The organism is Ramlibacter sp. G4-7 (assembly GCF_057784995.1).
The window spans coordinates 221,117-276,798 of sequence record NZ_JBYNTT010000004.1; the positions used below are offsets into that span (position 1 = coordinate 221,117).

Sequence of the window (55,682 nt, forward strand, 5' to 3'; positions counted from 1 at the left end):
TGGGCTTGATCATCCTGAAGTGGACCCTGATCGCCGCGGTGGCGTTCTTCGGGATGCTGGTGGCGGAGCGCCTGGCGGTTTGAGCGCCCTTCCGCCGCGACCCTAGATCACCCGCCCCGTCTTGTACGCGCTGGTATTGCGCGGCGCGACATTCCCCGCCTTGCGGATCCGCTCGGTCGCGATCGCCGCGTGCGCATGGGTGATCGCCAGCCCCAGGGCATCCGCCGCATCCTTGCCCGGCAGGCCGGACAGCTTCAGCAGGCGCTTGACCATCTGCTGCACCTCCGCCTTGGAGGCCTTGCCGGTGCCCGCGACCGCCTGCTTCATCTGCATGGGCAGGTATTCCGCCACCGGCAGGGAACAGGACACCAGCGCCGTCACGCAGGCGCCACGGGCCTGGCCGAGCAGCAGCGTGGACTGCGGGTTGACGTTCACGAAGACGATCTCGATCGCGGCCGCATCGGGCCGGTAGCGCTCGCGCAGTTCGCCGATGCCGTCGAACAGGACCTTCAGGCGGGCCGGCAGGTCGCCGCGCTCCAGGTGGGTGGTGGTGATCGTGCCGCTGGCGACGTAGCGCAGTTCGTGCACGTCCGCATCGATCACGCCGAAGCCGGTGGTCTGCAGGCCGGGGTCGATGCCGAGGATGCGCATGCAGGCTATCTTAAGCGCCGAAGTACCAGCGCACCGAGTGAAAGAAGATCGGCGCCGCGAAACACAGGGCGTCGACGCGATCGAGCAGGCCGTTGGCGCCGGTGGTGGAGCGGGTGTCCCGGCCCCAGTTCGTCACGCCGCGATCGCGCTTGAGGGCCTTCATCACGAGATGGCCGAACGAGCCTGCGACGCAGGCCACCAGCGCGGCCCACAGGGCCTGCGCGGGCTTGAAGGGCGTGATGAAGGAGAGCAGGGCGCCCAGCATGCTGCCGGCCAGCACGCCCCAGCCCCAGGTGCTCCAGGCGAAGCTGCTGCTGATGCCCGGCAGGCTGGGTTCCGGACGCAGCCGGCGCGTGACCAGGTGCTGCACCAGCATGCAGGTCTGCACCACCATGACCAGGAAGAAGACCAGGAAGGCCTGCTTGCCCTCGTAGTTCTGGCGCGGGAACTGCAGCAGGAGCAGGGCGGGCACGTGGCTCATTCCATACACGCAGACCACGATGCCCCACTGCAGCTTGGCGTTGCGCTCCAGGAAGCGCTGCGGGTCGCCCGACAGCGCGCTGGCCACCGGGAGCGCGAGGAACACGTACACCGGGATGAACACGGTGAAGAAGTCGAAGTGGCGCGAGCCCACCAGCCAGAACTGGATTGGCAGCACCACGAAGAAAGCCAGCACCAGGCTGCGGTGATCCCCCCGGCGCGTGGGCGAGAGCGTGATGAACTCGCGCAGCGCGAAGAAGGCGATCAGGGCGAACAGCAAGGTCGCCCCGGTGTCGCCGCTGGCCCAGGCGAGCCAGAACAGGACCACCATGCCCCAGGAGGTGGCGAGCAGCTGGCGGAAGTCCTCCAGTTCGGCGTGCCGGGTCTCGTCGTGGGCGGTGCGGCGCTCGCGCAGCGTGAGCAGGAAGGCCGCGACGCTGGTGAGCACCAGGATCCCGAAGACGGCGACGAACAGGGTGCCGATCTGCTGCGAAGGCGTGAGGCTGCGCAGGAACTGGTTCATAGCTCGCGCAGGGCGATGACGGCCGCGCGGGCGCGGTCGAGGAAGGCACGCCGGTCTTCGCTGGGATCCAGCCGGATCGGCGCGCCGAAGGTCACGGAGCAGAGGATCGGCACGGGCACGACCTCGCCCTTGGGCATCACGCGGTGGATGTTGTCGATCCAGCTGGGCACGAGCACCACCTGCGGGAACTGCAGCGCGAGGCTGTACAGCCCGGACTTGAAGGGCTGGACCTCCTCGCCCTCGCCGCGCGTGCCTTCGGGAAACAGGATGATGGAGTCGCCGCGTTCCAGCGCCTCCTGCAGCGGCTGCAGCGGATCGCCGCCTTCCTTGCGCTCGCGGTCGACGTACACCGCGTTGAAGACGGCGGTCGTGATCCACTGGCGCAGCGGCGTCTTCATCCAGTAGTCGCGCGCGGCCACCGGCCGCGTGATGGCGCGCAGTTCGTGCGGCAGCGCGGCCCAGATCATCACCAGGTCGGCGTGGCTCTGGTGGTTGGCGAAGTAGATGCGCTGTTCCGCGAGCGGCGGGCAGCCGGTCCAGCGCCCCTGCGCGCCGGTCAGGATGCGCACCAGTTTCAGCAGGAACCAGCCGAAAGCCCGGGCCGCCCAGGGCGACAGCGCCGCCTTCAAGGCAGTTCGGCGTCGCGCATGCGGGCGACGATGGTGGAGGTGCGGCCGGCCAGGTAGCCCGAGCCGGGCAGCTTCTCGAAGCGCTTGGGCTGCGGCAGCATCACCGCCAGGCGCGCCGCCTCATAGGGCGAGAGCCGGCTCGCGGGCTTGCGGAAGTAGTGCCACGACGCGGCCTCCGCCCCGAACACGCCCTCGCCCCATTCCACGTTGTTCAGGTAGATCTCCAGGATCCGCTGCTTGGACAGCGTGTGCTCCAGCACCAGGGTGAGCACCAGTTCCTGGCCCTTGCGCAGCAGGTTGCGCTCGCCCGAGAGCAGCAGGTTCTTGGCCAGCTGCTGCGTGATGGTGGAGCCGCCGATGATCTTGGCCGGCTTGGCGCGCGACGGGGCGAACTGCGCCCGCCGGGCCGCGGCTTCCTCCGCCTTCGTGTTCTTCGCCCACGCCTTTTCCAGCGCATCCCAGTCGACGCCGTCGTGGTACGCGAAGCTGCCGTCCTCCGACGCGATGACCGCGCGCTTGAGGTTGTCCGAGATCTGCTCGTAAGGCATCCAGCGCTGCGTCCAGCGCAGGCGGTCGCGCTCGTTGGCGATGCGCCAGGCTTCCGAGCGCTGGAAGGTCGTCGATTCCGGGTCGACCACGGCCATCAGGGCGATGCGGCCTATGAAGAACAGCTGCAGGCCGACGAACGCCAGCAGCACCAGCGCAATCCAGCGGACGACGGCCTTCATCGCGCCAGCTCCCGGCGCAGTTCCTCCAGCACCTGCGCCGAAGGCGGGCGCACGCCGCGCCAGATCAGGAAGGCTTCGGCCGCCTGCTCCACCAGCATGCCCAGGCCGTCGCGGCCGGTCGCGCCATGCGCGCGCGCCCAGCGCAGGAAGCCCTCGGCGGCCGCGCCGTACATCATGTCGTAGGCCAGGGCGCCCGGTTTCAGCACGCGGGCATCCACCGGCACGGTGCCGCCGCTCAAGCTGCTGGCCGTGCCGTTGACCACCACGTCGAAGGGGCCGGCCACCTCGTCCAGGCCGCTCGCGGTGAGCGCGATCTCCAGCGACGCAGCCAGCGCCGCATGGCGCTGCACCAGGGCCTGCGCCTTGGCCACCGTGCGGTTGGCGACGACCACGCTGGCGGGCCGCGCTTGCAGCACCGGGCCGAGCACCCCCGCGCTGGCGCCGCCGGCGCCCAGGAGCAGCACGTCGCGACCGGCCAGCGGCACGCCCGCGTTGCGCTCCAGGTCCGCCACGAAGCCGATGCCGTCGGTGTTGTCGCCCAGGATGGCGCCGTCGCGGAAGCTCAGGATGTTGCAGGCCTCGGCCAGTTCGGCGCGGGCGCTGCGGCGCGTGACCAGCGAGGCGGCCTGGAACTTGAAGGGCACGGTGATGTTGCAGCCCTTGCCGCCCTCGGCGACGAAGGCGCGCACCGCCTGCGGGAATTCGTCCAGCCCGATCAGGCGCTTGCCGTAGTCCACCGCTTCGCCGGTGAGCTGGGCGAAGCGCGCGTGGATCCACGGCGACTTGCTGTGGTCCACGGGATTCCCCATGACGCAATATCGGTCCACGGCAGCGATTGTCTCAGTGGCTGGTGAGCTTGGTTTCCAGCACGTCTTCGCGCGTGAACTTGAAACGCGAGACCACCACGATCTGGTCCGCCTGCCTGCGCATGGACTTGTTGAAGCTGCCGAAAGGGCCGGCCGCGCGGGCGATGGTGGCGGCGCGGCGGTCCAGGATGCGGTTGCCGGAGGTTTCCACCACCTCCGTGTCCAGCACGCGGCCGTCGTGGTTGACCGTGACGACCATGGTCAGCTCGCCGTACAGCTTCTTGCCGGCGAGCTCGGGGAAGTGCACGGTGCCGCGCTCCTCGATCTTGCGCCGCAGCGTGTCGTAGTAGACGGCATAGACCTCCTCGCGCGTGGAAGGGCTGATGTATCGCTTCTTGGGCCGGGCGTTTTCCTCGTTGATCCGCTTCTCGATCTCCGCGAGCAGCTTCATCAGGTGCCGGCGCTTGTCCTCGCGCGCGGCCGCTTCCGGGTTGCTGCGCGCCTCCTTCGGGTCCGCCGGCGGCATGGCGGCGAGCGTGCGCTTGATCTGCGCGAGCATGAGCATCTGCTGCTCCTGCATCGCCTCGATCTTCTTGTGTTCGTCCTCGGCGGCGTCGCCGAAGCTGGTGAGCGCCGAGGGCGGCAGGGGCGAGGTGGCGCGGCCCTTGTCGGCCTCGCCGCCGCCATTGAGCGAACGCTGGGCGATCGCCTGCGCCTTGTCCACCTTCTCGCTGCTGTGGGCGTTCACCAGGATCACCTCCAGCGGGGTGTCCTGGAAGACGCGGTTGAACCCTTCGGGGTCGACGATGCGCACCGCCAGCAGGGCGGCGTGCACGAGGACGGATACGCCCACTGCGATGTGCAGGGTGCTCAGGGACTTCAGGTTCACGCTCAGGTATTCGCCGCCGCCGATGCCGCTGGGGCCTCCTCTTCGGGAGTGTCCGTGACATCCACCGCGATCGCAATCGGGCCGGCGACGCTTTCCTCGTCGGTGTCGTCCTCTGCCGACACTGCCGCTTCCGGCGCGCTGTCCAGGCGCTCCACGACGGTGCCGCTCACGTCCAGCGTGATCAGGTCGATCTCGCCCAGGCGCACCCGCACGCGGGCACCGCGGGGCAGGTCGCCCCCCAGCACCGGCAGCACCAGCGGCAGGGTGTCGGCGCGCGCCAGGCCTTCCTTGAAGACGGTCGCCTCCAGTTCGCGCACGCCCTGTTGCTGCAGGTACAGCAGGGTCCAGTAGCGCTCCATCGCCGCCTGGTGGCCGTTGTACGCGGAATAGGCCGCGTCGAAGGCGGAGATGATGGAGAACAGCTCCGCGTCCTTGGGCTTGAAGGGCGCGGCGAGCGCGGCGGTGCGGCCATGGCGGGCCGCGGCGATGATCTGCCACTGGTTCACCAGGTCCGTGTAGCGGCGCAGGGGCGAGGTGCTCCACGCGTAGGCCTTCACGCCGATGCCGGCGTGCGGCAAGGCCTTGGTTCCCATGCGCACCTTGACGCCGGGCGCGAGGCTCGCCTGGCTGCGGTAGATGCCCGGAACGCCGATCTCGGCGAGCCACTGGCCCCAGGTGCTGTTCGCCAGGATCATGGCTTCGGCCACCATCAGGTCCAGCGGGGCGCCGCGCCGGCGCACGCTGATCTCCACCGCCTCGTCGCCCTGCGGGCCCCCTTCGCCGGCCGCGGGGACGCGGAAGTTGTAATCGGGCCGGTTGAAGTTCTCCGGCTTGCCGCGCACCACCTCGCGCTGCGCCTTGAGCTGCCTGGCCAGGCGAAAAAGGAAGGACAGCTCGGCGCGGAAACGCTGCGCGGCTTCGGGCACGTCGGGGCCGGGCACGCCCGGGTCGTCCAGCCACGCTTCGGGCAGGTGCGCATCGAGCTGGTCGTGCCGCAGGTTCACCGCGATCGGCACGCGCTCCAGGCGGGTCTCGCTGGACTTCACCTCCAGGGAGGCCTCGTCGAACTGCACGTAGAGCGAAACGGCCGGGCAATCGCGGCCTTCCTGCAGCGTGTAGGCCTGCACCACGTCGTCCGGCAGCATGGTGATCTTGTGGCCCGGCATGTAGACCGTGGACAGCCGCTGGCGCGCGACCTGGTCCAGCGGCGCGCCCGCCTGGATCGCCAGGCCGGGCGCGGCGATGTGCACGCCCACGGTGACCGTGCCGGTGCCCAGGCCCTGCACGGACAGCGCGTCGTCGATTTCCGTGGTGCTGGAATCGTCGACCGAGAAGGCCTGCACGGCCGCGAGCGGGAGTTCGTCCTTGATCGCCGGGGCGCTCACCGGCGGAAAGCCGGTGCCCTTGGGGAAGTATTCCAGCAGGAAGCGCTTCCAGTGGAACTGGTAGGGCGAGGTGATCGCGCCGGCCTTCTGCAGCAGGGCGAGCGGCGCCTCGTGGGTGCTGCGCGAGGCCTCGACCACCGCCTTGTATTCGGGCGCGTTCTTGTCCGGCTTGAAGAGGATGCGGTACAGCTGCTCGCGGATCGCGGGCGGGCAACTGCCCGAGGCGAGCTCCGCGGCCCAGGCGCCGATCTGCGCCTGCAGCTGCTTCTTCTTCTCGATGCCGGCCAGCGCCTGCTGCAGGATGTCCGCGGACGCCTTGCGGAAACGCCCCTTGCCGGCGCGGCGGAAGTAGTGCGGCGCCTCGAACAGGCGCAGCAGCGCGGCGGCCTGCTGGGCGACGGTCGCCTGGGCGCTGTAGTAGTCGCGGGCGAGGTCGGCGAAGCCGAATTCCTCCTCGGGTGCGAACTCCCAGGCCAGGTCCAGGTCGATGTCGGCGGCGAGGGCCTGCGCTTCGCGCAGCATTTCCTGCGGCTGCGGCTTCTCGAACTTCAGCAGGATGTTGGCCCCCTTGGCCTTGACCCGCTTGCCGGACTCGAGCTCGACCTGGGCGGAACTGTCGGTCTCGGACAGCACCCGGCCGGCCAGGAACTTCCCGGCGTCTTCAAACAGAACGAACATTCCCGATTGTCCCATGCGGGGCAGCCCCCACCGCAGAGGCGCCGGGAACGCACAGGGCCGCACAGGGCAGGCAGGCATTCACGACAGAAAGCTCCGATTCCCCTGCGACCACCGCGCCTTCGCGGTGCAGGGCCTGTCACGCAAGCCGCAGGAACCCCAGCACTTCGTCCAGATGCGCGTCGAAGTCGGACAGCGCGTGATCGCCGCCCTCCAGCAGCTTGATCCGGGCCCCCGGGTAGCGCCCGGTCATTTCCCGCCAGTCCAGCACCTCGTCGCCCTTGGCGATCACGGCGAAATAGCGCTCCGGGTGGCGCACCGGCCCGCATTCGAGGGACCGCAGCTCCTCCATGAACTCCGGCTTCACCTCGAAGCGCTCGTTCGGGTCGTGCCAGGCCGTCTGCGGGCCGATGTAGGCCTGCAGGTCCCGCGCCGGGTCCACGGCCGGGTTCAGCAGCACGGCCCGGCAGCCGGTGCGCTCGGCCACCCAGGTCGCGTAGAAGCCCCCCAGGGACGAGCCGGCCACGGCCATGCGCTCGCGCGGCCAGTGCCGGACCGTGTCCCAGACCATGTCCATCGCCTCCCGGGGCGAGGGCGGCAGCTGGGGACACCACCATCCAACGGAGGGATGGCGCTCGGCGACGGCGGCGGCCATCCTCTGCGCCTTGAAGGAGCGGGGGGACGACCGGAAGCCGTGTAAATACAACAGGTGTGTTGCGTCCATCCACCGGATGGTAGATGGGCAACCGTTACGAATTGCAGAACCATCCGCGCTTACGCCAAACTCTTACCCCGGAGTGGAAGTTGGCAGAACAAGGAGTGGCAGGGACGGCCGCCGCGGACGCGTCGGCCGAGCTGGTCAAGACCAGCCTGGAGGTGATCCTGTCGCAGACGCGGGCAGGCGGCGTGACCGCGCTCGTCATCGGCGTGGTCCTGGGGGTCATGTTCGTTCCCGCGGCCGGCTGGCTGGTCTACACCGCCTGGTTCGTGGTGCTGCTCGCGGCGATGACGCTGCGCCAGCCTTATTTCCGTCACCTGCTGGGGCGCGACGGCCCCACGGCAGGCACCTTGCGCCGCATCGCCGTCGTGAGCGCCGCCACCAGCTGGCTGGGCAGCCTGGCCGTGCCCCTGTTCGCGCGCTTCATCGCCCAGCCGGACCTGAGCGTGCTGACCATCATCATCAGCGGCTGGCTGACGGTCGCCGTGTCCGTCCTGGCCGTGCAGCCGCGTGTCTATGCGGTCTACCTGGCCGCCAGCATGGCGACGATCTTCATCGGCTGGATCGGACACAGCACGCCGCGCGAGCTGCTGCTGATCGCGATGTCCATGGTGTTCGGCGCCCCCCTGCTCGTGCGGCTGGCGCTGATCGTGCAGTCGCAGCTGCGCGACACGGTGCACACCGCGCAACAGAACGCCAAGCTCGTGCGGCAGCTGCGCGAGGCGCTGGCCAGCCAGCAGGAGACCCAGCGCGCACGTTCGCGTTTCCTGGGCGCGGCCAGCCACGACCTGCGCCAGCCGGTGCAGGCGCTGCTGTTCCTGGCCGACATCTTCCGCCGCTCCACGGACCCGATGCGGCGCGACGCGATGGCGCAGCAGATCGTGCGCACGGGCGAATCGATCGACGGCATGTTCCGGCACCTGGTGGACTTCGCGCAGATCGACGCCGGCACCATGCGCGCCGTCGTGCAGCCCGTGCAGCTGGAGCAGCTGCTGGCCGCGGCGGTGTCCGGCTTCGCCGAGAAGTGCGCGGCGCGCGGCCTGCGCTTCCGCATGGAGCTGCCGGGCCCCTGCACCGTGTCGGCGGACCCCGTGCTGCTGGAGCGCATGCTGCGCAACTTCCTGGACAACGCGTCCAAGTACTCGCTGGTCGGCGAGATCGTGCTGAAGGTGCATATCGAGGGGCTCGACGTGGTCGTGTGCGTCTCCGACGAGGGCGTGGGCATGGAGCCGGAGGACCTGGCCCAGGCCTGCAACGCGTTCTTCCGCGGCCGCTCGGCGACGGTGGCGGAGGCCGAAGGCATCGGCCTGGGGCTGGCGATCTCGCGCCACATGGCCGACCTGATGCAGCTGCCGCTGAAGATCGAATCCGAGCCGCGCCGCGGCACCATGGTGACCATCCGCCTGCCGCTGGCGGCGCAAGACCAGCGCCAGCCGGCCGCGCTGGCCGACCAGGGCGCGGACCTGCTGCGCGGCCGCCTGGTGGCCGTCGTCGAGAACGACCGGCTGGCGCGGGACGCCTTGTGCGAGTGGCTGCTGGATGCCGGCGCTCGCGTCGCACAGGGCAGCTCGCTGGGCCAGCTGATGAAGGTGCTTGGCAGTTCCAGCGGCCCACCGGACCTCATGCTGGCCGACTACCGGCTCAGCGAGGGCACCGGGGTGGATGCGGTGGAAGCCGTGCGCGCCGCCTACGGGCCGGTGCCGGCCTGGATCGTCTCGGGCGAGCCGGACATCGCCGACCGCGGCCTGGCCTTGCCGGTGCTGCAGAAACCGATCACGCCCGAGCGGCTGCTGGCCGCGCTGCGCACCGCATTCCCGCGCTAGTAGGGCGCGCCGCTCGACGAGGCCTGCAGGTCGCGCAGGCTCAGGCCGGCGCGGGCGAGGGCGTAGACCGCTTCGGTGCGGTTGGAGACGACCAGCGCATCCAGGATGTGCGCCACATGCGACTTCACCGTCGTGTCGGACAGGCCCAGGTCGCGTGCGATCACCTTGTTCGGCTTGCCCTGCACGATCCCCAGCAGCACCTGGCGCTGGCGCTCGGTGAGGTGCGCGCCCAGGCGGCCCCAGGCATCCTGCTGCGCCCGGGTCGCGGGCGAGCCGACGCTGAGGCTGGTGGGCGGCAGGTACACCCCGCCGGACAGCACCAGCTGCAGCGCGGCGTTGAACTGGTCGGCGGGCGCCGACTTGGGCACGAAGCCGAAGGCGCCGAGGTCTATGCATTCGCGCACGACCGCCGGGTCCTCGTTGCCCGAAAGCACCAGCACCGGCACGTCGGGGCGGCGGTTGCGCACCTCGCGCACGGAGTCGAGGCCCTGGTAGCCGGGCATCTGCAGGTCCAGGATCATCAGGTCGACCGCGAGGCCCTCGTCCAGCCGCTGGAACGCGATGGCGAGGGAAGAACACTCGACGACCTCCACCCCCATGCCGGTGTTCTGCAGCGTGTACACCACGCCGCTGCGGTAGAGGGGGTGATCGTCGACGACCAGGATCTTCATGCTCGGGGCATCGTAACAGCCGGGCTCGGCGGCACCACGGCCATTGGGAGGAGCCGCGGAGGATAATTCCCCATGGCCGCCGTATTCGACAAACCCTCCTTGCGCCTGCGCATGGCCCCCATGCTGCAGGGCTTCGACGGGCCCCTTGCCTTCGCCGTCTTCCTGCTGGCCTGTGCCGGGCTGCTGACCATGTACAGCTCCGGGTTCGACCACGGAACGCGCTTCGTCGACCACGGACGCAACATGCTGCTGGCCGCCACCATCATGTTCGTGGTGGCGCAGGTGCCGCCGCAGCGCCTGATGAGCTTCGCCGTGCCCCTCTATGCCCTGGGCGTGGCGCTGCTGGTCGCGGTGGCGGTCTTCGGCATCACGAAAAAGGGCGCCAAGCGCTGGGTCAACCTGGGCGTGGTGATCCAGCCGAGCGAGATCCTGAAGATCGCCATGCCGCTCATGCTGGCCTGGTGGTTCCAGAAGCGGGAAGGCCAGTTGCGGCCGCTGGACTTCATGGTCGCCATGCTGCTGCTGGCGCTGCCCGTCGGGCTGATCATGAAGCAGCCCGACCTGGGCACCGCCGTGCTGGTCCTGACCGCGGGCCTGGCGGTGATCTTCTTCGCCGGCCTGTCCTGGAAGCTGATCATCCCGCCGCTGGTGCTGGGGCTGGTCGGCGTCACGCTGATCGTCCTGTTCGAGGGCGCGCTGTGTGCCGACGGCGTCCGCTGGCCGGTGCTGCACGACTACCAGCAGCAGCGCATCTGCACCCTGCTGGACCCGACCAAGGACCCGCTGGGCAAGGGCTTCCACATCATCCAGGGCATGATCGCCATCGGTTCGGGCGGCATCTTCGGCAAGGGCTTCATGCAGGGCACCCAGACGCACCTGGAGTTCATCCCGGAACGCACCACCGACTTCATCTTCGCCGCCTTCTCCGAGGAGTTCGGCCTGCTGGGCAACCTGTTCCTGATCGCCAGCTTCCTGTTCCTGGTGCTGCGCGGCCTGGCGATCGCGCTGGAGGCGCCGACCCTGTTCTCCCGCCTGCTCGCGGGCGCGGTCACCATGATCTTCTTCACCTACGCCTTCGTGAACATGGGCATGGTGAGCGGCATCCTGCCCGTGGTGGGCGTGCCCCTGCCTTTCATCAGCTACGGCGGCACGGCGATGGTGACGCTGGGCATGGGCCTGGGCATCCTGATGTCGATCTCCAAGTCCAAGCGCCTTGTGCAGACCTGACGGGTGCCGGCGGCCTCTCCCGGCTGGGAGAGGCCGCCTGCGGGCCGCCGTCGCATGATCACGCGGTGTCGAGGTTGGACGGGTCCCCCGCTATCCGGCAGTACGGGCGAAAGGAGGCCTTTGATGCGAGTTCTGGTGTGCGACGACCACTCCCTGTTCCGGGAGGGGCTGCGACTGTTGCTGGAGAAGCTGGATGCCAGCATGGAAGTCACCCTGACCGGCTCGGCCGAGGAAGCGGTGGACGTGACCCGGGACGGCACCTTCGACCTGATCCTGATGGACTGGCACATGGAAGGCCTGGCCGGCGCCCGCGCGCTGGAGGCGCTGCGCGAATCGGCGCCGTTGACCCGCGTGGTGGTGCTCTCGGGCGACCGCAATGCCGAACTGGTGCGCACCGCCATCGACCTGGGCGCCGCGGGCTTCATCCCCAAGGACTCGCCGCCGGCGCTGCTCATGACGGCCGTCAAGACGATCGCCGACGGCGGCGTCTACCTGCCCACCGGCAGCCTGGCGCCGATCCAGACGCGGGACGTGCGCGACGCCTTTCCCATGCTCACGGAGCGGCAGGCCGACGTGCTGCGCGCCGCGTTGCGCGGCAACTCCAACAAGCTGATCGCGCGCCAGCTGGGCATCAGCGACGGCACGGTCAAGACGCACCTGCGCGCGATCTACCAGGAACTGGGCACCCGCAACCGCACCGAGGCCGTCTACATGGCCGCGGAGCAGGGCGTGCGCATTTCCTAGTGGCTGCCCGCAAAGGTCGCAGCACGCCTCAGAGCACGTCGTAGGCCACGCACCAGCGGTCCTCGTGGCGGCTGGCGCGCAGCAGGCCGCAGCCGTTGGCGCCTTCGGCCAGCACCTGGGCCGAGACGCTGCAGTGGTAGTGCTGCCCGTCCACCGCGAATTCGAAGCTGTCCTGCAGCAGCAGGTTGGCCTCGTCCTCGTTGGCGAAGGGGTAGGGCGCGTACAGGGCCGGCGCGTGCAGCGAGGCGAAGCTCGCGTGCCGGTCGCTGCCGGGGCGCGTGACCTGCACCCGCGCGTCGCAGGCCAGGTGCGCGTCCCCCGACACGAACACGAGGTTGTGGACCTTGCGCTCGCACAGGAGCGCCAGCAGCCGGTGCAATGAGGCCGGGTACCCCGGCCAGCCATCGAGGTACAGGGGTTCGTCGATGTTCAGGCGCGTGCGCGGCAGCAGCATGGCGGCGGTGCTCACGATGTTGAGGTGGCCGCCGTCGCAGTGCCGCAGCCATTCCTCGAGAGCGTCGGTCTGTTCCTGGCCGAGCAGCAGCGCGTGCGCCACCGTGTCCTCGTCGCGCGGGTCGCGCTGCGTGCGGCTGTCCGCCAGGAACAGGCGCCAGCCGGGCCCTTGCTCCTCGGACCACACGCGGCGCTGCGCGGGTGCGCGGCGCTGGTACTTCCAGTAGGCCTGCAGCGCCGTGTCCCGCACCGCATCGGGGCCGGTCGTGGGCTCCCAGTTGTCCTGGATCTCGTGGTCGTCGGGCGTCATGCGCCGCAGGGCCAGGAAGGTCTGGGGCAGCTTCGCGAAGGGGCCGTTCTCGCGGTCGGTGAAGTCCTCGTAGGGAATGCGGTAGCGATCGTCGATGCGCGCCGGGTCGACCAGGCCGTAGGTCGCATCGGTGTAGACCTGGTCGCCGAGCAGCAGCAGGCGTTCGGGCGTCGCCGCGCCGGGTGTCTTCAGGTGCGCCGCCAGCCGGTCGAACGATCCATGCGCGACCGGGCGGTCCAGCAGTCCCGCGGGGTACTGGCAACTCGCGAAGGCGAAGCACAGCGACGCGGGCGTCGCCGCCGGCGCGGCCATGCTGCGGGCGGCCGCGAGCGGACGGGACCTGGCCGGGACGAGGTAGAGCTCGAAACGATCGCGCAGTTCGGCGCGCACCCGCTCCAGGCCTTGCCGCAGTTCCGCGCCGGCGACGGTGCAGCCGGGTGCCTGGCGCGGGCCGGGCGCGTCGGCGACTTCCAGCTGGAACCAGCTGCTGCCGGGATGGTCGGCAGGGTGGTCGTAGCGCACGATGCAGAGAAAGTGCGTGGCCGCGGGAACCGCGGGCAGCCGCAGCGGCGTCCAGGTGCGGTCGTCCACCTCCGTGAGCTCCAGCGTCTCCTCGTCGCCGATCGCCACGCGCCACTGCCCGTCGTGGCGCAGCGGCGCGAACACGGCCAGCGCCGCACCGAAGCCTTCCTCGGACTGCACGGCCCAGCCGCCCTCGGCGGTGGGGCTCAGCTCGCAGGGCGGCAGTTTCCACAGCGGTTCCATGGGCGCCTCAGAGGTTGGCGGCGATGTGCGGGAACACGTCGCGGGCCGCGTGGCGGCCGATCAGGCAGTCCTGGTGGCCGTAGCCGGGGATCTCGATCGCCTGGTAAGGAATGCCCGCATACGCCATCTGCGAGCGCATGGCATCGACCGTCTTCACGTCCACCAGCCCGTTGTCGCGTCCGTGGATGCTGACGGTGCCGCGCAGCGGCCAGCGCGCCCGCAGCACGCTCGCGCTGGTATCGAAGAGGCGGCCCGAGCCGTCGGTGATGGTGTTGCGCCGGGCGAAGTGGATGGCTTGCGCGACCGTGTCGAGGTTCAAGGGCCCGAAGAGGTCGGCGATCGCCTCCAGCGTGCGGTCCTCGATGTTGGCGAGCGTGAAGTCGCGCGCGTAGAGCGCGTCCATGCGGTGGCGAAAGCCCGCCCAGGGCGTGCGCTTCCAGGGGATGGCCGGGTTCTCGCGCGCGAATTCCTCGTCGGGATAGGGCAGTGTCGCGAGCAGGCGGTCCAGCAGGCCGCCGGCCAGCGTGGGCTGCTGCGCGACCTCGAACTGGTAGTCGTCGGGGAACACGAGCTTGCGCAGCACGCGCATGAAGTAGGCGCGCAGCACGTTGTCGTCGCAGTAGACCAGCATGGGCCCTTTCTGCGAGAGCACGATGCGCTCGATGTTGTCCTTCAGCCGGCGCAGCTCCGGCACGAAGCGGCGCGGCACGGTTGCGTCGTTCGCCCCCTTGGCCGGGCGCACGAGTGCGTCGGGGTCGACCAGCAGCGCCATGGACAGCATCACGGCGCCTATGCAGTGGGCGAACACGCTCACGCGCTGCCCGGTGGCCTGCGCGATGTGCTGGATCGAGCGGGGCAGGTCGGCGAAGGCGGCGTCCTCGAAGTTCCAGGGCTGCAGCGCCGTCGGCATGCCGGCGCTGGTGCGCAGGTCCAGCACCCACACGTCGCAGCCGCTGTTCCACAGGTGGCGCGCCAGCGGCTCGGGGATGGCCTCGTGCGTGAAGGTGTTGCCGCTCGCGCTGTAGCCGTGGATGAGGGCGACCGGCCGGCGGCCCGGATTGGGGTAGCGGGTGAGGCGCACGCAGGCCGCCACGGGGGAGCCCGGATCTTCCAGCGGCAGCTCGGTCACCACCGGCGCGGGGACGCCGGCGATCGCCACCGGGAGCAACTGGCGCTGGCGCGGCGGGGCGGGATCGGGGGCGCGGAAGGACCACAGGTGGATGCTCGCCAGCATGCGGACCCAGCACAGGGCGAAGGAGGCGAAGTCGGCCAGCGCGACGACCTGGTTCTCCTGGTCCGTCACGCGCAGGAGGGGCACGCCTTGCCTGGCGATGAAGCGGCCGTCCACGCGCAGGACGGGCGCGGCCGGGCCGAGGGGAAAGCCGTGCAGCCGCAGTTCGGTCAGCTGCCGCCAGGGATTGCTTCGCAGCCCGTAGGTGAGGCACTTGCTGGCGCGGATGCGCGTGCCCACCGGCAGCAGCTGGCGCGCGGGCCCCGCCGCCTCCTGCACCTTCAGCTCGTAGCGGAACACGCGCCGTTCGCCGGCGCGGCCGGCGGAGCCGAAGAAGGCGCCGATGTCGAAGCGGGCGTCGCGCTTGCCCGTCAGCCAGTCCCACAGCTCGCGGCGGCCGCGGTTCATGAACCAGGCATGCGCCGCCACCAGGGCGTAGACGGGTTCCGCGGCGCCGGCCAGGGGCTCGGCGATCGTGAGCGACCCTGCCACGCGGCCTTCGAACAAGGCCTGCGCGCGGCGGTCCGGTTCGCTCAGCGTGAGCAGGCGCCGGCGGGCATCGCCGCGATGGTCGTAGATGCGGATCCACGAGTCCCCCGGGTCCAGCTGCACGGTGCGCGCCGCCTGCCCGGTGAGCTCGGTCAGCGACTTCTTGCCGTAGTACAGCGTGAGCTCGACCCAGTACTGCCCCTGGTCACCGGCTGCGCCGCACAGGCGCTCGACCAGCTCCACCTCGGTGGGGCGGGGCTGGCGCGGCGTGCACGCCTCCGGCGCGCGGTACTCGGGGCGGGTGCGCGCGCCGGCCGGCTGCGTGGGAGCAAGCTGCAGCGGCGCGGCGGCCAGCGGCGCTTCGCGCACGAGGCGGTCGTACATCCGGGCGTCGGCGCCGGCCTCGCGCGCACCCGCCCAGCCCCAGCGGCGCGCGAGCGCGCGCGCGGCACGCAGCGAGATGGCGGCGATCGTCAGCGCGGGATTGGCGCCGACAGAACAAGGCAGGATGGAGCCGTCCAGCACCACCAGGTCCTCGTACACCGCGGCCGCGTCCTCGCCCGCGCGGAACACCTGCCCGAACTCGTTGACCACGCCGTCGAGGTGCGAGCTGCCCATGCCGCAGCCGCCCAGGGGGTGCACGGTGAGGACGGGCCCGCGCTCCTTGACCAGGGAGGCCATCTTCGGTGGGAGCGGCTGCCACAGCGGGTTGGGCAGGATGTCGGCGCCCGGCGGCGCCGCGGCGGCCAGGGCCTCGCGCGCGCGCTCGTAGGCCCGTTCGATCATCGGCGAATCGCGGACGGCGGACCACTCGATGCTCGCCGCGCCTTCGGAGCCGGCCCCGTCCGGCACCACGATCCGGCCCTGTGCCTCGTCGTGCCCGACGACCCCCACGAGCAGCGTGCGCTCCATGGCGTCCGGGTCCACCGCCATGCTGTCCAGCTTGTGACGGCGCTGCCCCGGCGTGCGGAAGGGCCAGCGCGGCAGGCGTTGCAGCAGGCGTGCGGTGGTGACCGTCTCGTCGAACAGGCGCTTGAGCGGCGCCGGCACCGAGAACTCCTGCAGCAGCGGGCCGCCCGGGATCTCCACGACGCCGGTGATGGTCGGCCCGACCTTGCGCTCGCGCAGCGGTTGCCACTCGTTGCTGCTGGTGTTCGTCGGCCGCAGCGCGCCTTGCACCGCCAGCAGGTTGTCACCGTTGCAGGAAAAGCCGGAGCCCAGCCGGCGCGAGAGCGGCAGCGTGGCGCGCGAATGCATCAGGATCTCGGTGCTGCCGAGCGTGCCTGCGGCGAGCACCACCTTGCGCGCGCGCACTTCCTGCGCGCCGTGCCGCTCGCGCAGCGAGGGGTCGGTGTAGATGGTGTGCAGCACCCAGCCGCCTTCGGGGTCCGGCACCACCTTCAGCACGGTGCCGCCCGTGTAGAGCGCGACGCCGGCAGCCTGCGCGCGCGCGAGCACGGTGGTGTCCAGCGAGCGCTTGGCCCCCACATTGCAGCCGGTCATGCAGTCGCCGCACAGCGTGCAGGCGGGCACGTCGGGATCGCCGGCGCGGGTCTGGACCGTGATCTCCGCGTTGCGAAAGCGCAGGCCGGAATTGCGCGCGACCTTCCACAAGGCCTCGGACTTGGGCAGCCGCTGGCCCTGCAGGCGGGGATGGTCGTCGGCCAGCGTGCCGGTGGCGTGCAGGGCGTCCTTCACCTCGCGCAGGAAGGCCTCGTCCTCCAGGTCGCGCTTCAGGGCCGGCGGCACCGGCTGCCCGTGCAGCCAGCGCGGCTTCTCCATGACGCCGGCGTTGATGAGCGAGGTGCCGCCCAGCCCGTTGCCCACCAGCGTGCACACGTGGGGGCCGACCCGCAGGTCGAGCAGCGCGTCGGCGCGGCCCAGCCCCTTGCCGCGGCCGCTGCGGTGCACGCGCACGTGCGGCGGCAGCTCCTGCAGGCTGGAGGCGAACATGCCCGGGGCGTATTCCTTGCCGCGCTCCAGCACGCAGATGCGCAGCGGCCGGCCCCCGGCGTCCTGCAGGCCGGCGAAGGCGTGCGCCGCCATGGCGCCGCCATAGCCGCTGCCGACGATGACCACGTCGTGGACGGTGCCGCCGCGCGCTTCCTGCCGCAGGACGCCGTAGTCCTGGGAGAGCCAGCGCAGGCTGTGGGGCGAGCGCTTCGCGGTGCCCGTGGGTTCAGGGTCGGGTGGCGGATTCATGGCGCGGTCCCTTCTCGTTCAGGATGCGCCCCAGTTCGGCCTGCAGCGTGGGCAGGCTGACGGGCTTGTGCAGCAGCTTGATGCCGGCGCGGTTCGCTTCCTGCAAGCGGTCCGGCGCGGTGTCGCCGCTGATCAGGACAGCCGGCGTCTCGCCGATGGCCGCCACGATGCTGTCGATGGCCGCGATCCCGGTGTCGCCGTTGCGCAGCCGCATGTCGGCCAGGACCACGTCCGGCTGGGCGTTGCGCGCCTCGCGCGTCGCTTCCTCGATCGAGGACGCCTCGATGCAGCGGCAACCCAGCTCCTCCAGCAGCACGCGCATGCCCATGCGCACGGAGCGCTCGTCGTCGATCACCAGCACGGTGAGGCCGGCGAAGCTCTGGCTGGAGAGGTCCTGCCGGCGCGGTGGTGCGAGCGCACCCATGGTCTCCAGCGGCACCTTCAGCACCATGCTCGTGCCGCGGCCTTCGACCGACTGCATGTCCAGCGTGATCCCGAGCAGGGTGCACAGGCGGCGCACGATGGACAGCCCGAGGCCGAGCCCCTTGGTGCGGTCCCGCTCCGGGTTGTCGATCTGGTAGAACTCCTCGAAGACCATGGCCTGTTCCTCGGGCGGGATGCCGCGGCCGGTGTCCTCCACGGTGATCACGCCCATGCCGTCTGCCACCCGCAAGCGCAGCGCGACGTGGCCCTGCGACGTGAACTTGATGGCGTTCTCCGTCAGGTTGCGCAGCACGCGCAGCACCAGGGCCGGGTCGGTCCAGCAGCGCACGCCGGTGGGCGCATCGATCACCGGGCGCAGGCCCTTCTCCTCGATGGCGGCGCGCATCTCGGCGTGGTGCATGCGCAGCATCTCGCCGAGGTCGACGACTTTCTTGTCGGGCTCGACGACGCCGGCATCCAGCTTGGAGATGTCCAGCAGCTGGTCCAGCTGCTCGGACAGGGCCACCGTGACCTGGCTGAGAAGATCCACCACTTCGCGGTCGCGGCCTTCGATGGGCCGCAGCGACAGGGCGGCGACCAGCAGGCCGATGGTGTGCAGGGGCTGGCGCAGGTCGTGGCTCGCCGCGGCGAGGAAGCGCGTCTTGGCCTGGTTGGCCTGCTGCGCCTGCGCCAGCGCCTCGCGCAGCTGCGCGGTCTTGTCCTCGTCCTGGAAGCGGATCTGCACCGACTCGCTGAAGTTGCGCCAGGCGTTGTTCGCCAGGCCCACCAGCAGCCACAGATACAGGGCGCTCAGGAGCGAGAGCGACAGCTCGGTCCAGCCCGCCGGCGGGCCGCCCGGGTTGATCCACCACCACACGGGCAGCGTTCCCGCCGCGGGCAGCAGATAGGCCAGGTAGATGCGCCTGTGGCCCACCGTGGTGCCGACGGCGCCGGTGCACAGCCCCAGCACCAGCAAGGTGAAGAAGGAGCGCTCCGCGTCCGGCAGCACCGGGAAGGCGGCGAGCATGAGGCCGTGGGTGCAGCCGTTGACGAAGCTCAGGATGACGGCCCTGCGCACGCGCTCGCGGGTGGGCAGCTCCAGCTGCGTGGGCAGGCGGCCGAGCCAGTAGCGCCGGGCGAAGAGCACCGCGATGGCCGCCGCGAGCCAGACCGCGGGAATCCACGCGGGCATGCGGTGTCCCGCCATGAGCGCGACGACCACCAGCAGGCAGCCCACCGCGATGGGCACGCGCCGGCTCTGCTCCGCCAGCAGTTCCAGCAAGCGCTGCTGGACTTCTTCTCGGGGCGCCTTGGCCCCGGGGGTCTGCACCACGTCGTTCCCTCTCGTACTTCGGCTCGCCAGGTTCGGCCCTGCAGTATGGATGGTCCTTTGCGCCGCGCCTTCTGCTCAATGGGGGATGCCCGGTGGCGGCCGCCGTGCGCCACATAATCGCGCCGCAGCCATGGTGGACTTGGACGCGGCAGGCCGCAAGGGGGCGCAGGGATGGACAGGACGGTGGGCATCGTCGGGGTCGGCAACATGGGAGGCGGCATGGCCGTCCGCCTGCTCGCGCGCGGCTGGCGCGTGCAGGCCTGTGATCTGGTCTCCGGGAAGGTCGAGGACCTGGTGCGGATCGGCGCTGCGGCCGCTGCCACGCCCGCCGACGCCGCGCGCGGTGCCGGCGCGCTGATCGTCTGCGTGGTGGATGCCGGCCAGGCCGAGCAGGTGCTGTTCGGCCCCCACGGTGCGGCGGCGGCCCTGCCGCCCGGCCGGGCCGTCCTGCTGTGCCCGACCATCGCGCCTGCGGATGCGGCGACGCTCGCGCAGCGCCTGCAAGCCGGCGGACACGTCGCCATCGACGCGCCGATGTCGGGCGGGCCTGCGCGCGCCCGCGAAGGGACCATGAGCTTGATGGTCGCATGCGAGGAGGCCGTGTTCACCGCGCATTTGCCGCTGCTGGAGGACCTGGCCAGCAAGCTCTTCCATGTCGGCAGCCGGCCCGGCGACGGCGCCCGCACCAAGCTGGTCAACAACCTGCTCGCCGCGGTCAACCTCGCGGGTGCGGCGGAGGCCATCGCACTGGCCGAGCGCCTGGGGCTGGATCCCGCCCGCACCCTCGACGTCATCGAGCAGTCCAGCGGCCAGAGCTGGATAGCATCCGACCGGATGCGGCGCGCGCTTGCGGGCGACTATGCACCGCGGGCGCACGTGACGCTGTTGCACAAGGACTCGCGACTGGCGCTGGACGCCGCTCGCGCCGCGGGCTTCGATGCGGCACTGGGTGCGCTGGCCCACGAGGCCTTTGCCCGCGCGGTCGCCACCGGCCGCGCCGGGCTCGACGACGCCATCCTGCTGGAGCTGTTCAGGACCGCGTGAGCACGTCGTCGCCGGCGTGCTGGCGGGCGAGTCCTGTCGTGCCACGGGGACAGGAGCGGACCCCTACAATGGGTCGATGATCTCCCGCGAACCCACCATCGAACGCCTGGCCACCGCCAAGGCGTTGCTGCTCGAGCCTTTCGGGCTGGACGAAACGCACCTGGCCCGTGCGCTGGCGGAAATCCGCGTGCATCGCGTGGACGACGCCGACCTGTACTTCCAGTACACGCGCAGCGAGGGCTGGAGCCTGGAAGAAGGCATCGTCAAGACCGGCAGCTTCAGCATCGACCAGGGCGTGGGCGTGCGGGCGGTGAGCGGCGAGAAGACGGCCTTCGCCTATTCCGACGACATCTCCGAAGCCTCGTTGCTGGATGCGGCGCGCACGGTGCGCTCCATCGCGGCGGCTTCCAAGAACGCGCGCGCCAAGGTGCCGGCCCAGCAGGTCGCCGGCAGCCGCTCGCTGTACCAGGGCGTGGACCCCATCGGCACGCTGGACAGCACCGCCAAGGTCAAGCTGCTGGAGCACGTGGAGCAGATGGCACGCGCCAAGGACCCGCGCGTCGCGCAGGTGATGGCGGGCTTGGCCAGCGAGTACGACGTGGTCATGGTGGCCCGGGCGGACGGCACGATCGCCGCCGACGTGCGCCCGCTGGTGCGCCTGTCCGTCACCGTCATCGCCGAGCAGAACGGCCGCCGCGAGATGGGTTCCGGCGGCGGTGGCGGCCGCTTCGGCCTGGCCTACTTCGACGAGGCGCAACTGCAGTCCTATGTGGATGACGCGGTCCGCTCCGCGCTGGTCAACCTGGAGTCGCGCCCCGCGCCCGCGGGCGAGATGACCGTCGTCCTCGGCCCCGGCTGGCCCGGCATCCTGCTGCACGAAGCGGTGGGACACGGCCTCGAAGGCGACTTCAACCGCAAGGGATCGAGCGCCTTCTCCGGCCGCATCGGCCAGCGCGTGGCCGCTCCCGGCGTGACCGTGCTGGACGACGGCACGATCGCCGACCGCCGCGGCTCCCTCAACGTCGACGACGAGGGCAACCCGAGCCAGCGCAACGTGCTGATCGAGGACGGCATCCTGCGCAGCTACATCCAGGACTCGCTCAACGCGCGCCTGATGGGCGTGGCGCCCACCGGCAACGGCCGCCGCGAGAGCTATGCCCACATCCCCATGCCGCGCATGACCAACACCTACATGCTGGGCGGGGACAAGTCGGCCGAAGAGATCGTGGCCAGCATCGACAAGGGCCTGTACGCCAGCAACTTCGGCGGCGGCCAGGTGGACATCACCTCGGGCAAGTTCGTGTTCTCGGCGAGCGAGGCGTACTGGGTGGAGAAGGGCAAGATCCTCTACCCGGTCAAGGGTGCGACCATCGTCGGCAACGGGCCGGATGCGCTGACGCGCGTGTCCATGATCGGCAACGACATGAAGCTGGACACGGGCGTGGGCACCTGCGGCAAGGAAGGCCAGAGCGTGCCGGTGGGCGTGGGCCAGCCGACGTTGCGCATCGACGGCCTGACGGTCGGCGGCACGGCCTGAGGGCAGGCTCCGCCGGTCGGCGCGAGCGCCGTTCGGTCCGCCAAACCGGCCGCCTGGGGGCGGCCGGCTTCATTGGCAGCCACGGGCGGCCGATACTCCGCTCCCCCGAGGCGCTCGTTCCATGCACACGGTTCCCTCCAGTTCGCTGATGCCCCCGCACCTGCGCAGCCTGTCCTTCGGCGAGCTGAGCAACCTGCTGCGCAGCCAGCTGGCCGACGAGGACAGCCGCATGCTGTCCGAAGGCATGCAGCAGCTCGCGCTGCAGGCCGACGGCGTCGCCGCGGGCCTGCGCCTGAGCCGCCGGCGCGACTACGCGGCCCCGCTGCTGATGGACATGCTCACGGTGCTGCGCGACCACCGCAGCGCCGTGGTGAACCTGGGCCTGAGCTGGCGCGGGCTCTACGAATACGCGGGCTACCTGCAGGCCCTCAACAACTTCCGCGTGCTGATCGGGCAGTGGCTGCTGGACGTCGATCCCTGGGCCGGCGAGCTGCAGGTGACGTCCGAGGAGTTCACGCTGATCACCTGGCGCACCCTCGGCGAGGGCACGCTGCTGGTGGACGTGTACGAGCAGTGGCTGGAGCGCGAGGACGGTGGCAGCTCCGACTTCGGCGCGCCCACCGAGCCGCAGAAGGAACGCGCGCGCCAGTGGTGGCACAGGCTGCGGCGCTGAAGCCACGCGTGGCCGCAGCGCCCTGGGCGCTGTCAGCAGCTTGTGCTACATTGAATCCATGCGTCCCGTTCGCGCCTTCTTTTTTGGCTACTTTTGGTTCTCCAGCGCCCCCGGCGGAAGAGAGATCTGAGCGTACCCGCGACACACGCAAAGAACCTCGAAAAACCGCCGGCACCCCCGGCGGTTTTTTCTTGGGCCCGCGAAAAAACCATCCCCACCGAAAGCACGTCATGAGCCCGAAAGCCTCCGCCTCCAGCGATGCCTGGCATGCGCACCCCGTCGACAGGACCAGCCAGACCGACGACCAGCGCATCAAGGACATCACCGTGCTTCCGCCGCCCGAACACCTGATCCGTTTCTTCCCCATCAGCGGAACCCCCGTGGAGACGCTGATCAGCGGCACGCGCCGCAGCATCCACGACATCATGGCCGGCACCGACGACCGGCTGGTGGTGATCATGGGCCCGTGCTCCATCCACGACCCGAACGCGGCGCTGGAGTACGCGCGCAAGCTGAAGGAGGCGCGCACCAAGTACGCGGACACGCTGGAAGTCGTGATGCGCGTGTACTTCGAGAAACCGCGCACGACGGTGGGCTGGAAGGGCCTGATCAACGACCCGTACCTGGACGAGAGCTACCGCATCGACGAGGGACTGCGCATCGCGCGCCAGCTGCTCATCGAGATCAACCGCCTGGGGCTGCCCGCCGGCAGCGAGTTCCTGGACGTGATCTCGCCCCAGTACATCGGCGACCTGATCGCCTGGGGCGCCATCGGCGCGCGCACCACCGAAAGCCAGGTGCACCGCGAGCTCGCCTCCGGCCTGTCGGCGCCGATCGGCTTCAAGAACGGCACGGACGGCAACATCAAGATCGCCACGGACGCCATCCAGGCCGCGGCGCGGCCCCATCACTTCCTGTCGGTGCACAAGAACGGGCAGGTCGCCATCGTGCAGACCAATGGCAACCGCGACTGCCACGTCATCCTGCGTGGCGGCAAGGCGCCCAACTACGACGGCGAGAGCGTGGCCACGGCCTGCCGCGAGCTCGAAGCCGCCAAGCTGCCGCCGGCGCTGATGGTGGACTGCAGCCACGCCAACAGCAGCAAGCAGCCCGAGCGGCAGGTGGAGGTCGCCCAGGACATCGCCGGCCAGATCGCGTCCGGCTCGCGCCGCATCTTCGGCGTGATGGTGGAGAGCCACCTCAAGCCCGGTGCGCAGAAGTTCACGCCGGGCAAGGACGATCCCCAGGCGCTCGAGTACGGCAAAAGCATTACCGACGGTTGCATCGGCTGGAGCGAGTCTCTGGACGTGCTCGGGGTCCTCGCGCAGGCAGTGCGGAAAAGGCGAGGAAATTGAGGAGATACTCCACAAAGAGTATTTACATACCGTAACACCATCGGTATATTGGTTTCTACTCGGGGCGCAAGGGAGTCCGAGGAGGAACACATGACCAATGAAGTCCCCGTGCTCCGCCTGGGATTGGCGGGGTATACGGAGGCGCAGCAGAAGGCAGCAGCGGACGTCGCGGCGGCAGCGAGCTCGGTACGGGCGCGCTGGGAGCTGGGTGCGTTCGCGGACGCCGATGCCTGGTGGCTCGAAGGCAGCCGGACGCTGCTGATGGCCAACGAGCATCTGCGCGTGCAGCCGGCCGTGCCTTCGGGTCGCTCTGTTCAACTGGCGCTGTCGGACGTCGACCGGCCGGTGGCCTTCTCCCAGCCCATCACGGCGCCGGGCTTCAAGCCTGCCGTCACCTTCAACCTCATGGACAAGGCCGCCTCGGTCGCCGTCCTGAACCAGTTCGCCGGCTGGCTGCAGACCCTGTTGTCCCAGTTCGCGCTGGCTTCCAGCATCGCCGAGCAGCAACCCAGCCTGAACTCCGGCTCCTGGGAGGTGCTGCGCGACAGCCACCTGCTCGCCGTCGTCGACCTCAAGCTCGGGGCCGCCGTCATGCCCGGCGTGACCAGCAAGGACTTCGTGGACGCCAGCTGGTGCATCCGCGACCACGGCGGCGTGTCCATCCCGCCCAACTACCCGCGCGCCAGCGTGTCGCAGGTGATGTGGCAGTACGCCCAGCGCAGCCAGCGCGACCTGCTGCCGCCGCATTACCGCAGCCAGGCGCTGTTCTTCCGCCGGCCGCCGCGCCTGCCCCAGCGCCAGATGAAGGACGCGCACCTGCTGGTGATGCGCGAACTGGTGTCGCACCCTGGCATGAACTTCAACGGCCTGCAGCACGCCACCGGCCTGGGCGACGAGCCGCTGGCGCGGGTGCTGTCGGCGCTGTACGTGGTGGGCTCGATCACCTCCAACCCCAAGCGGGCGGTCGCCACCGCCGGCCGGGGTGCGCGCGACTCGGTCCTGCCGGAGCAGGGCGCCTATTTCTCCGTCATGGACTCCACGCCGCGGGCGTCGGAGCTGCCGGTGCGGCCGTACAACGACCTCACGGCGCCGCTGCCGCTGATGCCCGACCCCAGCTAGCCGCGTCCTCTCACTGCGCGAGGACCTCCAGCAGCTTCGCGTGGATGCCGCCGAAGCCACCGTTGCTCATGCACAGGACATAGTCACCGGGGCGCGCCGCCGCCTTCACCTGGTCCACCAGCTCGGGAATGGTCTGCACCACGCGTGCCTTGGCGCCCATGGGTTGCAGCGCTTCGCGCGGGTCCCAGCCCAGGCCGCCCGCGTGGCAGAAGGACAGGTCCGCCTGCTCCAGGCTCCAGGGCAGCTGCGCCTTCATCGTGCCGAGCTTCATCGTGTTGCTGCGCGGCTCGAAGACCGCCAGGATGCGCGCGCTCCCGACCTGGCGGCGCAGGCCGTCGATGGTGGTGCGGATCGCGGTCGGGTGGTGCGCGAAGTCGTCGTAGACGGTGATGCCGTTGGCGACGCCGCGCACTTCCATCCGGCGCTTGACGTTGCGGAACTCGCGCATGGCGTCGGCGGCGGTGGCCGGGGTCACGCCCACGTGCTGCGCGGCGGCGATGGCGGCCAGCGCATTGAGCTGGTTGTGCACGCCGGCCACGTCCCAGTGCACCTGCGCCACGCGGTGGCCCTGCTCCAGCACGTCGAACTTGGTCGGCTCGCCCTCCGCACGGAAGTCGCTCACGGCGCTGCCGAAGGTGCGAACCTCGCTCCAGCAGCCCTGGTGCATCACGCGGGTGAGGCTCTCCTCCAGCCCGTTGGTGACGATGCGGCCGCTGGCGGGGATGGTGCGCACGAGGTGGTGGAACTGGCGCTCGATCGCCGCGAGGTCGTCGAAGATGTCCGCGTGGTCGAATTCCAGGTTGTTCAGGATCGCCGTGCGCGGGCGGTAGTGGATGAACTTGCTGCGCTTGTCGAAGAACGCGGTGTCGTACTCGTCGGCCTCGATCACGAAAGGCGTGAAGGGCCGGGCCAGGTTGCCCAGGCGCGCCGACACGCCGAAGTTCAGCGGCACCCCGCCCACCAGGAAGCCGGGTTGCAGGCCCGCATGTTCGAGGATCCAGGCGAGCATGGACGTCGTGGTCGTCTTGCCGTGCGTGCCCGCGACCGCCAGCACGTGCCGGCCCTGCAGCACGTGCTCGGCCAGCCACTGCGGGCCGCTCGTGTAGCGCAGGCCCTGGTCCAGGATCGCTTCCATCAAGGGGTACCTGGGCGTGCCGTCGGCCTGGCGCGCGCGCGAGACCACGTTGCCCACGACCCAGACGTCCGGCTTGAGCGCGAGCTGCTCGGTCCCGAAGCCCTCGATCAGGTCGATGCCAAGCGAGCGCAGCTGGTCGCTCATGGGCGGATAGACGCCCGCGTCGCAGCCGGTGACCCGATGCCCCGCCTCGCGGGCGAGCGCGGCCAGTCCTCCCATGAACGTGCCGCAGATGCCGAGGATGTGAATGTGCATGGGGCGCGATTATCCCGGGCCGCAAGCCCCGGCTTCCGCACGCGCCGGGCGCAGAAGATTTCAGTAGGGTATTTTTTGCGTCCTCTGCGCCACTTGTGCGCCTGCTGCGTCCGGATGCCGGCCCTTTCAGCGCGGAAACCGCTCGCGCAGCTTCAGCTTCCAGAACTTGCCGGTGGACGTGCGGGGCACGGCGTCGATGAATTCGTAGCGCTCGGGCAGCTGCCATTTGGCGAAGCCGTGTTTCGACAGGTGCTCGTTCAGGTGGGCCGGTCCCGCGTCGGCCGCTTTCTTCAGCACCACGCAGGCCAGCGGCCGCTCGCTCCATTTCTCGTCGGGGATGGCGATGACGGCGGCTTCGGCGACCGCCGGGTGGGCCATCAGCGCGTTTTCCAGGTCGACGGAGGAGATCCACTCGCCGCCGGACTTGATCAGGTCCTTGGTGCGGTCGGTGATGCGCACGAACCCGAGTTCGTCGACGCTGGCGACGTCACCGGTGCGCAGCCAGCCGTCGGCCGTGAACTTCTCGGGGCTCACCGGGACCTCGTGGTAGCTGCCGGTGATGAAGGGCCCGCGCACCTGGATCTCGCCCACGCTCCGGCCGTCCCAGGGTTGCTCGCCCTGGTCGCCGATCACCCGCAGGTCGACCAGGGGGACGGGCACGCCGGCCATCGCGGCGCGTCGGTACTTCTCCGCCTCGTCCGCTCCGCGCAGCTCCGCGCGCGGATAGGAGATCGTGCACACGGGCGAGGTCTCGGTCATGCCCCAGCCCTGCTCGATCCAGATCCCGTGCCGGTCGAAGGCGCGGATCAGCGACTCGGGCACGGCAGCACCGCCCACCAGCGAACGCATGCCGCGGGGCAGCGTCCAGCGGCCATGGTGCGGCGAGTCGGCGTGCTGCGAGGCGTCGTAGGTCTGGATCAGGCTCATCCAGATCGTCGGCACCCCCAGGGAGAGCGTCGGCGGCTCCATCTGCATCAGGTCCAGCAGGTCCTCCGGGTGCAGGTGCGGGCCGGGGAAGACCAGCTTCACGCCCATCATCACGGCCCCGTAAGGCATGCCCCAGCTGTTGGCGTGGAACATGGGCGTGACCGGCATGACGACATCGGTGCCGCGCAGTCCCCAGAAGTCGCCCAGGCTCGCCACGAGCGTGTGCAGGATGGTGGAGCGGTGCGAGTAGGCGACGCCCTTGGGGCGCCCCGTGGTGCCGGAGGTGTAGCACATGGCCACCGGGTCGTCCTCGCCGTGCGCGGCGTAGCGGAACGCCTGCGGGTCGGCGTCGGCCAGCAGGGCGTCATAATTCGCGAACTCGCCCGCCACGGGCGCGCCGGAGAAGGGGAACACGATCACCTTCTCGAATCGGTGCAGCCCCGCGAACTGCCGGTACAGGGGTAGCAGCACGTCGTCGACGACCAGGAAGCGGTCCTGGGCGTTGCCCGCGATCCAGCCGATCTCGTCCGGCGACAGCCGCAGGTTCAAGGTGTGCATCACGCCCCCGGCCGCCGGAATGCCGAAGTAGCACTCCAGGTGGGCATGGTGGTTCCAGCACAGCGTGGCGACGCGTTCGCCTTTCCTCAGCCCGAGCTGCTGCAGGGCCGACGCCAGCGCGCGGGTCCGCCGGTAGAAGTCGCCGTAGGTGTGCCGGCGCAGGGACTTGTCCGGCAGGCGCGAGACGATCTCGTTGCGATGGAACAGCTGCCCCGCGCGCTCCAGCAGGTGGTTGAGCGAGAGCGGCGTGGTCATCATCGTGCTTTGCATGCCGGACTCCGGAAGGGTGGACGAAGGCACTCTAGGGGCGCGGGACACCCGCGTCCATGCAGAATGCACCCGATGGACACCCTGCAGGCAGAGATCGCCGCCACCGCCGCCCGGCTGGTGGTGGAAGAGGGTCTGGAATACGGGCCGGCCAAGCGCCGCGCGGTCAAGCAGCTGGGGCTGCCCGCGCGCTCGGCCCTCCCGGACAACGACGCCGTCGAAGACGCGGTGCGCGAGTACATTTCGGTGTTCTGTGCCGATACGCAGCCGGCCGAACTGGAGGCCCTGCGGCGGCTGGCGCTCACCTGGATGGAGCGGCTGGCGGAGTTCCGGCCCCACCTGGGCGGCGCGGTGTGGCACGGCACGGCCACGCGCCTGTCGGACATCTATGTGCAGCTGTTTTGCGACGACCCGAAATCCGCCGAGATCAAGCTGATCGAACACAACGTGGACTACACCCCGCGCACCGTGACCGGCTTCAACGGAGGTTCCGTCGAGGCCCTGAGCCTGTCCAGCGTGAGCCGCGAGCTGGGCGAGGCCATCGGCGTGCACCTGCTCGTTTACGACCACGACGACCTGCGCGGTGCACTGAAACCGGACAGCAAGGGCCGCACCCCACGGGGCGACCTGGCCGCGGTGCGCGCGCTGGTGGAGGACTCCCCCCATGAATGACCAGACGCTTGCGCGTCCGAACGGCCCGCGCCGCCGGCAGTGGCTGGTGGGCGGCGTGGCGCTCACCGCCGCAGCCGCCGGCGCGGGGTTCGCCGCGCTTCGGCAAGCCGAGGCGCCGGTGACCACCGCGGCGGACGCCCGCCTGTGGACGCTGTCCTTCGAGACGCCGCAAGGCACGCAGCTGGCGATGGCCTCCTTGAAAGGCAAGCCGTTGCTGGTGAACTTCTGGGCCACCTGGTGCGCGCCCTGCATCGAGGAGATGCCGCTGCTCGATGCCTTCTACCGGCAACATGCAGCGAACGGCTGGCAAGTGGTCGGCCTTGCGATCGATCAGCCGTCCTCGGTGCGCAAGTTCCTGCAGCGCGCACCGGTGACTTTCCCCATCGGGCTGGCCGGGCTCGAGGGCACGGAGCTGACCCGCAACCTGGGCAACAACGTCGGCGGCCTGCCGTTTTCCGTCCTGTTCGCGGCGGATGGGCGCGTGCGGCAGCGTAGAATGGGCCGCGTCACCGAGGCGGACCTGAAAGCCTGGTTGGCGCCTGCCTGAAAGTCACGCCACGCCAGCTGCGCGTCGTTTGCAAAGCACGAACGACTGCCAAACCTGACGCTCGATCCTGCGGAAAGAGCGAAGAAGGCGGAATTTGCTGTAAATTCGCGTCTCTTTCAAGGAGGCAGGAGAACCCCATGGACTTGCGCAAGCTCAAGACGCTGATCGACCTGGTGTCGGAATCGAATGTGTCCGAACTGGAGATCACGGAGGCGGAAGGCAAGGTTCGCATCGTCAAGGGCGGCCCGGCCTCTGCCCAGGCGGTGGCGGCGCCGATGATGATCCCGCAGCAAGCCGCCGCCGCGCCGGCGCTCGCCGCCGCCGCTCCGGCGCCCGCCGCGGCGCCCGAGGCGGTCAGGGGCCACACCGTCAAGTCGCCCATGGTGGGTACCTTCTACCGCGCCGCGTCCCCGGGCGCCAAGGCCTTCGTGGAAGTGGGCAGCCAGGTCAAGGAAGGCGAGACGGTCTGCATCATCGAGGCGATGAAGATCCTCAACGAGATCGAAGCGGACAAGAGCGGCACGATCATCGAGATCCTGTGCGAGAACGGCCAGGCCGTCGAATACGGGCAGCCGCTGTTCGTCATCGAATAAGAAATGTTCAAGGAAATCCTGGTGGCGGACCGCGGCGCTCGCGCGTTGCTGCTTCGCCCGCCAGCGATTCGCCGCGAGACAACGAATGTTTAAAAAGATCCTTGTCGCCAACCGCGGCGAAATCGCGCTTCGCATCCAGCGGGCCTGCAACGAACTGGGAGTCAAGGCCGTGATGGTCTACTCCGAGGCCGACCGCGAGGCCAAGTACGTGAAGCTGGCGGAAGAGGCGGTGTGCATCGGGCCGGCGGCCTCCCCGCAAAGCTACCTGAACATGCCGGCCATCATCGCCGCGGCCGAAGTGACCGACGCGGAGGCGATCCACCCGGGCTACGGCTTCCTGTCGGAAAACGCGGACTTCGCCGAGCGGGTGGAAAAGAGCGGCTTCCAGTTCATCGGCCCGACGCCGGAATCGATCCGGATCATGGGCGACAAGGTCTCGGCCAAGCAGGCCATGATCAAGGCCGGCGTGCCCTGCGTTCCCGGCTCCGAAGGCGAGCTGCCGGACAGCCCGGTGGAGATCCGCCGCATCGCCAAGGCGATCGGCTACCCGGTGATCATCAAGGCGGCGGGCGGCGGCGGCGGGCGCGGCATGCGCGTCGTGCACACCGAGGCGGCCCTGATCAACTCGGTGCAGATGACGAAGGCCGAGGCGGGCGCCGCCTTCGGCAATCCGGCGGTGTACATGGAGAAGTTCCTCCAGAACCCGCGCCACATCGAGATCCAGATCCTGGCGGACAAGCACAAGAACGCCGTCTACCTGGGCGAGCGCGACTGCTCCATGCAGCGGCGCCACCAGAAGATCATCGAGGAGGCGCCGGCCCCGGGCATCCCGCGCAAGCTGATCGAGAAGATCGGCGAGCGCTGCACGGCCGCCTGCAGGAAGATCGGCTACCGCGGCGCGGGCACCTTCGAGTTCCTGTACGAGAACGGCGAGTTCTACTTCATCGAGATGAACACGCGGGTGCAGGTGGAGCACCCGGTGACCGAGCTGATCTCGGGCATCGACATCGTGAAGACCCAGATCAAGGTCGCCGCCGGCGAGAAGCTGCCCTTCAAGCAGGGCGACATCGTGCTGCGCGGCCATGCCCTGGAGTGCCGCGTCAACGCCGAGGACCCTTACACCTTCGTGCCCTCGCCGGGGCGCATCACGCTGTGGCACCAGCCCGGCGGCCCCGGGGTGCGGGTGGACTCGCACGTGTACAACAACTACTTCGTGCCGCCCAACTACGACTCCATGATCGGCAAGATCATCGTGCACGGCGACACCCGCGAGCAGGCGCTGGCCCGCATGCGCGGCGCGCTGGGCGAGACGGTGGTGGAAGGCATCAAGACCAACATCCCGCTGCACCGCGAGCTGATGGTCGACGCGAAGTTCATGGACGGCGGCACCAACATCCACTACCTCGAAGAGTGGTTGAAGCACCACAAGCGCTAAGTCATGGTGCCCCCAGTCTCCGCACTTCGTGTCGTCGCCACCCCCCGAGGGGGCGCACTTCGCCTTGGGGCGGCCCGGCGGCGAAGTGATGTTTGAACTGCGGCTGCTTTGCCCCGAGGAGCGCGTCGAGCCCGTGAGCGATGCGCTCGAGGCGCTCGATGCGCTGAGCGTCTCGGTCGAGGATGCGGACGCGCAGACGCCGGCGGAGCAGGCGCTGTTCGGCGAGCCGGGCCTGCCGCCACCGCGGGAAGGGTGGCAGCGGTCGGTGGTGATCGCGCTGTTCGCCGAGGAAGCCCAGGCGCAGGACGCGGCGCGGCTGCTCGCGCCGCAGGACTTCTTCGAGGCGTGCCGGATCCTCGGCGTGCAGCCGGTGCCGGACGAGGACTGGGTGCGCCTGACGCAGTCGCAGTTCGCCCCCGTGGAAATCACGCCCAGCTTCTGGATCGTGCCGACCTGGCACGAGCCGCCGGCGCAGGCGCGCGAGGTGATCCGCCTCGACCCGGGGCTGGCCTTCGGCACCGGCACCCATCCGACGACCCGCATGTGCCTGCGCTGGATCGCGCGGCATGCGCCGCAAGGCCAGCGCGTGCTCGACTACGGGTGCGGCTCGGGCATCCTGGCCATAGGCGCGGCCAAGTTCGGCGCCGCCTCGGTGGATGCCGTCGACATCGACGAAGCCGCCGTCCGATCGACCGAGGACAACGCGCGCGCCAACGGCGTGCACCTCGCGGCCGGCCTGCCGGAACTGGCGAGCGGCACGTACGGGACGGTGCTGGCCAACATCCTGGCCACGCCGCTGAAGGTGCTCGCGCCCTTGCTGCGCAGCTACGTCGCCCCCGGCGGCCACCTGGTGCTGGCCGGCATCCTTTCGCGCCAGGCCGACGAACTGAAGGCGGCCTACGCCCCGTATTGCCAGTTGCAGGTGAGCGACGAAGAGGACGGCTGGATCCTCATGACGGCCGCAGCCTGAGCCGCATCCCTACAATGCCGGGCTGATGAGCCTGATCACCAGCTGTCCCGCCTGCGGCACGATGTTTCGTGTCGTGCCGGACCAGCTGAAGATTTCCGAGGGCTGGGTGCGCTGCGGGCACTGCAGCGAGGTGTTCGACGCGACGGCGCACCTGAGCGACGAATCCGTGCTCGGCAACCTGCCGGAGGCCCAGGCGACCCGCTCCGCGGAGCTGGAAGACACGCCGCTGGCGCCACCCACGCCGACGGAGACGCCGACGCCGGCGCCCACCGCGGCCGCAGCGGCGCCGTTCAACGCTGCCGCGAGCTCGTCGGTCCCGCTGGAGGCCTTGCTGCGCCGGCCTTCGGCCGACCAGCCTGCGACCGTCCCGGCTGACCTCCAGACACGGCCTGCGGAGCTCTTGCCGCGGGAGCCGGCGGACGCGCCGCAGACCAGTGACCGCTCCGAGGAGCCGTCCGACTTCTTCGAGGACGAGCCGATCGAGGAGACGCTCGTGCCCTCGCCGCTGGACGCGCCCTTCGTGTTCCGCCGGCCCGAACTCTCGCTCAAGGACCTGGGCGAGGACGCGGAGCCCGGCAACGAGAGCCACATCCTGCCCGAGGACCTGATGCCGCCTTCGGGTGTCGATCCCGACGATGACGATGACGACGACGCGGTCCCGGATGTTTCCTTCGTCCGCAAGGGCCGCCGCCGCGCGTACTGGCGCCGGCCCGTCGTGCGCATGGTGCTTGCGGGGCTGGTGTTCCTGCTCGGTGCCCTGCTCGCCTGGCAGGTGGCGTACCAGGACCGCGATCGGCTCGCGCTCGCGCAGCCCGGGCTGAGGCCGGTGCTGGAGCGCATGTGCGCGCTCATGAACTGCACGCTCTCCGCGCCCCGCCAGATCGAGGCGATCGTGATCGACAGCTCCGGCTTCAACCGGCTGCGCGGGGACACCTACCGCCTGGCCTTCACGCTGCGCAACACGGCGAGCGTGCAGGTCGCCGCTCCCGCGATGGAGCTGACTGTCACCGACGCCCTGGACCAGACACTCGCGCGCCGCGTCATCACCCCGGCGGAGCTGGGCGCGCCGCAGGGCGTGATCCCCGCCGCGGGCGAGTGGTCGCGCACCGTGGGCGTGGTGCTCAGCACCGGCGGGGCGGCGCGTGTCGCCGGCTACCGCCTGCTCGCCTTCTATCCCTGAACTCCAGAAAGACCACCATGGCCGCCGTCATCTGCGGATCCCTCGCCTTCGACACCATCATGTCCTTCGAAGGCCGCTTCGCCGAGCAGATCCTGCCGGACCAGCTGCACATCCTGAACGTGTCCTTCCTGGTGCCCAGCCTGCGCCGTGACTTCGGCGGCTGCGCCGGCAACATCGCCTACAGCCTCAAGCTGCTGGGTGGCACGCCCCTTCCCATGGGCGCGGTGGGCAGCGACGGCGGCGAGTACCTGCAACGCCTGGACAGCCTGGGCATCGCGGGCGAATTCGTGCTGCGCGTGGAGGACACCTACACGGCGCAGGCGATGATCATGACCGACCGCGACAACAACCAGATCACCGCCTTCCATCCCGGCGCCATGATGCAGGCGCACAAGGTGCAGGTGCAGGCGCGGCCCGACATCAAGCTGGGGATGATCTCGCCGGACGGCCGCGACGCGATGCTGCAGCACGCCGAGCAGTTCCAGGCCGCCGGCATTCCCTTCGTGTTCGATCCGGGCCAGGGGCTGCCCATGTTCGACGGCTGGGAGCTGGCCAACTTCATCGAGATGGCGAACTGGGTCACCGTCAACGACTACGAGGGCAAGATGCTGTCGGAGCGCACCGGCTGGAGCAGCGCCGAGATCTCGCGCCGCGTCAACGGCCTGGTCGTGACGCTCGGCGGCGAAGGATGCGAGGTGTGGGTCAACGGCGAGAAGACGCTGGTGCCGGCGCAGAAGCCCGCGGCGATCGTCGACCCCACCGGTTGCGGCGACGCCTGGCGCGGCGCGCTGCTCCATGGACTGGAGCAGGGCTGGAGCCTGGCGCGCTGCGCGCAACTGGGCAACCAGGTGGGCGCCATCAAGATCGCCAGCCGCGGGCCGCAGAACTACACGCTCGAGAGCTTGTCGGCCCGGGGCTGAGCCTGGCCATCCCGGCTCGCGCCGGCATCCATGCCGCGCTCGATCGCGCGCCGCATTGGCTTGCGGCGCGAGGCCGCAACAAAATGGCTGTGCTTCACCCCCGCGCGATCGTCACCCCGCCGTCCACCACGATCGTCTCGCCGAGCACGTAATCGCCCGCGCGCGACGCGAGATAGATCGCGGCCCCGGCCATGTCCTCGGTGTTGCCTATCCTCCTGGCCGGCACCCGTTCGGCCACCTCCTGGCCGTGGTCGCGGGCCTGCTTGTTCATGTCCGAGGGGAAGGGGCCCGGGGCGATGCCGCTGACGACGATGTTGTCCTGCGCCAGCCGCAGCGCCATGCGTCTGGTCAGGTGGATCAGGCCCGCCTTGCTCGCCGTGTACGAGTAGGTCTCCCACGCGTTCACCGAAATGCCGTCGATCGACGCGATGTTGATCACCTTGGCCGGCCGCTGCGCGGCCCCGCGCTTGAGGGCCGCGTGCAGCGCCTGCGTCAGGAAGAAGGGGGTCTTCAGGTTCAGATCCACCACCTTGTCCCAGCCGGTTTCGGGAAAAGTGTCGAAGTCCTCGCCCCAGGCGGCGCCGGCATTGTTGACCAGGATGTGCAGCGCCGGTTCGCGCTGCTCGATCTCGGCGGCGAGCGCCCGGGCACCGTCCACGGTGGACACGTCGACGGGCAGCGAGATGCAGGGGCCGATCTCCGACAGCTCGCGGGCGGCGGCGTCACAGGCGGCGGCCTTGCGCGCCGTGATGTAGACCTTCGCACCCTGGTGCAGCAGGCCCGTGGCGATCATCCGGCCGATGCCGCGCGAGCCACCGGTGACCAGGGCCACGCGGCCCGCCAGCGAAAACAGGTCTTTCATGGCAACTCCTTTCGAATCGGTGCAGACTAACGCCGCTGCGCGCCTGCCTCCAATCACCTGGATGACAACCCGCCAGTGCCACCCCGCGCGCGGCGGCTCCTGGCAAGGAGACAACTTGATGCTTCGCCGAGGCTTCCTTCCCCTTGCAGCCGCCGCCCTGCTGGCGTCCTGCGCGACCCGCGACGACGCCACGGCCGTGCTGCGCCAGGCCGACCAGGCCATGGGCGGCAGCCAGCTCAAGACCCTGCGCTATGCCGGCAGCGGAACCGGCGGCACCTTCGGCCAGGCCTACGCGCCCGGCATGGCCTGGCCACGCATCACGGTGTCGGGCTACCAGCGCTGGATCGACTACGAGAATGCGGCGCTGCGCGAGGACTCGGTGCGCGCCCGCGCCGAACCCACCGGCGGCGGCGCCTTGCCCTTGATGGGCACGGGCGAGCAGCGGGTCTCCGCCTGGGTCCGCGGCGAGCAGGCCTGGAACGTGACCGGCCAGGCCGCCGCGGCCGCGCCGGTGGCGCTGGACGGCCGCATCCACGACCTGTGGACGACGCCGCACGGCGTGGTGAAGGCGGCACTGCGCAACGGCGCGACGCTGCGCTCCGAAGGCATCCAGTCGGTCGTGCATTTCACCGAGCCCGGCCGCTACCGCGCGACCGCATGGATCGCCGCCGACGGCCTGGTGCAGCGCGTGGACTCGGTCATGCCGAATCCCGTGAGCGGCGACACGACGGTCAGCACGCTGTATTCGAACTGGCGCGACTGGGGTGGCGTCAAGTTCCCGGCGCGCATCGTGCAGACGCAGGGCGGGCATGCCGTGCTGGACCTGACCGTCACGGAGGTGCAGGCGAACGCGCCCTTCGACAGCACGGTGCCCGCGGCGGTCGCAGGCTTCAGCGAGCGCGTGGACACGCAGCAGGTCGCCGAGGGCGTCTGGCACCTCGGGGGCGGCTCGCACAACAGCGTGCTGGTGGAGTTCGCCGACCACCTCGTGCTGATCGAGAGCCCCTTGTACGACGGACGGGCGCAGGCGGTGCTGGCGGAAGCCCGCCGGCTGGTGCCCGCCAAGCCGGTGCGCTACGTGCTGAACTCGCACCATCATTTCGACCACGCCGGCGGTCTGCGCACGGCTGCCGCCACCGGCGCGACGCTGGTCGTGAGCGAGCCGGCGCGCGGCTGGTTCGGCCAGACGCTGGCCGTGCCCAACGGCGTGCGGCCGGACGCGCTCGCGCGCTCCGGCCGGCGCGCGACGCTCGAAGGCGTCAACGGCGCGCGCACCTTCAGCGACGGCACGCGCACCCTGGAAGTCCGCTACATCGAAGGCAGCCCGCACGCGGAGGGCTTCATGATGGCGTGGCTGCCGCGCGAGCGCCTGCTGGTCGAAGCCGACGCCTTCACCCCGCCGCCGCCCAACACGGCGCCTCCGGCGCAGCCCAACGCACTGCACGTCAACCTGGTGCAGAACGTGCAGCGCCTGGGGTGGGACCCGGAGCGCATCCTGCCACTGCACGGCCGCGTGGTGCCGTACAGCGAGCTGCGCTCGTTCGCGAAGATGTGAGGGCGGCTCAGGGCCGGGCGGCGCCGGCCTTGCGCCGTTCGCGCCAGGCCAGCAGCTCGCCGACCAGGCCCTTGCGGAAGGCGAGCACGCACAGCACGAAGATCACGCCGATGATGACGGTGACCCATTCGCCGACCTTGTCGGCCAGCATGTCCTGCAGGGCGATGACGACCCCGGCGCCCAGCACCGGGCCGAAGAAAGTGCCCACGCCGCCCAGCAGCGACATCAGGATGACCTCGCCCGACATGGACCAGTGCACGTCCGTCAGCGTCGCGAACTTCATCACCAGCGTCTTGAGCGAACCCGCAAGGCCTGCGAGCGAGGCGGACAGCACGAACGCCAGCAGCTTGTAGCGGTCGACCTCGTAGCCCAGCGAGATGGCGCGCGGCTCGTTCTCGCGGATCATCTTGAGCACCTGGCCGAACGGCGACGTTACGATCCGCAGGATGCCCAGGAAGCAGGCGATGAAGATCGCCAGCACCAGGTAGTACATGACGCGGTCGTCCACCAGCGGCAGCACGCCGAACAGCTTGCCGCGCAGCACGCCTTGCAGGCCGTCCTCGCCGCCGGTGAAGGGCGCCTGCAGGCAGAGGAAGAACACCATCTGCGACAGGGCCAGCGTGATCATCGCGAAGTAGATGCCCTGGCGGCGGATCGCCACGATGCCGAAGAGCAGCCCGAGGAGCGCGGCGCTGACCACGCCGGCGAGCAAGCCGAGTTCCGGCGTCCAGCCCTGCGCCTTGACGAACCAGCCCGTGACGTAGGCGGCAAAGCCGAAGAAGGCGGCGTGCCCGAAGGACAGCAGGCCGGTGAATCCCAGCAGCAGGTTGAAGGCGCAGGCGAACAGGGCGAAGCACAGCAGCTTCATCACGAACACCGGGTACAGGCCGATCAGGGGCGCGACCAGGGCCAGGACCAGCAGGCCCAGGTAGGTGAAACGCACGGCCTTGTTCACGCCGCTGCCGTGCCGGGCAATGGCCGCATTGGCCTGGTCGACCGGCATTTCGGCGGCGGCGGCGATGGAAGAAGAGGGTGTGGACATCAGGCTTCCTTCCCGAACAGGCCGGCGGGGCGGACCATCAGCACGATCGCCATGATGACGAACACGACGATGTTCGAGGCCTCGGGGTAGAACACGCGGGTGAAGCCCTCCACGATGCCGAGGAGCAGGCCGGTGATGACCGAGCCGAGGATCGAGCCCATGCCGCCGATCACGACGACGGCGAACACCACGATGATCAGGTTGGAGCCCATCAGCGGCGTGACCTGGATGACGGGCGCGGCGAGCACGCCGGCGAGGCCCGCGAGGGCGGCACCGGCGCCATAGGTCAGCGTCACCATCAGCGGCACGTTGACGCCGAAGGCCTGCACCAGCTTGGCGTTCTCGGTGCCGGCGCGCAGGTACGCGCCCAGCCGGGTGCGCTCGATCAGGAACCAGGTGGCCAGGCACACGGTGATCGAAGCCACCACCACCCAGGCACGGTAGTTCGGCAGGATCATGAAACCGAGGTTGGTCGCGCCCGAGAGCATCTCGGGCACCGAATAGGATTGGCCGGAGACGCCGTACTGCTTGCGGAAGACGCCTTCGAGGATCAGGGCGAGTCCGAACGTGAGCAGCAGCCCGTACAGGGGGTCCAGCCCGTACAGCCTCTTGAGGAACAGTTTCTCGATCACGACGCCCAGCGCGCCGACGATCAGGGGCGCCAGGATCAGCGCCCACCAGTAGTTCACGCCCCACTTGTCCAGCATGATCCACGCCGCGAAGGCGCCGACCATGTACAGCGCACCGTGCGCGAAGTTCACGATGTCCAGCAGGCCGAAGATCACGGCCAGCCCGAGACTGAGCATCGCGTAGAAGGCGCCGTTTACCAGCCCCAGCATCAGCTGGCCGAGGAAGGCCTGGTGGGGAATGCCGAAGATTTCCAAGGGCGGATCCAATCAGAAGGTGCAGCCGGCCGCGGGCCGGCTGCTTTTCACCTCGATGCTCTTACTTCTTCAGCAGCGAGCACTTCGACTCGGCCACCGTCGTGAAGGCCTGCTCGCCCGGCACCTTGGCCACGAGCTTGTAGTAGTCCCAGGGCGTGGTGGAGTCCTTGGCGCTCTTGACCTGGAACAGGTACATGTCGTGCATCATGCGGCCGTCGGCGCGGACGTGGCCGTTCTTCTGGTAGAAGTCGTTGTACTTCATCGACTTCAGTTCGGCCATCACCTTGTCGGCGTCGGTCGTGCCGATCTTCTGCACTGCCTTCAGGTAGCTGGTCATGGCGGAGTAGTCGGCGGCCTGCAGCGACGAGGGCATGCGCTTGTACTTGTCGAAGAAGCGCTTGGCGAACTTGCGCGACTCGTCGTCCTGGTTCCAGTACCAGCTGTCCGCCAGCTGCAGGCCCTCGGCATTGGCCAGGCCGACCGAGTGCACGTCGTTGATGAACACCAGCAGGCCGGCGACCTTCATCGACTTGGTGATGCCGAACTCCTTGGCGGCCTTCATGGCGTTGATGGTGTCGCCGCCGGCGTTGGCCAGGGCCAGGATGTCGGCCTTGGAGCCCTGGGCCTGCAGCAGGAAGGACGAGAAATCGGAGGCGTTGAGCGGGTGGCGCACCGCGCCCACCACCGTGCCGCCGTTCTCCTTCACGACCTTGCTGGCGTCGGCTTCCAGCGAGTGGCCGAAGGCGTAGTCCGCGGTCAGGAAGTACCACTTCTTGGCGCCCGCCTTGACCAGCGCGCTGCCGCCCACCTTGGCCAGGGCCACGGTGTCATACGCATAGTGCACGGTGTAGGGCGAGCAGTCCTCGTTGGTCAGGCGGGAGGAGCCGGCGCCGATGGTGATGAAGGGACGCTTCTTCTCCTTGGTCACGCCGGCCATGGCCAGGTTGGTGCCGGAGCTGGTGCCGCCGATCAGCATGGCCAGGTTCTGGCTGTCGATCCACTCGCGCGCCTTGGAAGCGGCGACGTCGGCCTTGTTCTGGTGGTCGGCGGTGAGCAACTCGACCGGGCGGTTCAGGACCTTGCCGCCGAAGTCCTCGATGGCCCACTTGATCATCTCGGCGCCGGCGGGACCGTCGATGTCCGCGTAGAGGCTGGACATGTCGGTGATGAAGCCGATGCGCACCGGGCCGGTCTGGGCCTGGGCGAGGGCGCCGCCGGCGGCGAAGCCGAGGGCGAGTGCGGCCGAGAGAGTCTTCATTTTCATTGCGGTCTCCTTGGTGAAAGCGGATGTTGTCAGACGCCCAGGTATTCCTGGAGCATGCCCATGTTTTCCTGCAGCTGGGCCTGCGCGAAGTCACGCACGATCTTGCCGTGCTCCATGACGTAGAAGCGGTCGGCCAGCGGTGCGGCAAAACGGAAGTTCTGCTCCACCAGCACGATGGTGTAGCCCTTGGCCTTGAGCGTGCGGATGGTATCCGCAAGCTTCTGCACGATCACCGGGGCGAGGCCCTCGGAGATCTCGTCCAGCAGCAGCAGGCGCGCGCCGGTGCGCAGGATGCGCGCGACGGCCAGCATCTGCTGCTCGCCGCCGGACAGGCGCGTGCCGGGGCTCGCGGCGCGTTCCTGCAGGTTGGGGAACATGGCGTAGATCTCGTCCACGCTCATGCCGCCCTGGGCGATGGCGGGCGGCAGCAGCAGGTTCTCTTCGGCCGAGAGGCTGGCGAAGATGCCGCGCTCCTCCGGGCAGTAGCCCACGCCCAGCCTGGCCACCCGGTGCGGCGGCAGCGCGATCGCCTCCTGGCCGCGGATGCGGATGGAGCCGGTGCGGCGGCCCGTCAGGCCCACGATTGCACGCATGGTGGTGGTGCGGCCGGCGCCGTTGCGTCCGAGCAGCGAGACCACCTCGCCCTCGTTGACGCTCATGTTCACGCCGTGCAGCACGTGCGATTCGCCGTACCAGGCGTGCAGGTTCTCGATGCGCAGCAGTTCGGTGGCGGCCATGCTCAGTGCGCTCCCTGCAGCTGGGTGTCCGCGGAGCCCATGTAGGCCTCGATCACCTGCGCGTTCTTCGAGACTTCCGCATACGGGCCGTCGGCGATCACGGCGCCGCGCTGCAGCACGGTGATGCGGTCGGCGATGGAGGACACCACGTTCATGTTGTGCTCGACCATGAGTATGGTGCGGCCCTGGGAGACCTTCTTGATCAGTTGCGTCACCCGGTGCACGTCCTCGTGGCCCATGCCCTGGGTCGGCTCGTCGAGCAGCATCAGGTCCGGCTCCAGCGCCATCGTGGTGGCGAGCTCCAGCGCGCGCTTGCGGCCGTACGGCAGGTTGACGGTGAGCTCGTCGGCGAAGTCCTGCAGGTCCACCGCGTGCAGCAACTCCAGCGCCCGGCCGTGCAGGTGGTACAGCGAGCGCTCCGGCTTCCAGAAGTGGAAGGAGGTGCCCAGGTTGCGCTGCAGCGCCGCGCGCACGTTCTCCATCGCCGTCAGGTGCGGGAACACGGCCGAGATCTGGAAGGAGCGCACGATGCCGCGGCGCGCCGTCTGCGCCGGACGCTCGTTGGTGATGTCGGTGCCGTTGTACGTGATCTTGCCGCGCGTCGGGGGCAGGAACTTGGTCAGCAGGTTGAAGAAGGTCGTCTTGCCGGCGCCGTTGGGGCCGATCAGCGCATGGATGTCGCCGCGCCGGACGCGCAGATCCACGTTGTTCACGGCGACGAAGCCCTTGAACTCCTTGGTCAGGCCCTGGGTTTCCAGGATGGTCTCAGCGGACAAGTAGCGATCCTCCGGCGTGGCGTAGCGGGGGCCGCGCCAGCGGTCCCGTCGAAGGCGCAATGGTGGTGGGCGTGCTACACCGCAGAAAGGGGGGAAAGCCCTAGGTAGTTCTGCGTGCACTGCCCGCCGCGGCGCGGTTCGCTGCGGCCGGGCAAGCTGTCAGAAGCCTGACCTTCGCGCAGAATGCAGGCTGGCCGCGACAGGAGACGACGATGGGCGAACAGCGGGTCAGGGTCAGCGTGGACGCGCACGGCGTCGCCGAGGTGGCGATGGTGCGCGGCGACAAGATGAACGCGCTGGACCGCGCGATGTTCGAGGCCCTGATCGGCGCCATCGCGCAAGTCCGTGCGGACGCCTCGGTGCGCGCGGTCGTGCTGCATGGCGAAGGCCGGGCGTTCTGCGCCGGGCTGGACAAGTCCAGCCTGCAGGGCATCGCCGGCGGTGGCGAAGGCGTCGGTGACCTGGTGCCCCGCACGCATGGCCTGGCCAACTTCTGGCAGCAGGTGGCCTGGGGCTGGCGCGAACTGCCCGTGCCGGTCATCGCCGCGGTGCAAGGCGTGGCCTTCGGCGGCGGCCTGCAGATCGCGCTGGGCGCGGACGTGCGCATCGTGCACCCGCAGGCGCAGCTGGCGGTCATGGAAATCAGGTGGGGGCTGGTGCCGGACATGGCCGGTTGCGTGCTGCTGACCGAACTCGTGCGCGGCGACGTGGCGCGCGAGCTGACCTATACCGGCCGGGTCGTGGCCGGCAGCGAGGCCGTGGCGCTGGGCCTGGCCACGCGGGTGAGCGAGGATCCGCTGGAAGAAGCGCGCCGCGTGGCGCGGCAGGTGGCGGGCAGCAATCCGGACGCGGTGCGTGCCGCCAAGCGCCTGTTCAACACGGCGTCGCCGGTGGATGCCGCCCGCGTGCTGCTGGCGGAGGCCTTCGAGCAGCAGCGGCTGATCGGGAGTCCGAACCAGCGCGAGGCGGTGACTGCGGCGCTGGAGAACCGGGCGGCGCGGTTTGGGTGACGCGTGATCCACCGCGCGCGCAGGGCGTCAACGCACGTTGAGCCGGGCCGCCCCCTGCGCCTGCGCTTGGCCGATCACCGCCGCCTGCCCGAACCCATGCCGGCGGAACACCTCCAGCACCTGCTCGACGCTCTCCGGCGTGCAGGACACCAGCAGGCCGCCGCTGGTCTGCGGGTCGCTGAGCAGGGCCTGGTCGGCATCCGCGAACCCCGCCGGCAGCGCCACGTCCGCGCCATACCCGGCCCAGTTCCGTGCCGAAGCGCCGGTCACGTAGCCGGACTCCGCCAGCTGCCGCACGCCTTCGAGCACCGGCACCTTCTTCCAGTCGATGGTGAGCGACAGCTTGGCGCCGCGGGCCAGTTCCAGCGCATGGCCGGCCAGGCCGAAGCCGGTGACGTCGGTCAGTGCGTGCACGCCCGGGAGCTCGGCGAGCTCGGGGCCGGGGGTGTTCAGGCGCGTGGTGGTCGCGATCATGCGTTCGTAGCCCGCGGGATCGAGCTTTTCCTTCTTCAGCGCCGCCGACAGCACGCCGACGCCCAGCGGCTTGCCCAGCACCAGCACGTCGCCGGCGCGCGCGTCGGCGTTGCGCTTGACGCGCTGCGGGTGCACAAGGCCCAGCGCCACCAGGCCGTAGATCGGCTCCACCGAGTCGATCGTGTGGCCGCCGGCGATCGGGATGCCCGCGGCCTTGCACACGGACTCGCCGCCTTCCAGGATGCGGGCGATCGTCTTCGTGCTCAGGACGTTGATCGGCATCCCGACCAGCGCCAGCGCCATGATCGGCTTGCCGCCCATCGCGTACACGTCGGAGATGGCGTTGGTGGCGGCGATGCGGCCGAAGTCGTAGGGATCGTCGACGATGGGCATGAAGAAGTCCGTCGTCGCGATCAGCGCCTGCTCCTCGTTGAGCTTGTACACGGCGGCGTCGTCGGCGGTCTCGATGCCCACCAGCAGCTCCGGCGGGACCGGCAGCCGCGCCGTGCCCTTGAGGATCTCGGACAGCACGCCGGGCGCGATCTTGCAGCCGCAGCCGCCGCCATGCGACAGCGAGGTGAGGCGGGGTTCGGCAGCGGGGGTGGTGTTCATGCGGGGACTTCCAGTTCTTGCAGCAGGGCCAGGAGCGCGGCGCGCTCGGCGCCCGCATCGAACAGCGGGGCGCGCAGCGCGCATTGTGCGGCCAGGCGCGCGAGCAGGCCTTGCGCGGGGTTATCCGCCACCTGCCCGTGGCGGCAGGCGAGCAGCAGCTGCGCCAGGGCCGCGCCGTCGCCGGGCGGGAAGTAGCCGGCGTAGCCGGCGCCCAGCATGCCGACGTTGCCCGCCACCCGGCTCGCCAGCACGGGCGTGCCGCAGCGCACGGCTTCCATCACGACGTGGGCGCCGCCTTCGAGCGCGCTGGTGTGCACCAGCACGTGGGCCGCACGGATGCGCGCCAGCGTCTCCTCGTGCGGCAGGGCGCCCAGCCACGCATAGCCCGGACAGGCATGAGCCGTGGCGCGGGCCTGCCGTGCCAGCGCGGGCTCCGCCGCGCCGTCGCCGATGTGGGCAATCCGGATAGCGTCGCCGCCTGCCAGCGCCCGCGCCGCCGCCCACAGCACCTCGGGCGCCTTGACGGCCCGAAGGTGCCCCACCATGACCGCCTGCAGCGGACCGTCGGGTTTGGGCAGGGGAGCGAGTGCCGGGGTGGACTGGTAGATCACGCGCGCCTTGGCGCGGTGTTCGCCCGGCAGGGCCTCGGGTCCGCATTCCTGCAGCACCACCAGCCGTTGCGCCAGTTCCAGCGAGCGCCGGGCGGACGCGTCGACGGCGATGTCCTGGTAGAGGTCCGTCCCGGTCAGCACCACGGCCAGTCCCCGTCCCGGGTGCGCCGCCGCCCACGCCGCGACCGCGGCTGCCGAGCGCCGCGCGTGCAGGGCCAGCATCACGCCGTCGCCCTGCGCCTGCGCATCGGGCCATTCCTTGGTGATCCGCACGGCGTGGCTGCCGGCCAGCAGTTCCTGCCAGCGCCGTGCGGTGCGCCAGTTGCCGTTGTTGGCGTCGGCCAGCGCGGGGCTTACGATCACCACCGATGGGGAACGGGACATCGCCGGTTTATAGCGCGCCTGGGGCGGCGGACGCAGTGGCTTTGCGTGAAGGCGCCGCGCCGGTGGTGCGCGCCGCGCTGCTCGCCGCGCGCGAGCGCACGCTGCGCCTGGCGGAGGACTTCCGCGCCGCCCTCGGGCCGCGTCCGCACCTCCCGTATGCCGAGGAAGTGAACCCGCCGCTGTGGGAGCTCGGCCACATCGCCTGGTTCCAGGAATGGTGGATAGGGCGCAACCCGCAGCGGGCGCTGGGCGCGCGGGCCGATCCCGCCGTCGCGCGGCTGCCTTCGCTGCTGCCCTCGGCCGACGGCTGGTACGACTCGGGCCGGGTCGCGCACCGCAGGCGCTGGGAGCTGGCCCTGCCGGACGCCCACGGGACGGCCGACTACCTGCAGCGCACGCTGGAGGCTTCCCTGCGCGAGCTCGATGCGCTGCCGGGGGACGCCGACGCCGACGCGCTCTACTTCTTCCGGCTGTGCGCGCTGCACGAGCAGATGCACGCCGAGGCCGCCGTCTACATGGGCCGCGCGCTGGGCATCCCGCTGCGCGAGGACGGGCCCGCGCCCGTCGTCGCCCACAGTGGCGAGCTGAAGGTGGCGGGCGGGGCCTTCACCCTGGGCGCGGACCCGGGGGGCTTCGCGTTCGACAACGAACTGCCCGCCCATGCGGTGGAGGTCGCGCCTTTCGCCATCGACGCGGAGCCGGTGAGCTGGGGGGCCTTCCTGCCCTTCGTGGAGGCCGGCGGCTACGAGGACGCGCAGTGGTGGACGGCGGAAGGCGGCGCCTGGCGCGCGCAGTTGCGCGCGCCGCGACCCGCGGGCCTGCGCCGCAGCGCGGCCGGCTGGGAGCAGTTCCGGCAGGGCGCGTGGCAGGCCCTGGGCGAGGAAGAGGTGGCGATGCACCTCAATGCCCACGAAGCCGATGCGTGGTGCCGCTGGACGGGCCGCCGGCTGCCCAGCGAGGCGGAGTGGGAGTGCGCGGCGCTCACGGTCGCGGGCTTCCGCTGGGGGCAGGTGTGGGAATGGACCGCGAGCCGCTTCGAGCCCTATCCCGGCTTCGCGCCGCACCCTTACCAGGACTATTCGCGTCCCTGGTTCGGCACGCGGCGCGTGTTGCGCGGCGCCTCGCCGGCCACGGCGCCGGTGCTCTCGCACGTGCGTTATCGCAATTTCTTCGAGCCGCAGCGGCGGGACGTCGTCGCGGGGTTCCGGACGGTGCGGATGGACTAGGCCATCACTTCACCGCCACCGGCTCCCCGAACCCCTGCCAGGTCTTGCCGTCGAACTTCACCAGCTGCATGGTCTGGAAGGGCGCGAAGTCGGCCGCCGTCGTCTGCGCCATCACGCCGGGCAGCGCCATCGGGATCTGGAAGTTCAGCGACGCCGCCTGCTTCATGACGTTCTCGCGCGTGAGGTTGTTGCCGCACTGCTTGAGCATCTGCACGGTGAGCTGCGCGACGGCGAGGCCGTAGGTGGCGCTGCCGTCCATGGGGTCTTCGCCGGGCAGGTACTTCTTCATGAAGGCGAAGTAGTCCTTCATGGCCGGGTCGTTGGCCCACTTGGGGTCGGTCGGGTCCTTGATGTACTGCATGGAGATGAGGCCGACGGACTTGTCCAGGCCGGCGGGCTTGAGCACGGAGCCGACGCTGGCGGAGACCTGGTTGAGGTAGTGCACGGGCTTCCAGCCGACGTCGGCGACCTTGCGGATCGCCTGCGCGGCGAATTTGGGCGTGGTGATGTTGAAGAAAACGTCGGCGCCGGAGCCCTGCAGCGTCACGATCTGCGAGTCGACCGTCGGATCCGTCACCTCGTAGGTGGCGGTCTTCACGATCATGGTCTTGGCCTTGTCGCCCAGGCCCTCGGTGAAGCCCTTGAGGTAGTCCTTGCCGTAGTCGTCGTTCTGGTACAGCACGGCGATCTTCGCATTCGGGTGGCTGCGCAGGATGTCCTGCGCGTACAGGCGGCCTTCGCTCTGGTAGTTGGGGTTGAAGCCCATGGTCCAGGGGAAGTCCTTGGGGTCGTTCCACTTGGACGCGCCCGTGGCCACGAAGAGGTGCGGCACCTTCTTCTGGTTCATGTACTTGTGGATCGCCGAATTCGAGGGCGTGCCCAGAGTGCTGATCGTGAACAGCACCTCGTCCTGCTCCACCAGCTTGCGGATCATCTCCACGGCCTTGGGCGGGCTGTAGCCGTCGTCGACGCTGATGTAGTTGATCTTGCGGCCGTTGACGCCGCCGGCTTCGTTGAGCATCTTGAAGTACGCGGCCTCCACCTTGCCGATGATCCCGTAGGCCGAGGCCGGCCCGGAGTAGGGGATGGTGTTGCCGACCTTGATCTCGGTGTCGCTCGCGCCCGGACCGTACTGCTTCTGCTGCGCGAGGCCGGGGCCTGCCGCGAGCGCCAGTCCCAGCGCGGCCCACGCGATGCGGTTTCGGATGGCCATGGTTGTCGTCCTTTCAGGGAGGGAGTACGGCGAATCATCCCGCCGTGGAATCCCGGCGCGAGCCGCGCTTCACGCGCAGCCACGCCAGGCGCAACGCTCCGGCGATGCCCGTGGGCATCACGTACATGAAGAAGATCATCAGCGCGCCGTAGATGGCCGACGGCGCCGCCTTGGAGACCTGGTCCGCCAGGTTGGGCACGAACTGGATGAACAGCGCGCCCCAGAGCGCGCCGGTGATCGAGGCGAGCCCGCCCACCACCATGCCCACCAGCAGCGAGATCGACAGGAAGATGGTGAAGCTGTCGGGCGCGACGAAGGCGACGGCGATCGCGCCCAGCCCCCCGGCCACGCCGGTGAACATGGCACTCACGCCGAAGGCGAGCGACTTGTAGAGGCTGTTGTCGATGCCCATGGTCGCCGCGGCGATGGGCTGGTCGCGGATGGCGATGAGCGCGCGCCCCACGCGGCCGCGCAGGAGGTTCCAGGCGACCGCGAACATCACCACCGCGACCGCCAGGGTGAAGAAGAACAGCCAGCGGTCGGCATTGAGCTGCAGGCCGAACAGCGATGCGAGAGGCGGCTCGGGCTTGGTGAGGATGATGCCTTGCACGCCACCGGTCCATTGCTCCAGGTGCTTGTATTTCAGCAGCTGCGGCAGCGCCACGCCCAGCGCGAAGGTGGCCAGCGCCAGGTACACGCCTTCCAGCCGCAAGGCCGGCAGCCCGAACAGGAAGCCCACCAGCAGGCACACGGCGCCGGCGACGGGGATGCACAGCCAGTAGGGCACGCCGAACTTGTCCATCAGCACCGCGGTGGCGTAGGCACCGATCGCGTAGAAGGCGCCGTGGCCCAGCGAGATCTGGCCGCTGTAGCCGGTGAGGATGTTCAGCCCGAGCAGGGCGATCGCGTAGATCAGCACCATCGTGTACTGGAAGACGCGGTAGTTGCTGGACACGAAGGGCAGCACGCAGGCCGCCAGCACCAGCACAAGGACGGCTGCGACCCAGCCGCGCGACCAGCCGCGCACGCCGCCGGAGGCCTGCGCGGGTGCGACCGGGGCGAGGTCGCTGGCGGTGACGGCTTCCATGGTCAGACCCGGTGCACGATGACGCGGCCGAACAGGCCCGCGGGCTTGACCACCAGCACGCCGACGATCAGCACCAGGGCGACCGTGAGCTTGAGCTCGGTGCCGATCAGGTAGGCGCCCACGATGTTCTCCAGCACGCCCACGATGAAGCCGCCGACCACCGCGCCCCCGGGGCTGTCGATGCCGCCCAGCAGCGCCGCCGCGAAGGCGTAGAGCAGCACGCCGGTCATCATGTTCGGCTCCAGGAAGACGATGGGCGCGACCATCATTCCCGCCGTCGCGCCGATCGCGGCGGCCAGGCCCCAGCCCAGCGCCAGCATCCAGCCCACGCGGATGCCCACGAGGTGGCTGGAGTCCGGGTTCTGCGCCGCCGCGCGCATCGCCAGGCCCAGGGGCGTGTAGCGGAAGAAGAGGAACACCAGCAGCAGCACGACCAGGGTCACGCTGATGGCGCCCAGCTCGTGCGAGGACACCAGGTGCAAGCCGAAGGGCGGGGCGCTCGGAAAGGGGCTGGGGAAGGACTTGATCGTGTAGCTGAAGATCCAGCCGGCGACGCTGTTGAGGATCAGCAGCAGCCCGATGAACACGACCACCGTCGTCAGCACCGGCGCGCGCTCCACCGGCCGGATGACGATGCGCTCGATCGCCGCGCCCAGCACGAAGGACAGCACCACGGTGGCGGCGAAGGCAGCCCAGTACGGCCAGCCCGCCTGGATCATCGTCCAGCACAGGTAGGTGGCGAACATCGCCATCTCGCCCTGCGCGAAGTTCACCAGCCGCGTGGCGTTGTGGATCATCACCAGCGCCAGCGCCAGGCTGGCGTAGATGCCCCCGGTGGCAAGGCCCGCGATCACCTGGTGCAGGAAGGCTTCCATGCGCTCAGTAACCGAGGTAAGCGCGGCGCACCGCGTCGTCGTTCATCAGGGCCGGGCTGGCGCCGGAGCGCACGATGCGGCCCGTCTCCAGCAGGTGGGCATGGTCCGCCAGGCGCAGCGCCATGGCCGCGTTCTGCTCCACCAGCAGGATGGTGACCTGCTGGCTGCGGTTGATCTCGTGCATCACCTGGAAGATCTCCTTGACCACCAGCGGCGCGAGCCCGAAGGAAGGCTCGTCGAGCAGCAGCAGCCGGGGCCGCAGCATGAGCGCGCGGGCCACGGCCAGCATCTGCTGCTGCCCGCCCGAGAGCGTGCCGGCCTGCTGGTGGCGGCGCTCCTTGAGGATGGGGAACAGGCGGTACATGCGGTCGTAGTCCTCGAACAGCGTGCCGCGGTCGCGCCGCGCATAGGCGCCCAGGCGCAGGTTTTCCTCGGTCGTGAGATCGGTGAAGGTGCCGCGCCCGTCCGGCACGTGGGCCACGCCCAGCCGCACGATGTCCTCGGTGGACTTGCCCGTGATGCGCTGGCCGTCGAAGAACACCTCGCCGCTGGTGCGCACCATGCCGCACAGCGCGCGCAAGGTGGTGGTCTTGCCGGCGCCGTTGGCGCCGAGCAGCGCGGTGATGCTGCCCTGGCGGATCGCGAAGTCCAGGCCGTGCAGCACCTCCGTGGGCCCGTAGCCCGCGCGCAGACCGCGAACTTCGAGCAGGGGGCCGGCCATCAGCTGTCCGTCCCCAGGTAGGCCTGGACAACACCCGCGTCCTGGCGGACCTCCGCGGGGCTGCCCTCGGCGATCTTGCGGCCGAAGTTGAGCGCGACCACGCGGTCCGACACGCTCATCACCAGCCCCATGTGGTGTTCCACCAGCAGGACCGTCAGGTGGAACTGGTCGCGGATCGCGCGAACCAGGGTGCCCAGCGAGCCGACCTCCTCGTGGTTGAGGCCGGCGGCCGGTTCGTCGAGCAGCAGCAGCTTGGGTTGGCTCGCGAGCGCGCGGCCCAGTTCCACCCGCTTGCGCGTGCCGAACGGCAGCTCAGACACGCGTTTGTCCGCCACCTGCTCCAGGCCGAGGAAGCGCACCAGGTCCTCGGCGCGGCGCGTGCTGTCGTCTTCCTCGCCGGCCACGCCGGGCAGGCGCAAGGCATTGGCGAGGAAGCCCTTGCGGGTGCGCGCGTGCCGGCCCACCTTGATGTTGTCCAGCACGGTCATGCTGGCGAAGAGCGCCAGGTTCTGGAAGGTGCGCCCTATGCCCAGGCCTGCGATGCGGTGCGCCGGCACGTTCTCCAGCGGCTGGCCGTCGAAGCGGATGGAGCCTTCCGCGTAGCCGTACAGGCGCGAGAGGCAGTTGAAGAGCGTGGTCTTGCCGGCGCCATTGGGGCCGATCAGGCCGGCGATGTCGCCGCGGCGCACGTCGAAGGACACGCCGTCGAGGGCGGTGATGCCGCGGAAGCGCACGCACAGGTCGCGCACCGACAGCAGCGCACCGTCGGCGTCCTGGGTCTGGGGCGTGCGCGTTTCCGGGGAGACCTGCACTGGCTGACCTCGGCCTTGCGAAGGAAGTTTGCATGCTTCCACGCAACGCCACCGCCCCCGCATGGTGTTTTCCCGCAGCCGTGTCGCCCATGCGATGCCGGCCGCGGCCGCAGGCCCGGTTCCCTGCCGCGCAGGCCCTACAGCGACTTCAGGTACTGCGCGACGTCGGCGATCTCCAGGGGCGTGAGGCCCAGTCCCATGCGTGTGTCATAGATCGTGACGACCTGCTCCAGCGTCGCGGCGTTGCCGTCGTGGAAGTAGGGCGGGTGCTGCCACACCCCGCGCAGTGGCGTGGTGCGGTACAGCTTCGTGGCGGAGCGTGCCGCATGGCTGGGCACCTCGGGCTCGGCCATGGAGTCGGACGGCGGGTGCAGCCGGGTGTTCGCATCGGTGAACTGCGCGCCGCTGTGGCAGGACGCGCAACGCGCCTTGCCCGCGAACAGTGCCGCGCCGCGCAAGGCCGCGGTCGGGTCGAAGGAGCCCGCAGGCGGCGTCGGCGCCGGGATCGAGAGCTGGTACGCCTGCAGCGCGGGCAGCTTGGCGGAGACGAGGTCCTGCGTGCCGTGGGTGACGGTCAGCGGCAGCCGTGGATCGCTGAAGGTGCCCTGGCCGCCCATCTGCGTGACCGCCACGTAGCGGTTCCAGTAGGCGAGGTCGTCGCCGTCGCCGGTGAAGGTGATCTTGTGCACGTCGGCCAGGCCGTAGGCGGGCGGGATCACCGACGGCTTGTTCAGGCCGTCGATGTTGAAGCGCGGGTCGTACTTGCCCTTGCCCCAGGACGTGTACACCGCCTTCTGCGCCGCGGTGAGCGCGGGCGACAGCGCGATGATCGCGCCCGGGTTGAGGTCGCGGTTGGGCCAGGCATCCAGGCGCTTGCCGATGCCGCTCGCAAAGCTGTTGTCCACCGTGGAGTGGCACAAGGCGCAGGTGACGCCCACGCGCGCCAGCCGGTCGACGCCGGCGACGGTGTCGACCTGGCCCTGGATGCCGACCACGGCGCCCAGCTTGATGAGTGCGACGGTGGTGGCGGGGCTATCCAGGTTCACCGAACCGTTGGCGATGCCGTCCTTCACGGACTGCGGCAGGGCATCGGCGTCGACCTTGAGCCCGACGGACAGCGCGGTGCGGGGCGAGACCCCTTGCTCGATCACTTCGTGCATGCGCAACTGGTCGGTCCAGAAGATCTCGTCGCCGAAGGTGTCGTTGCGGAAGATCGCGCGTCCCGCGTCGGACTCCAGCGTCCGGATGGCACCGCCGCCGCCGCCTCCGCCACCGCCGCCGCAGCTGGCGAGGGCGAGGGCGGCCGCGGCGGCCAGCACGGCCGGCAGCAAGGCGATGGGGACCAAGGGCAGGGCGCGAGCACGCATGACATCTCCCGAAACCATCCGCGAAGGTGCGGTGATGGCTTGGACGCCACGACCCGCGCAAACGTGCCCAGGGTCGCGCAGAAAGGTCCGTGCCGGCCCGGACGACCGGGGCGGATCAGGCGCGCGCGGCGCCGCCGCGGCCCTGCCGCGCTTCCTGCAGGAGCGCGGCCGCGAGCGAGGCCTTGGGTCCCTCGCTCCACACCAGGCCCATGCGCCGCACGGGCACCGGCGGCGGCAAGGGGATGCGCACGACGTCGAGGCCCTCGGGCCAGGGCGGCGTCCAGTCGGGGATCAGCGCGACGCCGAGACCCTGGTCGACGAACACGGCAATCGCGTTGAGCGCGTCGATCTCGATGCGCTCCTGCGGCTGGATCTGGTGGTCGCGCAGCCAGGCGTCGGCCATGCGGCCGCCCCACATGCTGCGGTCGTAGCGGATCAGGGGCTCGCTCGCGAGCAGGTCCAGCGGGTCACGGCCGGCCAGGGCGCGCGGAGCGATCACGCACAGCGGCTCTTCGGCCAGCACCTCCCAGCCGCAGGACTTGGGCAGGGTGAACTGCGGCTCGACGATGATGGCCGCATCCAGCACCCCGGCCGTGACGCGCTGGTACAGCTGGCCGGAGTTGCCGGGCTCCATGTAGACGGCGAGCTTGGGGTGCTTGCGGTACAGGCCGCGCAGCAGCGGCGGCAGCAGGCCCGTGAGCGAGGACGCGGAGACGCCCAGGCGCCATTCGCCCAGCGGCGCGTCGTCGTTGGCCAGCGCCTGCAGGTTGCGCACGTCGCGCAGCACGCCGCGCGCATGGGCCAGGATGCGCAAGCCGGCCTCGGTGGCCTTGACCGTCCGCCCGGCACGCCGCACCAGCGTGGTCCCCATCGCCTCCTCGAGCGACTTCACGCGCGCGGCGACCGCCGCCGGCGTCAGGTCCAGGCGGCGCGCGGCCTCCGCCATGGAACCGCTGTCGACCACCATCACGAAGCTTTGCAGGAACTGCGTGTCCATCCGGAACAAAACTTCATTATCGATTGAATGTGGCGCCAGCCCGTGGTCGCCGGAGGCCGACCGGTCCAAGATGCGACGTTTCGACAAGTCCCGGGAGAACAAAGCATGACCATGACCCGCCGCACCGCCCTGGGTGCCGCCGCCGCCGCGCTCGCCACAGCCACCCTGCCCGTGCGGGCCGCCGGTTTCCCCGACAAGCCCGTCAAGGTCGCCGTGGGCTTCGCCGCCGGCGGCGGCGCGGACATCATCGCGCGCCTGGTGGGCAACCAGATGGGCATCCAGACGGGCCAGTCCTTCGTCGTGGACAACAAGCCCGGCGCCACCGGCACCATCGCCGCGACCTACGTCGCCAAGTCGCCCGCCGACGGCTACACCATCTTCCTCGGCTCGCAGTCCACCATGCTGGTGGCGCCGGCCATCTACCCGAAGCTGCAGTTCGATCCGGTCAAGGACTTCACGCCGATCTCGATGCTGGTGTCCATGCCCATGATCCTGGCCGTGCACCCCAGCGTACCGGCGAAGAACATGCAGGAACTGATCGCGCTGGCGAAGAAGGGCGGCCTGGCCTACGCCTCGGCCGGGGCCGGCGGCCCGCAACACGTGGCGGGCGAGCTGTTCAAGACGGGGCTGGGCCTGGACATCACGCACATCCCGTACAAGGGCGAGGCGCCCGCGCTGACCGACGCCGTCGGCGGCCAGGTGCCCGTTCTGTTCTCCAACGTGCCGGCCGTGACGCCGTACATCCAGTCCGGCAAGCTGCGCGCCATCGCGGTCACCAGCCTCAAGCGCCATCCCGCCTTCCCGGACGTGCCCACGATCGCCGAATCGGCGAAGCTGCCCGACTTCGAGGTGCTGACCTGGTACGGCCTGTTCGCTCCGGCCGGCACGCCGGCCGACGTGGTGAAGAAGCTGGAGACCGAAGCCGTTGCCGCCCTCAAGTCCAGGGAGCTGTCCGCCAAGGTGGAGGAGCAGGGCTTCACCATCGTGGCCAGCAGCAGCCAGCAGTTCAGCGACCTGATGAAGGCGCAGGTGCCACGCATGGCCAAGCTGATCCAGTCCGCCCACATCCGCGCCGATTGAGACCCCCATGATCGAACTCTCCGCCAAGAAGGTCCACGGACCCATCATCCGCCTGCACCCCAACGACAACGTCGTGGTGGCGCGCACGGAAGTGGGCATCGGGACGGCCGTGCCCAGCGAAGGCTTCAACAGCCGCAGCCAGGTGCCCGCCGGCCACAAGATCGCCGCGCGCCCCATCAAGGCCGGTGAAGCGATCCTGAAGTACAACGTGTGCATCGGCTTCGCGGCGGTGGACATCGCGCCGGGCACCTACGTGCACTCGCACAACGTGACTTTCCGGGAGTTCGACCGCGACTACGCCTACGGCCGCGACTATGTGCCCACGCCGGTGCTGCCCGAAAAGGAGCAGGCCACCTTCATGGGTTACGTGCGCCCGGACGGCCAGGTCGGCACGCGCAACTACGTCGGCATCCTGTCCACCGTGAACTGCTCGGCGACGGTGGTGCACAAGGTGGCGGAGTGGTTCACCGAGGAGCGCCTGGCCGCCTTCGGCAACATCGACGGCGTGGTCGCCCTGTCGCACGGCCTCGGCTGCGGCATGGAGATGAGCGGCGAGCCCATGGACCTGCTGCGCCGCACGCTCGGCGGCTACGCCAAGCACCCCAACTTCGCCGGCGTGCTGATCATCGGCCTGGGCTGCGAGCGCAACCAGATCTCCGGCCTGCTGGCGCAGGAGAAGCTGGAGGCCAACCCGCGGCTGCAGACCTTCGTGATGCAGGAAAGCGGCGGCACGCGCAAGACCATCGAGGCCGCGGTGGAAGCCGTCAAGAAGATGCTGCCGCGCGCCAACGACGTGGTGCGCGAGCCCGTGTCGGCCAGGCACCTGAAGGTCGGGCTGCAGTGCGGCGGCTCCGACGGCTTCTCCTCGATCACCGCCAATCCCGCGCTGGGCGCGGCGATGGACATCCTGGTGCGCCACGGCGGCACCGCGATCCTTTCGGAGACGCCGGAGATCTACGGCGTGGAGCACACGCTCACGCGCCGCGCCGTCAGCCGCGAGGTGGGCGAAAAGCTGATCAACCGCATCCGCTGGTGGAAGGAGGAGTACTCCCCCGGCCGCGACGTGCAGATCAACGGCGCGGTCAGCCCCGGCAACAACGTGGGCGGCCTGGCCAACATCTTCGAGAAGTCGCTGGGTTCTTCCATGAAGGGCGGCACGACCGGCCTGATGGAGGTCTACCGCTACGCGGAGCCGGTGCGGCAGAACGGCTTCGTGTTCATGGACACGCCCGGCTTCGACCCGTGTTCCGCCACCGGCCAGATCGCCGGCGGCGCCAACATGATCCTGTTCACGACCGGCCGCGGCTCCATGTTCGGCGCCAAGCCGGTGCCCTCGATCAAGCTGGCGACCAACACGCCGATGTACAGCCGCCTCAGGGAAGACATGGACTACAACTGCGGCGAGATCCTGGACGGCACCAAGACCATGGCCGACAGCGCCGAGGACATCTTCCGCCTGACCCTCAGGATCGCCTCGGGCGAGCGCAGCAAGAGCGAACTGCTCGGGCTGGGTGACCACGAGTTCGTGCCGTGGAACATCGGCGTGGTGAGCTGACCGATGCCATCGCGGGCTCGACCCGCGGCAAAAACAAGAAAGCCCGGCAGCGCCGGGCTTTTTCACTTGCCCGATCGCTCAGGCCAGCTTGCCCGCGTTCGGCATCGTGAACCCCACCTTGTCCAGCGAGGCCTGCAGCGTCTGCTGCTGCGCGGCGTCCAGGTCCACCAGGGGCGGGCGCACGTGCGCCCAGTCC

The 55,682-nt window shown here is 69.9% G+C and carries 51 protein-coding genes (2 of these 51 running past the window's edge); 21 read left to right on the top strand and 30 right to left on the bottom strand.

All coding sequences use genetic code 11. The annotated features are described in order from the left end of the window. Positions 1 to 83: the end of a hypothetical protein gene (locus AC3EGR_RS07765; RefSeq protein WP_488545874.1), read on the top strand. 97 nt of this gene lie to the left of the window's left edge; 83 of the gene's 180 nt are visible here — the last part of the coding sequence; its start codon lies off the left edge, out of view; it ends in the stop codon at positions 81 to 83. A gap of 19 nt (positions 84 to 102) precedes the next feature. On the opposite strand, the gene ruvC is transcribed toward AC3EGR_RS07765, so the two are convergent. The 8 genes from ruvC to AC3EGR_RS07805 form a co-directional block, all read right to left on the bottom strand. Next, on the bottom strand, positions 103 to 651 hold the full coding sequence (gene ruvC / locus AC3EGR_RS07770) for a crossover junction endodeoxyribonuclease RuvC (protein WP_488545875.1): 549 nt from the start codon (positions 649 to 651) through the stop codon (positions 103 to 105). 10 nt (positions 652 to 661) lie between these two features. Beyond that, on the bottom strand, positions 662 to 1,654 hold the full coding sequence (locus tag AC3EGR_RS07775) for a phosphatidate cytidylyltransferase (RefSeq protein ID WP_488545876.1): 993 nt from the start codon (positions 1,652 to 1,654) through the stop codon (positions 662 to 664). Beyond that, the gene (locus AC3EGR_RS07780) at positions 1,651 to 2,283 is read right to left on the bottom strand and encodes a lysophospholipid acyltransferase family protein (RefSeq protein ID WP_488545877.1); all 633 of its coding nucleotides are present in this window, start codon (positions 2,281 to 2,283) and stop codon (positions 1,651 to 1,653) included. The genes AC3EGR_RS07775 and AC3EGR_RS07780 overlap by 4 nt, the downstream gene beginning before the upstream one ends. After that, entirely contained in the window at positions 2,280 to 3,011 is a 732-nt protein-coding gene (gene mtgA, locus AC3EGR_RS07785; RefSeq protein WP_488545878.1) for a monofunctional biosynthetic peptidoglycan transglycosylase, read from the bottom strand. Before mtgA ends, AC3EGR_RS07780 begins: the two co-directional genes overlap by 4 nt. Beyond that, complete coding sequence (gene aroE, locus AC3EGR_RS07790; protein ID WP_488545969.1) at positions 3,008 to 3,847, bottom strand: shikimate dehydrogenase; 840 nt, start codon at positions 3,845 to 3,847, stop codon at positions 3,008 to 3,010. Before aroE ends, mtgA begins: the two co-directional genes overlap by 4 nt. Before the next feature lie 4 nt (positions 3,848 to 3,851). Then, complete coding sequence (locus AC3EGR_RS07795) at positions 3,852 to 4,700, bottom strand: energy transducer TonB (RefSeq protein ID WP_488545970.1); 849 nt, start codon at positions 4,698 to 4,700, stop codon at positions 3,852 to 3,854. Positions 4,701 to 4,708: 8 nt separating this feature from the next. Continuing rightward, the gene (locus AC3EGR_RS07800; protein ID WP_488545879.1) at positions 4,709 to 6,769 is read right to left on the bottom strand and encodes a ribonuclease catalytic domain-containing protein; all 2,061 of its coding nucleotides are present in this window, start codon (positions 6,767 to 6,769) and stop codon (positions 4,709 to 4,711) included. Positions 6,770 to 6,905: 136 nt separating this feature from the next. Next, positions 6,906 to 7,490 carry a YqiA/YcfP family alpha/beta fold hydrolase gene (locus tag AC3EGR_RS07805; protein WP_488545880.1) on the bottom strand — a complete coding sequence of 195 codons (585 nt, stop codon included), beginning with the start codon at positions 7,488 to 7,490 and terminating at the stop codon, positions 6,906 to 6,908. Positions 7,491 to 7,570: 80 nt separating this feature from the next. On the opposite strand from AC3EGR_RS07805, the gene AC3EGR_RS07810 reads away from it, so the two are divergent. Next, positions 7,571 to 9,307: an ATP-binding response regulator gene (locus AC3EGR_RS07810; protein WP_488545881.1), complete on the top strand. Its 1,737-nt coding sequence runs from the start codon at positions 7,571 to 7,573 to the stop codon at positions 9,305 to 9,307. On the opposite strand, the gene AC3EGR_RS07815 is transcribed toward AC3EGR_RS07810, so the two are convergent. Then, on the bottom strand, positions 9,304 to 9,978 hold the full coding sequence (locus AC3EGR_RS07815; RefSeq protein ID WP_488545882.1) for a response regulator: 675 nt from the start codon (positions 9,976 to 9,978) through the stop codon (positions 9,304 to 9,306). The genes AC3EGR_RS07810 and AC3EGR_RS07815 overlap by 4 nt on opposite strands. A gap of 72 nt (positions 9,979 to 10,050) precedes the next feature. Here AC3EGR_RS07815 and rodA point away from each other — a divergent pair, with 72 nt between their 5' ends. Together rodA and AC3EGR_RS07825 are read left to right on the top strand one after the other, a co-directional pair. Next, positions 10,051 to 11,205: a rod shape-determining protein RodA gene (rodA, locus tag AC3EGR_RS07820; protein ID WP_488545883.1), complete on the top strand. Its 1,155-nt coding sequence runs from the start codon at positions 10,051 to 10,053 to the stop codon at positions 11,203 to 11,205. A gap of 123 nt (positions 11,206 to 11,328) precedes the next feature. Next, positions 11,329 to 11,949 (top strand): response regulator, encoded by a 621-nt coding sequence (locus AC3EGR_RS07825; protein WP_488545884.1) that lies wholly within the window; start codon positions 11,329 to 11,331, stop codon positions 11,947 to 11,949. Positions 11,950 to 11,977: 28 nt separating this feature from the next. Here the strand turns inward: AC3EGR_RS07825 and AC3EGR_RS07830 are convergent, their stop codons facing one another. The 3 genes from AC3EGR_RS07830 to AC3EGR_RS07840 are packed head-to-tail and all read right to left on the bottom strand — an operon-like array spanning position 11,978 to position 19,155. Continuing rightward, positions 11,978 to 13,477, bottom strand: coding sequence for an alkaline phosphatase D family protein (locus AC3EGR_RS07830; protein ID WP_488545885.1), 1,500 nt, complete (start codon positions 13,475 to 13,477; stop codon positions 11,978 to 11,980). A 7-nt stretch (positions 13,478 to 13,484) separates the two neighbouring features. Beyond that, entirely contained in the window at positions 13,485 to 17,399 is a 3,915-nt protein-coding gene (locus AC3EGR_RS07835) for a GMC family oxidoreductase N-terminal domain-containing protein (RefSeq protein WP_488545886.1), read from the bottom strand. Next, positions 17,377 to 19,155, bottom strand: a complete 1,779-nt coding sequence (locus tag AC3EGR_RS07840; protein ID WP_488545887.1) for a sensor histidine kinase — start codon at positions 19,153 to 19,155, stop codon at positions 17,377 to 17,379. The genes AC3EGR_RS07835 and AC3EGR_RS07840 overlap by 23 nt, the downstream gene beginning before the upstream one ends. 171 nt (positions 19,156 to 19,326) lie before the next feature. Here AC3EGR_RS07840 and AC3EGR_RS07845 point away from each other — a divergent pair, with 171 nt between their 5' ends. From AC3EGR_RS07845 to AC3EGR_RS07865, 5 genes are all read left to right on the top strand, one after another. Next, positions 19,327 to 20,199: an NAD(P)-dependent oxidoreductase gene (locus AC3EGR_RS07845; protein ID WP_488545888.1), complete on the top strand. Its 873-nt coding sequence runs from the start codon at positions 19,327 to 19,329 to the stop codon at positions 20,197 to 20,199. Positions 20,200 to 20,275: 76 nt separating this feature from the next. After that, entirely contained in the window at positions 20,276 to 21,736 is a 1,461-nt protein-coding gene (tldD, locus tag AC3EGR_RS07850; protein WP_488545889.1) for a metalloprotease TldD, read from the top strand. 121 nt (positions 21,737 to 21,857) lie between these two features. Beyond that, complete coding sequence (locus tag AC3EGR_RS07855) at positions 21,858 to 22,409, top strand: hypothetical protein (RefSeq protein ID WP_488545890.1); 552 nt, start codon at positions 21,858 to 21,860, stop codon at positions 22,407 to 22,409. A gap of 230 nt (positions 22,410 to 22,639) precedes the next feature. Next, positions 22,640 to 23,764, top strand: coding sequence for a 3-deoxy-7-phosphoheptulonate synthase (locus AC3EGR_RS07860; RefSeq protein WP_488545891.1), 1,125 nt, complete (start codon positions 22,640 to 22,642; stop codon positions 23,762 to 23,764). Between the two features lie 90 nt (positions 23,765 to 23,854). Next, positions 23,855 to 24,883, top strand: a complete 1,029-nt coding sequence (locus AC3EGR_RS07865; RefSeq protein WP_488545892.1) for a hypothetical protein — start codon at positions 23,855 to 23,857, stop codon at positions 24,881 to 24,883. 10 nt (positions 24,884 to 24,893) lie between these two features. Here the strand turns inward: AC3EGR_RS07865 and mpl are convergent, their stop codons facing one another. Together mpl and AC3EGR_RS07875 are read right to left on the bottom strand one after the other, a co-directional pair. After that, the gene (gene mpl, locus AC3EGR_RS07870) at positions 24,894 to 26,273 is read right to left on the bottom strand and encodes a UDP-N-acetylmuramate:L-alanyl-gamma-D-glutamyl-meso-diaminopimelate ligase (RefSeq protein ID WP_488545893.1); all 1,380 of its coding nucleotides are present in this window, start codon (positions 26,271 to 26,273) and stop codon (positions 24,894 to 24,896) included. A gap of 126 nt (positions 26,274 to 26,399) precedes the next feature. Beyond that, positions 26,400 to 28,028, bottom strand: a complete 1,629-nt coding sequence (locus tag AC3EGR_RS07875; protein ID WP_488545894.1) for a long-chain fatty acid--CoA ligase — start codon at positions 28,026 to 28,028, stop codon at positions 26,400 to 26,402. A gap of 72 nt (positions 28,029 to 28,100) precedes the next feature. On the opposite strand from AC3EGR_RS07875, the gene AC3EGR_RS07880 reads away from it, so the two are divergent. The 7 genes from AC3EGR_RS07880 (at position 28,101) to AC3EGR_RS07910 (ending at position 34,342) form a co-directional block, all read left to right on the top strand. Next, the gene (locus tag AC3EGR_RS07880) at positions 28,101 to 28,697 is read left to right on the top strand and encodes a hypothetical protein (protein ID WP_488545895.1); all 597 of its coding nucleotides are present in this window, start codon (positions 28,101 to 28,103) and stop codon (positions 28,695 to 28,697) included. Continuing rightward, the gene (locus AC3EGR_RS07885; protein WP_488545896.1) at positions 28,690 to 29,244 is read left to right on the top strand and encodes a TlpA family protein disulfide reductase; all 555 of its coding nucleotides are present in this window, start codon (positions 28,690 to 28,692) and stop codon (positions 29,242 to 29,244) included. Before AC3EGR_RS07880 ends, AC3EGR_RS07885 begins: the two co-directional genes overlap by 8 nt. 137 nt (positions 29,245 to 29,381) lie before the next feature. Then, positions 29,382 to 29,837: an acetyl-CoA carboxylase biotin carboxyl carrier protein gene (accB, locus tag AC3EGR_RS07890; protein ID WP_488545897.1), complete on the top strand. Its 456-nt coding sequence runs from the start codon at positions 29,382 to 29,384 to the stop codon at positions 29,835 to 29,837. 85 nt (positions 29,838 to 29,922) lie between these two features. Beyond that, positions 29,923 to 31,272 (top strand): acetyl-CoA carboxylase biotin carboxylase subunit, encoded by a 1,350-nt coding sequence (accC, locus tag AC3EGR_RS07895; protein ID WP_488545898.1) that lies wholly within the window; start codon positions 29,923 to 29,925, stop codon positions 31,270 to 31,272. An 88-nt stretch (positions 31,273 to 31,360) separates the two neighbouring features. Beyond that, positions 31,361 to 32,242 carry a 50S ribosomal protein L11 methyltransferase gene (gene prmA / locus AC3EGR_RS07900; protein ID WP_488545899.1) on the top strand — a complete coding sequence of 294 codons (882 nt, stop codon included), beginning with the start codon at positions 31,361 to 31,363 and terminating at the stop codon, positions 32,240 to 32,242. Between the two features lie 25 nt (positions 32,243 to 32,267). Then, on the top strand, positions 32,268 to 33,422 hold the full coding sequence (locus tag AC3EGR_RS07905; protein ID WP_488545900.1) for a DUF3426 domain-containing protein: 1,155 nt from the start codon (positions 32,268 to 32,270) through the stop codon (positions 33,420 to 33,422). A 17-nt stretch (positions 33,423 to 33,439) separates the two neighbouring features. Further along, positions 33,440 to 34,342, top strand: coding sequence for a carbohydrate kinase family protein (locus AC3EGR_RS07910; protein ID WP_488545901.1), 903 nt, complete (start codon positions 33,440 to 33,442; stop codon positions 34,340 to 34,342). 94 nt (positions 34,343 to 34,436) lie between these two features. On the opposite strand, the gene AC3EGR_RS07915 is transcribed toward AC3EGR_RS07910, so the two are convergent. After that, on the bottom strand, positions 34,437 to 35,204 hold the full coding sequence (locus AC3EGR_RS07915) for an SDR family oxidoreductase (RefSeq protein ID WP_488545902.1): 768 nt from the start codon (positions 35,202 to 35,204) through the stop codon (positions 34,437 to 34,439). A 118-nt stretch (positions 35,205 to 35,322) separates the two neighbouring features. On the opposite strand from AC3EGR_RS07915, the gene AC3EGR_RS07920 reads away from it, so the two are divergent. Continuing rightward, positions 35,323 to 36,759 carry an MBL fold metallo-hydrolase gene (locus AC3EGR_RS07920; protein WP_488545971.1) on the top strand — a complete coding sequence of 479 codons (1,437 nt, stop codon included), beginning with the start codon at positions 35,323 to 35,325 and terminating at the stop codon, positions 36,757 to 36,759. A gap of 7 nt (positions 36,760 to 36,766) precedes the next feature. Here the strand turns inward: AC3EGR_RS07920 and AC3EGR_RS07925 are convergent, their stop codons facing one another. The 5 genes from AC3EGR_RS07925 to AC3EGR_RS07945 all read right to left on the bottom strand — a co-directional run bounded on the left by AC3EGR_RS07925 (position 36,767) and on the right by AC3EGR_RS07945 (position 41,462). After that, positions 36,767 to 37,762: a branched-chain amino acid ABC transporter permease gene (locus AC3EGR_RS07925; protein ID WP_488545972.1), complete on the bottom strand. Its 996-nt coding sequence runs from the start codon at positions 37,760 to 37,762 to the stop codon at positions 36,767 to 36,769. 38 nt (positions 37,763 to 37,800) lie between these two features. After that, positions 37,801 to 38,685, bottom strand: a complete 885-nt coding sequence (locus tag AC3EGR_RS07930; RefSeq protein ID WP_488545903.1) for a branched-chain amino acid ABC transporter permease — start codon at positions 38,683 to 38,685, stop codon at positions 37,801 to 37,803. A 61-nt stretch (positions 38,686 to 38,746) separates the two neighbouring features. After that, positions 38,747 to 39,949, bottom strand: a complete 1,203-nt coding sequence (locus AC3EGR_RS07935; protein ID WP_488545904.1) for an ABC transporter substrate-binding protein — start codon at positions 39,947 to 39,949, stop codon at positions 38,747 to 38,749. Positions 39,950 to 39,978: 29 nt separating this feature from the next. Further along, a complete protein-coding gene (locus tag AC3EGR_RS07940) occupies positions 39,979 to 40,686 on the bottom strand; it encodes an ABC transporter ATP-binding protein (RefSeq protein WP_488545905.1) in 708 nt (235 codons plus the stop codon). Between the two features lie 2 nt (positions 40,687 to 40,688). Beyond that, entirely contained in the window at positions 40,689 to 41,462 is a 774-nt protein-coding gene (locus AC3EGR_RS07945; RefSeq protein WP_488545906.1) for an ABC transporter ATP-binding protein, read from the bottom strand. Positions 41,463 to 41,674: 212 nt separating this feature from the next. On the opposite strand from AC3EGR_RS07945, the gene AC3EGR_RS07950 reads away from it, so the two are divergent. Continuing rightward, a complete protein-coding gene (locus AC3EGR_RS07950) occupies positions 41,675 to 42,472 on the top strand; it encodes a crotonase/enoyl-CoA hydratase family protein (RefSeq protein ID WP_488545907.1) in 798 nt (265 codons plus the stop codon). Between the two features lie 27 nt (positions 42,473 to 42,499). Here AC3EGR_RS07950 and selD read toward each other — a convergent pair whose 3' ends face one another. Continuing rightward, positions 42,500 to 43,558: a selenide, water dikinase SelD gene (gene selD, locus AC3EGR_RS07955; protein ID WP_488545908.1), complete on the bottom strand. Its 1,059-nt coding sequence runs from the start codon at positions 43,556 to 43,558 to the stop codon at positions 42,500 to 42,502. Continuing rightward, a complete protein-coding gene (gene senB, locus AC3EGR_RS07960; protein WP_488545909.1) occupies positions 43,555 to 44,553 on the bottom strand; it encodes a selenoneine biosynthesis selenosugar synthase SenB in 999 nt (332 codons plus the stop codon). Before senB ends, selD begins: the two co-directional genes overlap by 4 nt. Positions 44,554 to 44,588: 35 nt before the next feature. Between senB and senA the strand changes: the two genes are divergently transcribed. Continuing rightward, entirely contained in the window at positions 44,589 to 45,779 is a 1,191-nt protein-coding gene (gene senA / locus AC3EGR_RS07965) for a selenoneine synthase SenA (protein ID WP_488545910.1), read from the top strand. 4 nt (positions 45,780 to 45,783) lie between these two features. On the opposite strand, the gene AC3EGR_RS07970 is transcribed toward senA, so the two are convergent. From AC3EGR_RS07970 to AC3EGR_RS08000, 7 genes are all read right to left on the bottom strand, one after another. After that, positions 45,784 to 46,992, bottom strand: coding sequence for an ABC transporter substrate-binding protein (locus AC3EGR_RS07970; RefSeq protein ID WP_488545911.1), 1,209 nt, complete (start codon positions 46,990 to 46,992; stop codon positions 45,784 to 45,786). Between the two features lie 34 nt (positions 46,993 to 47,026). Continuing rightward, positions 47,027 to 48,079, bottom strand: a complete 1,053-nt coding sequence (locus AC3EGR_RS07975; protein ID WP_488545912.1) for a branched-chain amino acid ABC transporter permease — start codon at positions 48,077 to 48,079, stop codon at positions 47,027 to 47,029. 2 nt (positions 48,080 to 48,081) lie between these two features. Continuing rightward, positions 48,082 to 48,954, bottom strand: a complete 873-nt coding sequence (locus tag AC3EGR_RS07980) for a branched-chain amino acid ABC transporter permease (protein ID WP_488545913.1) — start codon at positions 48,952 to 48,954, stop codon at positions 48,082 to 48,084. A 4-nt stretch (positions 48,955 to 48,958) separates the two neighbouring features. Further along, a complete protein-coding gene (locus AC3EGR_RS07985; RefSeq protein ID WP_488545914.1) occupies positions 48,959 to 49,675 on the bottom strand; it encodes an ABC transporter ATP-binding protein in 717 nt (238 codons plus the stop codon). Continuing rightward, positions 49,675 to 50,487, bottom strand: coding sequence for an ABC transporter ATP-binding protein (locus tag AC3EGR_RS07990; protein ID WP_488545915.1), 813 nt, complete (start codon positions 50,485 to 50,487; stop codon positions 49,675 to 49,677). The genes AC3EGR_RS07985 and AC3EGR_RS07990 overlap by 1 nt, the downstream gene beginning before the upstream one ends. A gap of 137 nt (positions 50,488 to 50,624) precedes the next feature. Next, on the bottom strand, positions 50,625 to 51,854 hold the full coding sequence (locus AC3EGR_RS07995) for a c-type cytochrome (RefSeq protein ID WP_488545916.1): 1,230 nt from the start codon (positions 51,852 to 51,854) through the stop codon (positions 50,625 to 50,627). Between the two features lie 115 nt (positions 51,855 to 51,969). Then, positions 51,970 to 52,851 carry a LysR substrate-binding domain-containing protein gene (locus AC3EGR_RS08000; RefSeq protein ID WP_488545917.1) on the bottom strand — a complete coding sequence of 294 codons (882 nt, stop codon included), beginning with the start codon at positions 52,849 to 52,851 and terminating at the stop codon, positions 51,970 to 51,972. A 111-nt stretch (positions 52,852 to 52,962) separates the two neighbouring features. Between AC3EGR_RS08000 and AC3EGR_RS08005 the strand changes: the two genes are divergently transcribed. Together AC3EGR_RS08005 and AC3EGR_RS08010 are read left to right on the top strand one after the other, a co-directional pair. Then, positions 52,963 to 53,931, top strand: a complete 969-nt coding sequence (locus AC3EGR_RS08005) for a Bug family tripartite tricarboxylate transporter substrate binding protein (protein ID WP_488545918.1) — start codon at positions 52,963 to 52,965, stop codon at positions 53,929 to 53,931. Positions 53,932 to 53,938: 7 nt separating this feature from the next. Then, a complete protein-coding gene (locus tag AC3EGR_RS08010; RefSeq protein WP_488545919.1) occupies positions 53,939 to 55,486 on the top strand; it encodes a UxaA family hydrolase in 1,548 nt (515 codons plus the stop codon). Positions 55,487 to 55,564: 78 nt separating this feature from the next. Here the strand turns inward: AC3EGR_RS08010 and AC3EGR_RS08015 are convergent, their stop codons facing one another. Then, positions 55,565 to 55,682, bottom strand: the 3' end of a protein-coding gene (locus AC3EGR_RS08015) for a dihydrodipicolinate synthase family protein (RefSeq protein ID WP_488545920.1). It continues 815 nt past the right edge of the window; 118 of the gene's 933 nt are visible here — the last part of the coding sequence; its start codon lies beyond the right edge, outside the window — the gene reads right to left on this strand; it ends in the stop codon at positions 55,565 to 55,567.

Coding starts and splice junctions, on each gene's coding strand:
- AC3EGR_RS07910 (WP_488545901.1), top strand. CDS start 33,440: ATGGCCGCCGTCATCTGCGGATCCCTCGCCTTCGACACCATCATGTCC.
- AC3EGR_RS07980 (WP_488545913.1), bottom strand. CDS start 48,954: ATGGAAGCCTTCCTGCACCAGGTGATCGCGGGCCTTGCCACCGGGGGC.
- AC3EGR_RS07865 (WP_488545892.1), top strand. CDS start 23,855: ATGACCAATGAAGTCCCCGTGCTCCGCCTGGGATTGGCGGGGTATACG.
- tldD (WP_488545889.1), top strand. CDS start 20,276: ATGATCTCCCGCGAACCCACCATCGAACGCCTGGCCACCGCCAAGGCG.
- AC3EGR_RS07985 (WP_488545914.1), bottom strand. CDS start 49,675: ATGGCCGGCCCCCTGCTCGAAGTTCGCGGTCTGCGCGCGGGCTACGGG.
- AC3EGR_RS08005 (WP_488545918.1), top strand. CDS start 52,963: ATGACCCGCCGCACCGCCCTGGGTGCCGCCGCCGCCGCGCTCGCCACA.
- selD (WP_488545908.1), bottom strand. CDS start 43,558: ATGAACACCACCCCCGCTGCCGAACCCCGCCTCACCTCGCTGTCGCAT.
- AC3EGR_RS07805 (WP_488545880.1), bottom strand. CDS start 7,490: ATGGACGCAACACACCTGTTGTATTTACACGGCTTCCGGTCGTCCCCC.
- AC3EGR_RS07995 (WP_488545916.1), bottom strand. CDS start 51,854: ATGCGTGCTCGCGCCCTGCCCTTGGTCCCCATCGCCTTGCTGCCGGCC.
- AC3EGR_RS07915 (WP_488545902.1), bottom strand. CDS start 35,204: ATGAAAGACCTGTTTTCGCTGGCGGGCCGCGTGGCCCTGGTCACCGGT.
- rodA (WP_488545883.1), top strand. CDS start 10,051: ATGGCCGCCGTATTCGACAAACCCTCCTTGCGCCTGCGCATGGCCCCC.
- AC3EGR_RS07925 (WP_488545972.1), bottom strand. CDS start 37,762: ATGCCGGTCGACCAGGCCAATGCGGCCATTGCCCGGCACGGCAGCGGC.
- mtgA (WP_488545878.1), bottom strand. CDS start 3,011: ATGAAGGCCGTCGTCCGCTGGATTGCGCTGGTGCTGCTGGCGTTCGTC.
- AC3EGR_RS07855 (WP_488545890.1), top strand. CDS start 21,858: ATGCACACGGTTCCCTCCAGTTCGCTGATGCCCCCGCACCTGCGCAGC.
- AC3EGR_RS07875 (WP_488545894.1), bottom strand. CDS start 28,028: ATGCAAAGCACGATGATGACCACGCCGCTCTCGCTCAACCACCTGCTG.
- senB (WP_488545909.1), bottom strand. CDS start 44,553: ATGTCCCGTTCCCCATCGGTGGTGATCGTAAGCCCCGCGCTGGCCGAC.
- AC3EGR_RS07905 (WP_488545900.1), top strand. CDS start 32,268: ATGAGCCTGATCACCAGCTGTCCCGCCTGCGGCACGATGTTTCGTGTC.
- AC3EGR_RS08010 (WP_488545919.1), top strand. CDS start 53,939: ATGATCGAACTCTCCGCCAAGAAGGTCCACGGACCCATCATCCGCCTG.
- accB (WP_488545897.1), top strand. CDS start 29,382: ATGGACTTGCGCAAGCTCAAGACGCTGATCGACCTGGTGTCGGAATCG.
- AC3EGR_RS07860 (WP_488545891.1), top strand. CDS start 22,640: ATGAGCCCGAAAGCCTCCGCCTCCAGCGATGCCTGGCATGCGCACCCC.
- AC3EGR_RS07950 (WP_488545907.1), top strand. CDS start 41,675: ATGGGCGAACAGCGGGTCAGGGTCAGCGTGGACGCGCACGGCGTCGCC.
- AC3EGR_RS07880 (WP_488545895.1), top strand. CDS start 28,101: ATGGACACCCTGCAGGCAGAGATCGCCGCCACCGCCGCCCGGCTGGTG.
- AC3EGR_RS07825 (WP_488545884.1), top strand. CDS start 11,329: ATGCGAGTTCTGGTGTGCGACGACCACTCCCTGTTCCGGGAGGGGCTG.
- AC3EGR_RS07800 (WP_488545879.1), bottom strand. CDS start 6,769: ATGTTCGTTCTGTTTGAAGACGCCGGGAAGTTCCTGGCCGGCCGGGTG.
- prmA (WP_488545899.1), top strand. CDS start 31,361: ATGTTTGAACTGCGGCTGCTTTGCCCCGAGGAGCGCGTCGAGCCCGTG.
- AC3EGR_RS07835 (WP_488545886.1), bottom strand. CDS start 17,399: ATGAATCCGCCACCCGACCCTGAACCCACGGGCACCGCGAAGCGCTCG.
- AC3EGR_RS07920 (WP_488545971.1), top strand. CDS start 35,323: ATGCTTCGCCGAGGCTTCCTTCCCCTTGCAGCCGCCGCCCTGCTGGCG.
- AC3EGR_RS07830 (WP_488545885.1), bottom strand. CDS start 13,477: ATGGAACCGCTGTGGAAACTGCCGCCCTGCGAGCTGAGCCCCACCGCC.
- AC3EGR_RS07940 (WP_488545905.1), bottom strand. CDS start 40,686: ATGGCCGCCACCGAACTGCTGCGCATCGAGAACCTGCACGCCTGGTAC.
- AC3EGR_RS07815 (WP_488545882.1), bottom strand. CDS start 9,978: ATGAAGATCCTGGTCGTCGACGATCACCCCCTCTACCGCAGCGGCGTG.
- AC3EGR_RS07975 (WP_488545912.1), bottom strand. CDS start 48,079: ATGGAAGCCGTCACCGCCAGCGACCTCGCCCCGGTCGCACCCGCGCAG.
- AC3EGR_RS07845 (WP_488545888.1), top strand. CDS start 19,327: ATGGACAGGACGGTGGGCATCGTCGGGGTCGGCAACATGGGAGGCGGC.
- AC3EGR_RS07885 (WP_488545896.1), top strand. CDS start 28,690: ATGAATGACCAGACGCTTGCGCGTCCGAACGGCCCGCGCCGCCGGCAG.
- accC (WP_488545898.1), top strand. CDS start 29,923: ATGTTTAAAAAGATCCTTGTCGCCAACCGCGGCGAAATCGCGCTTCGC.
- AC3EGR_RS08000 (WP_488545917.1), bottom strand. CDS start 52,851: ATGGACACGCAGTTCCTGCAAAGCTTCGTGATGGTGGTCGACAGCGGT.
- AC3EGR_RS07775 (WP_488545876.1), bottom strand. CDS start 1,654: ATGAACCAGTTCCTGCGCAGCCTCACGCCTTCGCAGCAGATCGGCACC.
- ruvC (WP_488545875.1), bottom strand. CDS start 651: ATGCGCATCCTCGGCATCGACCCCGGCCTGCAGACCACCGGCTTCGGC.
- AC3EGR_RS07935 (WP_488545904.1), bottom strand. CDS start 39,949: ATGAAAATGAAGACTCTCTCGGCCGCACTCGCCCTCGGCTTCGCCGCC.
- AC3EGR_RS07970 (WP_488545911.1), bottom strand. CDS start 46,992: ATGGCCATCCGAAACCGCATCGCGTGGGCCGCGCTGGGACTGGCGCTC.
- mpl (WP_488545893.1), bottom strand. CDS start 26,273: ATGCACATTCACATCCTCGGCATCTGCGGCACGTTCATGGGAGGACTG.